Here is a 57671-nt window from a genome sequence, read left to right on the forward strand (position 1 = left end):
AATTCCGATGTCGTGGCCAAAAAGACGATGCGAGCCAACTGCAGCACGGCAATGAGCAGATGCCAGGAAGAGACGACGCTGATTTTGAGGCTAGCGGAAGACTCAGAGTCTGGCAGCGGTGCATCCTCACAGCCATGAAGACGACACTTACCTACATTTCCATTCTTTTTCTCCTGGCCCAAGGATGTGGCAGCGACAAGCACCTGCCGTCCTCGAATCCGCCGGAGTACGATCCGAAGAAAGTCTATACGCCACCCTCGCCCCCTCCCAGTGTTGGATCAGCACCGATCACGTCGTCTCAACCGACCGAATTCGAATGGCTCAAGTCCCAGCTTGAGTCGCTCGAAGCCGGCCAGACAGCCAAGGGTGAAGGGAAAAGAATCCCGTTCGATCAAAACTTGCTCCCACAGTTCAAGGGAGTCACTAACCCTTGTGAAGCCCTGTCGAGGCTGGCGCCAGGTCTTAGCAGCACGCAGCTCTTTACAGGGACCGAGGGGGCAGCGTTGAAAAAAGCCTTAGGCACCGATGCGGACGGGATCGCGCGTCGAATGGATGAGCAAGTGGCGGAGGGCCTGAAACAGTCGCTCGGCGCCGGTGCAGCCGATTGTCCGATCTCGGTACGGCCGCACAAGAGCAGCGGGTTCATCGATCGGTCTCCATCGCCTCGACTCGTGTTGACTCACACCACTCTCAACCAACCGCTCCTCTTGGCACAGACCACGATCCCTCATGCATCACAGGATGACTACGACGTGCCTCCCCATAAGCCACAACGGGAAAATGCGCCTCCCGAGTGGGTGGGCTGGAAGATGACGGATACCATGACGCGGACCGGCAAGGAGGACAGGCCCACGAAAGGCATTCGAGAAGATTATGAGATGGTCATTGCTCCCAAGACGAAGCAATGTCCCCGTCTGGGTCCTGAACTGGAGGGGATTGTAGACGGGAAATTTGAGTGGTCCTTCATGATGTTTCGGGCGACACCGGGACCGCAGAGTGTGCTCTATCGCCGACACGTCAAAGCCGACCTCAAAGGGGAGGTCGATGATGATGCCAAGTTGAAAAAGGTCGTGAAATTTGATGCCACAGTCACAATTCAGCATATCGGCACGGAGCTTCCGCCCTATTCTCGGACATTTCCTGTCCAGGGTGAATTCAGCATTGATCAGCAAACGGGGATACCCGAAGATTTCAAGGTCATCACGGTCTCCGGCTTTTCCGAAGGGGAGGCTCAGGCAAAAGACGCGCAACTCATTGGAACGCTTACACCCCTCATAGGGGTTTTTTCGGGTCCAGAATATCGTAATGCCCAAACTATATGGAACAACCCCAATACCTGCGTGGAGATCACTTTCACACCGCCGACCAAGACAAAAAAGTTTGTTCCCAGCGAATCGACGCCGGTAAAGACGGAACTACGGACGAAAAATGATCAACGGCACGTTCCGGCGAAATTCAAGGAAGCGAAGGAGCGGCCCAGGGAGGGCAATGGCCGTGTGTCGCCGAGGGAGGACAAATCGGAAATCAGCAGGCCGGCGACGTTCACCTACCAGGCTCCAGCGACTAAAATTCAACACAGTGGATTCAGACTGTCGGCGGTCTCACGCGCGGGTGTCGCGGAAGAGAAGGACGGTGAATGGGAACTGGCGGAAGGGTCGTATGTCTTGGAATTCCAATCGAGGATTGTCTCGACTGAGCCCACCGAGCCGGTTGAGTCGGTCGCCGCCGGGAAAGTCGTCTTAACTTCTGTCGAAGGGAAAGAAGGTTGGTACCGTGGAAGCGGCATGCTGGGCTATCAGACCGGTCCACCACCAAACCGCGACCCTTGCTCCAATCTCGTCATGGGTCATGGGACCACGCGTTTCGATGTGGCGGGAATGTCTATCAAGCTCTCTGAGAGAACCGGTGCAACGGGTCGCCAGGTTGGCTCCGCCGACATTGAGTTGCACTACCTAATCCATCCGACGAATGAAACGGTACGACACTGGGCCATGGTGGACTTCCAATGCGTTCCGGGAAAAGAATTCCCCATTCCATTTTTTCATCCAATGTACGCCGTCGCTCGCGGCGCCGAAGAAGTAAATCTCCTGAAAGGCTGGACCTACGTCGGCAGAGATGGTGTTGTGGCGAAGAAAGTGCTCAGAGGCAATTGCGGCGACTACTGCCAGGACGAAACCGTGTTTATGTTAAAAGAAGCGGATGATCGGGCGTCCCCGCCGAAATAAATGTTGTGCGGACTTCAGGAGATCTCGCGCGCGTGGGACGCTTCGGCGAACCCTACGCCTAATCTGAGCGCTTCATCGTCCGCCGTGGCATTCCCACACCGACCTCAGACCACCGTCCCCATACGAGTCTCATCGACAAAGGTCTCGGTTGCATCGTCGATCGCCCGGCTGTGGCGGCCTTTCGGAGGCAAGATAAACAACTGTTTCGCGTCGATCTTGTCTTTCTTCTCCGGCGGCATCGCCATCTCATACGTCACGGGACGGCGGTGATCCGCCAGTTGCAACTCCGGATTGTAGACGCTGTTGAACTTCCAGAGCATCTTGATGAAATTCGTTTGGCCCCGCATCAAATGCCCTGCCGCGATCTTGGCCGTGCCCTTGAGAGCAGCCCAGCCGAGATGCTTCTTGTTGAGGACCTGCTGCGTCTTAACGAGTTCTGCGTAAAACTCCGGGAGCGGCATCTTGGTCGGCATCACGGCATGTTGTATGTCGAACAGGCGGTAGTCCCGTGTGTGGAACTTGCGGGATTCCGTATGCCAACTTTCGGTGCCCGGGTACGGAGTATTGACGCTGATATTGACGATCTCGGGAATTTCCAGACACCACTGGCGAATAACCTCGAACCGCTGCCGGTCCCAATCCGGATCGGCGATGAGATTGATGGCGACGGTGATCCCAAGGGACCGAGCAAATTCGAGTGCTTCGAAATTCTTCCCTAACGAGATGCGCTTGCGATGCATCTTGAGGCCTTCCGCATCGATGGCCTCCACACCCAGAAACATGTACTGGAGTCCAAGCGTCTTCCAGAATTGGAAGACTTCCTTGTTACGCAGGAGAACGTCCCCGCGTGTCTCCATGTAGTACTGTTTTTTGATGCCGCGCCGTGCGACCGCTTCGCCGATCTCCATGCCCTGCTTGCCTTGAATGAAGGCCACGTCGTCAACCAGGAAGATGCCCGGTTCTTGAACCTGTTCCAGTTCCTCGACCGCTTTCTCCGTGCTGACCATACGATAGCTGCGGCCGTAGAACGTCCAGGCACTGCAGAAGGAACAATCCCAAGGACAGCCCCGTGCAAACTCGACGGAAGCACAAGGATCCAGCACGCCAATGAAGTACTTGTGCCGGTTGCGCAGCAGATCGCGCGCCGGGCGGACGTTATCCAAATTCTCGATGAACTGAGCCGGAGGTCCTTCACCATCGAGCGTGACAACACCAGGAACCTTTGTAATCGCTTTACGGTCTTGTTCTACGGCTTCCAATAGTTTAGGGGCAGCGACTTCACCTTCGCCCTTGAGGACGCAATCAATCGCGCCGTCGCCGTGCTCCAAAAATTCCTTGGCCACAAAGGACGCGCTATGGCCTCCGACAAAAACGAAGGCATGCGGCAACTCTTTCTTCGTCAATTTCGCAAGATCCACGACCTCGGGAACATTGGCCAAATAGTTACAGCCAAATGCGACCGCGTCAGGCTTCCAGGAACGGATGAGCGCTTCATAGTCTTTCCAGGTATCAGCCTGGAGGTCGATCAAGCGGACTTCGTGACCCGCTTGGCGGCAGGCCTGCGCCACCATCTCAAGCCCCAGCGGCTCCAGACGCAGATAGATCTTGGTGTACATGAGCGGACCGGGATGGACTGCAAGGAACTTCATTGTCCCAAACCTCCTGGTCTATGACACGCCGGCCGGGATATCCATTGTTCCGAAGACGAACGAGAGGCCCGGCCAGTGAATTGTTCGTGATGTGGCAATGGATGCGGGAAGGGATTCTGACAGAATGGAGGCGACGGTGCAACCGTTAAGTACGCAAGACTTAAGATGATTCATGGAGGATCCGCCAAGACCGTCTGGATTTTCCGAATCTCAGTCCTTACCATACGGACATGTTGCCGCTCGAACGGACCCTGCGTCAACGCATCATCGATCTCCTGACGGATACTCGGATGACAACCGATCGACTGGCTCGCATGCTCGGGATTCCAGAACGGCAGGTGGAGGAGCACTTGGCTCATGTGATAAAAACGGTGTCTCGGGACCGTTCACGACGGTTCATCCTTGAGCCGTCCATCTGTTTGGATTGTAGTTTTATGTTTCGTGACCGCACACGGTTGACCCGACCGAGCCGCTGCCCTCACTGTCGTAGTGAGGGGATTTCTACCCCTCGCTATGGAATCGATTCGCTCGGATCGAGATCGACTCACGCCAATACGAAGGTGTCACGGCGGAGAGACGCCTGGAAAGGATCACCATGATAGCAGCACGACTTGTCCTCTGTGCCCTCTGTTCGCTCTTGATTGGCTGCTCCGACAAAGCCAAAGAGCTATTTGAAACGGCCGCGTTCGAAGAAAACCAAGGGAACATTCCCCATGCCAAGCAACTCTACCAAGAATTGGTGAACCTCTATCCCTCGACCAAAGTCGCCGAGATGGCTCGATCTCGGCTTGCGGATCTGGAGAGCCGGAAATAGACGCCGTAGAGTTCACGCAAGTCGGGAGCCATGCCCACACGCTATTTCCATCACGACGGCTCGGTGCCCTACTTCTGTCCCCTTTTTACCCCTCTTCCGATGCATGGCGAATCCGCCCGGTTCCACTAGCTTTGAATGAGAACGAGGGCTTGAATCGGAGAGGATGATTCAGGAGGAGGCGCCATGAAAACATACGCGATGCGCAAGAGGTTGCGAACTCCAGCTCGTTGTCAATTTTGTTATTTTTGTAACGGCACCCTTGCCACCGGAATCGTGTGGGATCTGTCGGAAACCGGTTGGCGCGCGGCGGGAGAACGCCCCGTTTGCGTTGGGACTGAGTCGACCGTCTACATCACGCTCCATGACGGGAACCAGTCGCACAACATCATCGTTGACACGGCCGTGGTACGTTGGTCTGATGGCCACGTCGCCGGCTGGGAAATCACCCGAATGGATGAAGCAAGTCGGGCACGCCTGATGGACTTCCTCGAACAACTCAAATCGGCCGTGCGTCCTTCGGAAGTAATGACCGGATCACATTGCTGAATCAAGACATTTTGACACGCTAAGAATGGGCAGAGAGATCCGGCGTCGGTTTGGGAAACCATGGGAAAAACGCGTTGGTCGTCGCTTGATATGCCTTATACTCCTCCCCTCGGCTTGAAAGGGCTTGTGCTTCTGCCCGTGGTATTCCTGTCAACTTGAGCAGGGCCAGGCCCATCCCGATCGGCCCGATCCAAGTAAAAATCCAACCGGGCGCCCCCAACGTCATCACCACGTACGAACACCAATGCAGCCATTCAAAAAAATAGTTGGGATGGCGTGAATAGGCCCACAGACCCTCGCGACAGACCCGACCCTGATTCCTGGGGTCCGCGCGAAAATGGGCAAGCTGCCTGTCGGCCCTGGCCTCCCCTGAGACCGCGATCCCCCAGATGATCAACCCAACGAGCTCTACAAATGCGGAGGGAGGGCGTGGATTCCACAACAGCACCAGAAACGGGAGTGAAAAGGCCGCCACGGCGAGTGCCTGCAGGAGAAAGTACGCGAGCATTTTGGCCGGCTCCGACTCGCCCCATTCCTGGCGGAGCGTGCGATACCGGGCATCCTCCTCTTTGCCGATCACGCGATTGAAAAGGATGTGGAACCCCAGCCGTCCCGCATAAAGCGTCACCAGCATCACGGTCAGAAAGACTCGTTCGATACCGACGTTCGCCTGCGAGGCATACCACAGCACGACGAGAATCAGTCCAAAACACCATCCCACATCTCCAATGGCGGCGTTCTTGGTCCTCCGCTGCACAACCCACAAGGCTCCCATGACCACCGTCATGAAGAGGTAGGCCGCCAAGACAAGGGGGAGCGGATCCGATGCAAACATCCCATTCTCTGATTCCATGATGCCGTACACCTTTCACACGGTGGATTCATAGTCCCACAAATCGACGCCTCGATGGGCTCGATCCTTGAGCCAACTCCGCAAACCTGGAAGGGGAAATGACAAAAGCGCCTGAATTTTCTCACAGCTCAGTGAGAGATCGGCCGGTCGCGGCGCACCGGTATGATCACGGGCCCACCCTTTTATCAGATGATCTTGCAGTTCCGGATACCATGGCAACAGGGCTTGGCCTATTTCCCAACGCGACAACCGTTCACGCCCGCCGAGGTGATAGAGTCCCGACGCCTTCGCATTGGCTAATTCCCAGATTGCGCGCGCGATGGCTCCCGCCGGCAGTGGACAACGATATTCATCGGCAAAGAGCGTCATATTTTTGCCGCTTCTGGCGGTTCGACACATATCTTCGACAAAACTTCGATCGCCAAGCTGCGACGTCCCGGCCGTCAGGACGATTCGAACGACGGTGTGGCGCGGATTCTGCAACACCAGCTGTTCCGCTTCAAGCTTGGTTTTACCATAGAAGTTGATCGGATGGGGTTCATCCGTTTCGCGGTACCAACCGGCCTTGCCGTCGAAGACTTCCCCGCTCGATAAGAAGATAAAAGGAATGTCCCCGGACAGTTTCGCCAGATGGGCCGTGACATCCACGTTGAGGCGACGCGCGAGTTGCTGATTGTCCTCGCACTCTTTCGTTCGGCTCAACGCCGCGCAGTGAATGACGGCGCTGGGTTTGAGATGATGCCAAATCTGTTCAACAGCCGCCGGGTCCGTGAGATCCACCTCGACGCGTCCGAGGGGATGTACCTCGCAGCCGAATGCCCACCGAGAGGCGGACGTCACGAAATACCGCCCAATCAATCCAGTCGACCCGGTGATGATGACACGTGGTTTCATAGCGCTCCAATGAAGGATCTTCGTTCTCCTCGAACCGACATGGCGCCTGTGCCGGCGAGTCGGCGGAGGCTGTGGCCAGCTCAGTTCATCATCACACCGATCGCACAGACCAAAATTGAGAGTGGATTGTACGACTTCAGCTGGTTGGTTGGAAGATGTTCTGAATGCGGATGCATGAAACAGTAAGCGTCAAGATTAACCGTCGGTATGTGCAGTATTTGGATGAACGATCGGGAGAATCGAGATAGTCATCCGCGGTGATGAAGGTACCACTAGGCGGCTTTCTGTTCCGCCTCGGTCTGGGCTTGCTCGTGCGGGAGCCAGCGATTCAAGACTGCGGCCAAGGATTTGCTCGTGACAGGCTTGCTGAGGAAGTCATCCATCCCGGCCGCCTGACATCGTTCACGATCCTCCTGCAAAACATTGGCCGTCATGGCGACGATCGGTAAGCGCGATGGATTCCTGCCGGCTTGCCGCAGGTCTTCTTCGCGATTCCGAATGACCCTTGTCGCTTCAAAGCCATCCATTTCCGGCATCTGACAATCCATGAAGACCAGCGCGTATGGAATGCGCGAGAGCGATTCGACGGCTTCCCGCCCGTTCGCAGCCACATTGACTCGATAGCCCAATTTCTCGATCATGTTCGCCGCGATCTTTTGATTCACCGGATTGTCCTCCGCCACCAGGATAATCGGTCGAGAGCGCATCATGGTTTCCGCCACAGTATGCTGAGTAATAATCGAAGCCGAGGGCTGATCGGCTGAACCAGCAATACCAGGCAGCTGTCCTAGGACGAGGCCGAGGCACTCGAATACCAACGACTGGCGAATCGGTTTCGTCAGGTAGGCATCGATACCGGCGTTTTGAGCGGCTTTGGCATCGCCGCGCTGACCAACCGATGTCAGGAGTACCAGACGCGTCCCGCCGATCGCCGGTTCCGCCTTGATACGACGGGCCAGCTCCAGACCGTCCATGCCGGGCATTTGCATATCCAAAATGGCCACGTCGAACGGGATATGACGAATCGCCGCATCCCGAAGGTACTGCAACGCTTGCGCCCCATTCTCGGCACTCTTATACGTGACACCTCTTCCATGGAGATAATGCTCAAGCACCAGCCGGTTCGTGGCATGATCGTCGACGATCAAAATTCTCCGGCCTTGTAACGCCACGGTAGGCAGCGAGGCCGGTTGAGTTCCCTCCGGCTGGAGATGAAAGGGCACGGTAAACCAAAAGACACTGCCCACGCCGATTGTGCTGTCCACACCGATACGCCCGCCGATCAGCTCCACGAGCTTTTTGCAAATGGCAAGTCCGAGACCGGTGCCGCCATATCTCCTTGTCATGGAACCGTCTACTTGCGTGAAGGACTGAAAAAGTTTGGCCTGTTGTTCTGGTGTAATGCCGATTCCGGTATCTGAGACTTCAATTCGAAACCATCGGCAAGATGTATTCAGGCTTCCACGTGTCGTGCTCCCGTGTTCTTCCGGAGCACTGACGGTCACGACAATTTCGCCCTCTTCCGTGAATTTGATGGCATTGCCGATCAAATTCACCAAAATCTGACGGAGGCGGCCGGGATCTCCTCGCAGTAAAGAGGGGATGCCAGCTTGCACAAGGCAGGTGAGCTCAAGACCTTTGGCATAGGCTCGTGCTCCGAGTAGGCCGAGGGCGTCCTCCACCGCAGTGTGAAGGTCGAAATTGACTTCCTCCAGATCCAGCTTGCCGGCTTCGATTTTGGAGAAGTCGAGGATCTCGTTGATGATGTCCAAGAGATGTTCGCCGGAAAGCCGAACCGTCTCCGCATAGTCCCGCTGCTCCGGGGTCAATGGGGTGTCGAGCAGGAGTCCGGCCATGCCGATGACGCCGTTCATCGGTGTCCGAATCTCATGGCTCATCGTGGCTAGGAACTCCGCCTTGATCTTCACCGCCTCCAGCGCTTTGTCCCGAGCCTCCTCGAGTTCTCTGTTTTTGCGTTCCAGGTCCTGTGCAGCCTTGGCCAGCTTGGTCTCGGAAAGCTTGCGCTCAGTGACATCCTCCATAATGCCGCGCAGCTTGGTCACCTGTCCATTCTCAACAAGCAGGGATACGAGATCTCGAATCCAGACAGTGCGGCCGTCGGCGGCCAGCATGCGGTATTCGAAAGTGTGCGCCCGACGCTTGCCGACCTCGCTAAGACAATACTGCGGCGCCCAGTTCTGATCCTCAGGATGCATGTGATCCACCCAGAAGGTCGGTGAGGAGAGCCATTGTTCGACCGGATAGCCGAGGAAGGCCTCGGCTTGCTGGCTTACGAAGGTAAACCGTGTCGTCGAGGCATCGGCTTCCCACACAATCCCGTTGATCGAATCGACAAGGTCTTTGTAACGGTGCATCAGTTGCTCGACGGCTTGTTCCGCCTGCTTACGTTCGGTGATGACCTCCGTAAACATGATGATGCCGCCGATGTCGCCCGTGGCCTCCCGCCAGGGTCGTACCTCCCATCGGAGCCAGTCTTCGGATCCGTCCGCGCGAACGAACCGATCTTCGTCACGACATTCCACAGCCCCACCCAGACAGCGCCGATGGATCGCTTGCCACTCTTCCATCCCTCGAATTTCCGGAAACAGCTCGTAGTGGTGTCTGCCGGTAAGATCCTGATCGCCAAGTTTGTAGTCCTGCAACCAACGACGGCTGACAGCAAGGTAGCGGAGATCCTTGTCCAGCATGGCCACGGCTGCGGGCGTGTGCTCGACAAAGGATTTGAGTAAGTCGTGGCTTCGAGCCAGCGCGGCCTCCGCTCGCTCGCGCGCACAGAACTGGCTTAGCTGGTCGGCCACGGCTTGGAAGGTGGTCAAGAGGGACGGATCCGCTGGTAGGATCTCGTGATGGAAAAATTCCAGCACGGCATAGATCCGACCGGCCAGTTTGACGGGAAAGGCTGCAGCCGCATGGAGTCCAGCCTGTTCAGCCAATGCCGCCCGAGGGAAATTTCGGTCACGAGTTACATCTGAAATCCACTCCGGTTTTGCGCTGGCCCACACCCGACCTGGCAGCCCAACACCCATGGTAAACATCATCTCTCGGCTTGCAGTGCCGTAGTGGTCAAAGGCAGTGCCCGACACACTCCACATCGAATGGCATCGTAGTTTCTGGACCGACTGATCCACAACCCACAAGAGTCCCTCTTCCCATCCTAAGGTTTGACACACTGGTTGGAGAATCGCCGAGATCGCATTGTCTAGTTCGGATGCGCCGACCAACAAGTCGGCGACCTGGTGCTGAAGAGTCAACCGCTGCTCAAGCTGCTTGCGTTCCGTGATGTCGGTCTGGGTGCCGACCATGCGCAAAGGCTTGCCCTCCGGTGTCCAGGATAATACTTTGCCTCGACCCAGAATCCATTTGTACCGGCCGTCCTTGCAGCGAACCCGATGCTCCGAGACATAGACCGGAGATTCCCGCCGAAAGTGGTGGGTGATTGCCTTATTCACCCGTTCCCGGTCGTCCGGATGCACGGCGGCCCACCATGCCTCCCTGGTGTCTTTGATCTCATCCGGCTCATAGCCCAGCATGCGTTTCCATTGGGCCGAAAGAAAGACCTGATCGGTGCACACGTTCCAATCCCACACCCCGTCGCCGCTGCCTTCCAAGGCAAATTGCCAGCGCTCCTCACTTTCGCGCAAGATCGACGCGGCTTGCTTGTGCTCCGTAATGTCTTCGGAGATACTCAGCAGATATTGTGGTTGGCCGACGTCGTCCAAGATCGGGATCTTTTTCGTGTGCAGTATCCGCACACCCTTGTTTTTGATGTGAATCGCCTCTTCCGGAATATCCAGCAGGCATCTGCCCGCCATGACTTCGCGATCCTTGGCGGTAAAACGGTCGGCTTCATCTTTGGTGAAGAGGTCGTAGTCGGTCTTGCACAGGATTTCAGATTGAGATAAGCCGAGCAGCTCTTCTCCCGCTTTGTTCAGCCGCACAAAGCTGAGGTCCTTCGCATCTTTCACGAAAAGCATGTCGGGTAGATGTGCCACGATCGACGTCACGAGGGCTTCCGATCGCCGCAACTCCAGAGCATCTGCTTCATGTAGTCGCCAATAGATCAAGATCCCTACGCTCTCGGTCAGGACTGCGCCCGCGTGAATACCGGCCCAAAGCCAGGGATGGGCGATTGCCGCCGGATGATTATAGACCATGGTCGGAGCGAGTGTGCCCACGATTCCATGGTGGAGCGCGGTCACACCCAACGCCAGCAAGAACGGCAACCAGTCGTGATAAAGAATGATAAAGACAAGAATGATAAAAAAGTGAAAATGCGCCTCTATGTATCCACCTGATAGATGGACCAGTCCCGATGAAGCGCTGACCAGGCCCATCGTGACCAGCGAGGCGCGCATACGCCGACCGAGTTGCTTGATGGCGGCCAGAGCAGCGAATCCGGCTACGATGGCACTCTCCGAGAAGACCACCGATGGGCTGCGCTGGATGATCAGGCCGAAGCACGTTACCCCGACGACATGCAGCACCAGTAGATAGAGAAGCAACTGGTGTCGCCCTGACCATGCGGCATCGGACAGCACGAGTCCCCTAGGCAGGATGAAGCCCATATGTGACCCATGGGCTTCGCCTGTGGGGCTATGCTCCGGGAGTGAGATCGGTTTCATGCGCACAACCCTTCCGCTGGGCTATTCGCGGGCGAAAAACGATGGAGAATGCCATTATCTGTGCAGGGATGCCCGCTTTTACCTTGATCCGCGTAAGAGGCTAGACGAGGGGTTAGTGAAGCTACCCACCCGAGAAAGTAGAAAAGGAATCGATAGCAGAAAGGGTCTGATTCCATGCGTCTGTCTCGTGGATAACCTGCCTCGCGGTGCTGAGCCTTTCAGCCCACATCGACCGACAGAGACCTGAGCTGCACGAAACCACTCGGGCATACCATCGCCTGTCAGTGAAGACTCGATGGTGCTCTTCTCTGCTCTCCATGTATATCGGTTTACTAACTAATATCTTAAGCGGAATGGAGGCGAGACAGCACGTTTTTCATTCATTTATCAGGGCCTTAGTCTGCCCGTCATCCCGGGATGGAGAATGAGTCCTGAGGAACCAATCGAGTGGAAGGTCGCACGACTGAGGCACAGGTTCGAAGACCAATCGGTTCATTTCAAAAGCGGAGACCATCGAGCGGGTTCCGCAACTCCCGCACACCCATAGTCGTGTGAGCAGCCCTGCAGCGATCATTGGCATGAATGCGCGGACTCGGCGGTCACTTACCCTCCTTAGTTGCGTGTGAGCTTGCGATAGCGGATGCGGTGCGGCTGATCCGCCTCTTTGCCCAAGCGCTTCTTTCGATCCGCTTCGTACTCGCTATAGTTCCCTTCGAACCAAACCACCTTGCTGTCTCCTTCAAAAGCAAGAATGTGCGTGGCGATGCGGTCGAGGAACCATCGATCGTGACTGCTGATCACGGCGCACCCGGCGAAACTCTCCAATCCTTCTTCCAGCGCCCGCAAGGTATTCACGTCGAGATCGTTCGTCGGCTCGTCCAGAATGATCAAGTTTGCCCCTTCTTTCAGCATGCGTGCGAGATGCACGCGATTCCGTTCGCCCCCCGACAGGTCTTTCACCTTTTTCTGTTGATCCGTTCCTGCAAAGTTGAAGCGGGCACAGTAGCTGCGGGCATTCACTTCGGTCTTGCCGAGCTTGACGGTATCTTGGCCGTCCGAAATGACTTCGTACACGGTCTTGTTGCCGTCCAAGCTGCGATCCTGATCAACATAACCGAGCTTGACCGTCTCCCCGACCTTGATCGATCCAGCATCGGGCTTTTCCTTGCCGATGATCATTTTGAACATCGTCGTCTTGCCGGCGCCATTGGGACCGATCACGCCGACAATGCCGCCCTTCGGCAGATTAAAATTCACGTTCTCATACAGCACGTTGTCGCCGAAGGCTTTGCTGATGCCGTTGGCCTCGACCACGACATCACCTAACCTGGGCCCGGGCGGAATGTAAATTTCCAAGTCTTCCGCCACCTGGTCCTGCTTTTGGTTGACCAATTCCTCGTACCGATTCAAGCGCGCCTTGCCCTTCGATTGTCGCGCCTTCGGCGACATGCGAATCCATTCCAATTCATGCTCCAATGTCTTCTTCCGTTTCGACTCGGCCTTTTCCTCTTTTTCCAGTCGGTCCTTCTTTTGCTCCAGCCATGAACTGTAGTTGCCTTGAAACGGAATCCCATGGCCTCGATCCAGCTCCAAAATCCAACCGGCGACATTGTCCAGAAAGTACCGGTCGTGAGTCACGGCGATGACCGTCCCCTTGTACTGTTGCAGATGCTGCTCCAGCCATTGCACAGATTCGGCATCGAGATGGTTTGTCGGCTCGTCGAGCAGGAGAATATCCGGTTCTTGGATCATCAGGCGACAGAGCGCGACTCGACGCTTTTCTCCCCCCGAGAGCGTTCCCACTTTTTGATCAGCGGGCGGACAGCGCAAAGCATCCATCGCGATGTCGAGCTGATTCTCCAGTTCCCAGCCATTGGCCGCTTCGATCATTTCTTGCAGCTGCGCCTGCTTGTCGAGCAGCTTCTCCATTTCATCGGGGCCCACTTCACCGATCTTGTTGCTGACGGCTTCGTATTCATGAATCAGTGCAACCAGTTCGGCTTTGCCCTCTTCAACGACTTCTTTCACTGTCTTGTTCGGATCGAGCTGCGGTTCCTGTTCCAACAAACCGACGCTGTAGCCTTTGGACCTCGTGATTTCGCCCGTGTAGTTCGGATCCACCCCCGCTATGATCTTGAGCAGCGAACTCTTGCCCGAGCCGTTCAAGCCCAGCACGCCGATCTTCGCGCCGTAGTAGAAGCCGAGATAGATTTCCCGCAGCACCTGCTTCTTCGGCGGATAGACCTTCCCGACATTGACGAGCGAAAAAATAACCTGCTTATCGTTCGTTGCCATGAGCCCTTTCATCCTCCCTGCTGAACCGTCTGGTTGTTTTCAGTAAAGTGCGCACCATATCAGACAATCCTTTTCGATCACAACCAGAGGGTAAACGTTTCAGAACGCGACATTCACCCAAGGGGGTGATGGCGAGCACCATTTCCTTACTCATTTGCTGAGAGCAAGGAGCGCTAAGGCGGGACAGCCAAGCTTATGCCGCCAGTCGGGACGCTGGACGACCATGGCGTCAGTGACAACGGGTTCCTCAAGGCGTTCAATCACCAGCTTTGCGGCTTGCGCCGCGGCGATGAGTGCCCTCACTTCGTGAAGGTGTCCGGTGATGCGTACGGCCCCCTCGGTGTCGGCCAATTCGATATCGGCACCGGTCAGACGCTGCATGTCAGGGTGGACTGCTGTCACCACCGCCCGGCCTCTCGGCTTCAAAACAGCGGCGATCTGTGCAAACAGCTGTGCCGGCGTCTCGATGTGATCCAGCACGAGGCCGGACAAGACACGATCAAAGAGACCCGACTGAAAGGGCAACCGGGTGACCGACGCTTGGACCCACGCAATCTCCTCTCGTGTTTCGGTGTCCCGACGCGCCCGACAAAGCATGCCGTAAGACAAGTCGACCGCCGTGATGCGATACAATCTTGAATCCAACAGTCGAAGATAGCGACCGGTGCCACTGCCAACATCTAAGATTCGGCAGCCGGGGAACGGCTTGAGCCGATCCAGAAGGAACGGCTCATCAAGCCGCGTCGACGGGTCGCGGTCATCATAATAAGCGGCCCAGCGATCATAGCCCGCCCCTGTTCCCTGCTCGCCTACGTCAACGGTCTCCACCTTTATTGTTTCCTACCGCCGAACGCAATGGGCCGTGACCCCCTGAGCCTTTTCGACTGCTCCACGTGGGAGTACTGATCAGCGGTGTACCGGGTTCCTTCTTTCGCCATACGACGAAATGTCTCGTTTTTATCGATAAGTTCGGCGTAAGTCCCCTGGTCCGCGATGGAACCGCTTTCCACCAGATAAATGACATCGGCCTCTCGAACCGTCCGCAGGCGATGGGCGATCATGATGATCGTTTTCTCATGGAAGATATTTCGGATCGCGTCCGTCACGGCGTCTTCGGTGAGGCTGTCCAACGCACTCGTCGCTTCGTCCAGAATCAGGACTTTCGGGTCACTATATAGCGCCCGCGCGATGCCCACACGTTGCCGCTGTCCCCCGCTAAGCTTCACACCACGCTCCCCGACCATTGTCTGATACCCGTTTGGGAGTTCGTCAACGACAAATTCATGAAGATTGGCGATCTGTGCGGCACGTTCCACACGATCGAGATCCAGATCTCTGTGAGCGACCCCGAAGGCGATGTTCGCCGCCAGCGTGTCATCGGCTAAATAGATGTGTTGGGGCACATAGCCGAGCTGTTTCTGCCAAGACGCCACATTGCGCGGGGTGATCGGAATCCCATCCACCGACAAGGAACCGCCTTGCGGTTCAAGCAAGCCCAAAATCACATCCACGATCGTGGTCTTCCCTCCCCCGGAGCACCCCACGATGGCCGCCATCGTATTCCGCCGGATGGTGAGATTCAGGTTGTTGAGAAGAGGGGTGGTGGCATTGGAGTATCGGAAGACCAGGTTCCTTAATGCGATTTCTTGCCGCAGGGGACCTATAATCCCGTTCGCCGGCGACTGAGGCGGGACCTCAGGGGCTGGCGCTTTGGCAACCGTCTTCAGCTTTTCCTCCACGGCCTCAAGGTGGCCCATGTTGTACCGTATCGTATTGGCGCTCCCGAAGATCTGCTGAAATGCCGGAAGCAGACGATATCCTGTAAAGGCATACAACGCCATCAATGGAAGCGCATCTTTGAAATCCTGGTGAGTCGCAAGCAGATAAATTACCAACAGGATAACCGAACCAAACGCAATGCTTTCAATCACGTATCTAGGCACCGCGCTCAGCGTGGCGCTCGTCCATTGATTCTTGGCATACAACGCCGAGCATTTGGCAAACCGCTGCTGATACGCTTCGTCTTGCCCCAGGATCTTGAGTTCCTTGATCCCATTCAATATCTCGGTCGAAAGGCGAACGCGCTCTGCGTTCGCCTCTCGACTGGATCGTCCCAGGTCACTGACCTTATGACGAATGGTCAGAAACACGACGCCGTAGACGGTCCCGATCACCGTTCCAAACAAGACGGCCAACCACGGATCGACCCACATGACAAGAAAGAGAATGCTCAAGGCGATGAATGCCTTCGCAATCGCCTGCAGGATGGGCACAGCAATGCCATGGATCATCCGAACCACATCATCCGTGCAATTCAAAACCAGCCTCGAGCTATTGTGTTCCAAAAAATACGCGTATGGTTGCCGCACATAGTTCGAGAGGATCTGCACGGAAAGTCTACGCCCGAGATTGTGTGTAAACCATAAGATAGCGGACGAGCTGGCGAGCGACAGAGCGTTGCTAAAGATCATGATCGCAAGCGCCGCTAAGCCGAGTCCGACAAGAAACGTGTCGACGGACTTGAACTCCAACAGTGTGAAGACATTGTGCAGCCAGGGATTCGTCTGAATCAGATCGGGGTTTCCCACGACTGCCATGAACGGCAATATGGAAGACACTCCCAACGCATCGATTAGACCGGCAAGAACGATAAGGCCGAGCAGCGCATAGAAGAGCCGCCGTTCCTTGGTGGTCAATAAGGCTTGCAGTCGTCGAATCAGCTGCCACATGAGCGATGTTGTGGAGGGCGTTACCGGGAAGCTACACGGTAGACACGGCTTGGTCTCGTGGCAGCGTCAGCCCCTCTCTTCACTTCCTCCTCTTACTCATCAAGAAACCATACCAGGATGGAGCCGACAACTAGGATTTCCAGCAGCGACCGCGCGGGTCAATGCTGTATTGCCGGTCGAGGGGCGGCCAGGATCAACTTTTCCTTTCATAAACTGCTGTGGCAGGTACTGATGGCAAGCGTCGGGAACTGCTCAAGGCGCTGTGCGGAACCGGGTGGTATCGATCCGCAAAGCGGTCCGTCGAGTGCATCGAGATGTGAAAGCCGTACATGGCGATATCACCGCCCTGCTCTCCCGGCCGGGCTGCTCGTCCGTGCACAAAGCGGTGATATCGAATCTCCGTTTGAAGCCGTGAAGGTCGAGGTTTTTACCGCAGGCTGCGCGATAACAGGCCGGACGTGTGCGGCTAGATCCCCAACTCTTCGGATATGCGCACCTCTGATTCATCAACAATCTCTTCCAGGCAGGTAAAGCAGGGAAAAGGGAAGCGATCCACGGGAATGGCGCAGACTTCGCCCACCGGCGATTCTTCCAGCGCCGGGCCACCGCATTCTTTATGAATCACGAGCAGCATCAGACCTCCCTCATCACGAGTCGGCGAAACAGCTCCAAGTGTTCGGGGCTACTCAGTCGATGGTCGCCGGGAATCAGTCGGAGATCAAGTGGAAAATTTGGAGCGCGACGAAGCAGTTCATTGGCGAATCGCCGGGTGCCGTCCACGGAGATGACGACGTCTTGTAGTCCGTGAAGAACCGCCGTCTTCACAGGACGCAGCTTGTCGAACGTCTTGGTCCAATAGGCTTCGCTTTCCTCCACCCACCTCCACGACAAGGGCCAATCTTTGTGCAGCGAGTCATCGTCCCATGGCATCCATCCCGCCGTATGCCAGTCATGCAGCCGGTCTTGGGAAATGGTCTTGGCTCGCTCGCCCATCATATTGAACGCCGGCGCGATCAGGATGAGTTCTTCCACGATTAGGAACTCCTGCGCTATCAGCCAGGCAATCCAGCCGCCGAGCGAGTTGCCGACGATGGTAACTGAGGGAGGAGGCGCGTCGCGGGTGATCGATGGCGAAGCCATCGGTGGGGCGGGTGGGTGATAAACACTCGCCTGGGGTGGGCGGGTGAGATGGTCGCCACCGGTCAGCATCGTGAGGACGGTCCGCGCGTCGGCGATCCAATCGGAGAGGGTGTAGTCCGTGAACCGGCCTTCCGAGTCGCCGAACCCGCGTACGTCGTAACAACAGAACCCCCAACCCTTCTCCCGACACCATTGTGCCAACGCCTTGCTCTTGTTCCCCCAGCGCTTCGAGAGAAAGCCGTTGATGAAGAGAATCTGCCGGTCTGTCCCATCGCGTCGATCGCCTTTGATGCGCTTGCCGTCCGCCCCGTTCAGCTCAAAGGAATTGGTCATGGGATTAACGGGTCCTTTCGGCCGGGATCATTTCGCATACCGGCTCCTAGTAGATCGTTGGCGATGTGCTGCCCCAACAACTGGTTACACTCGACCAATTCTTCCCGGATATTCTTGTACGAATCCAGCGACCAGTGCTGATATGTTCTCGGAATACTGACACAGGTGTACTCTCTTTTGTCGATCAACGTCGCATCACCCGTTCGATACATGCTCGTTTCTACGCGGACTCGAAGTCGTAGTTTTGAGTTGAACCACCCCTTATTGTCGGCAAATGTCACTTCCCGGATTCTCACATCTAAGAGTGAATCACTGCCCTCCAACCATGGCTGTGAGCCTGACGGCCCCAATTCTTTATCCTGATCCATCTGCGGTGGGGGAATGACTCGCACAAGAGCGGTCCTCTCTAAGTCTTCGATAGCCCTTGCTTCACCCTGCCTCCCTATATATTCAGAAAGCATGTCCCGTGAAGATGCCATAATTGCCGACTTCAGCTCATCGTTAGATTTCCCCACGGTGTGGAGCAACATATCTTCTAGCTCATTGGCAGCTGACGCAGAATAGTCGCCCTTCCAGGTTTCAATAATTCCATTGACGGTCCCAACAGCTAATCCACCCGATGAGGCCGCCAAGATCCCAAGAGCACTCACGATTGCAGTCCCGCTGCTACAGTGCGCGCCTGAACCAGCACAGCCGCTTAATAAAATCACGAAGGGGCTGACTATTTTCCAATACAGGTCCGTAGCGTCTGTGTTTCCTTGAGCAAAATGGTTCCAAAACTGCTTTTTCAGAAGGGCCTCGGAAGTTGGCGTCTGAAGTGTGATCTCTGTAGCAGCGAGATTGATGCCAACTTTTCCCAGCCTCTGAGAAAGTGGAGATCCGTTGGTGACGATTTGAGGCGAGACTTTCCTTACCTCTGGTATCGTGAAACACCCAAAGAGCGGGGCCAACATCAATACCAGCACGAGCAAGGTGACAGACTGTGAGATAATTGTCCTTTTTCTGTGCATGAGCCGAGCCGAATCCTGCTCTTGGCGTTACGATAGGGTTTGTTTCAGAAACGTAGAAAGGGTTCGTAGCACCTCCCCTGGGATCTCATGCCCGCCTCGAAAACTGTGCCACTCCACGTCGAGCCCTGATTGTGTGAGCGCATCGCGGAGTCGCTCAGCTCCGATATGTGGGAGGATATCATCTTGCGTCCCGTGGCTTTGAAAGACCGGCAGGCCTTTACGTCTCGGCATAAGAGGAGCCCACACGGATTGAGCCAGGAGGTTACCGGATAGTTGCACCAGGCCGGCGAAGGGATGGTCAGTGTGGACCAGTGCATCGCAGGTGAGCATCGCCCCTTGTGAAAATCCGCCGATCACCGTTTTTTTGTAGTCGATCGGGAACTGCTGCGGAAGCTCTCTGAGGAAAGCCAGGAAGCGCTCTCGCGCCAGAGCCAGACCTTGAGGAATTTCCACCGACAGATCACGAACGCGACCTGCGGCGCGATCTTGCTGGATGCGTGCGAAGTCGATGATCCACCAGGCACGAGAATCACCAAATCCCATGTTGAGCGAGAGCGGGGCTTCCGGAAAGAGCCAACGGGTATTCGCAGGAACGTCGATCACATCGGCCAGCGGCACGAGATCGTCCCCCGGTGCACCGAAGCCATGGAGCAGCATGACGACCGGACCATCGCCCCCGCCATGGCCATCGGAGCCACCGCTGAGTCTGACCTTCAACCCACCCAATAGGCTTTCTCGCATCAGGGGCTTCCTAACTGGTTGTTGAACAAAGATTCATGACACTCGCTGAGCGCCGACACTTTACAATAGAGAGGCCAGGGAGTGAAGCCGTTTGCTCAAATGACGGTATCATGGCATCACGACGAAGGTGAACATGGAGAAGAGCGGCATGGCTGGAGAACGACACCGAGGAGCGCGGAACGAGGAAGATGAACCACCGCTAAAAAAGCGGGAGGCACTCTATGAACCCACCAAAACAGTGAGTCGAGTACCTCCCGCAGCGGCTCTCATTATGACGAGCAACTGACCGCTACATGCTTGCCCCAGTTAGGAGGTGGAGCTGCGTACGCCTCCATACCAGGCTGGTCGCTGTAGGGATTTTGCAGCAGGGAAAAAATACGATCGATTTCGGAGAAGTCCTTGTTTTGTGCCTTCTCGATTGCTACTTGGGCAAGATAGTTGCGCAGCACATATTTGGGATTCACACGATTCATCCGGTCACGCCGTTCGTCGTCCAGGCGGCCCTCATTCCGCAGTCGATCCCGGTAGCGTGCCGCCCACTCGTCGAAACGGTCGCGGTCAAGAAAATGCTCCCGCAGCTGGTCGTTCGTCGAACTTTCCGCCGTAGAAAACCGACTCAATCCCCTGAACACAATCGTATAGTCGGCATGGCTGTCCTGGAGGAGGCCCAAGAAGTCTCGAATGAGGTCATCGTCTTCTGCTCGCTTTTCTACCAATCCGAATTTGCCGCGCATTCGTTCCAAATACTCCCTCTCGAACAACGGCTGATAGGTTTCCAGGCCTGCCTTCAACGCCTCTTTGTCCGACAACGGCAACAGCGCTTGCGCCAAACAGCTCAGGTTCCAAAGCCCGATGTAGGGCTGCTGATTGAAGGCATAGCGGCCGTTGTAGTCCGAATGGTTGCAGATGAAGCCTGCGTCGTAGTCGTCCATGAAGCCATATGGGCCATAGTCGAGGGTCAGGCCCAAGATCGACATGTTGTCGGTATTCATGACTCCGTGCGCCCAACCGACAGCCTGCCATTGGGCGATCATCTTCGCGGTGCGTTCCACGACCTCGGCAAAGAAGCGCGCATACTTGTCGTCGATACTCCGAAGATGCGGGAAGTGTCGGTCGATCACATAGTCCGCCAGAGTTTTCAGGTGCTCATGCTGTTTCCGATAGTGGAAGACTTCGAACGTACCGAAGCGGACGTGGGACGGCGCCATGCGGACCAGCATCGCGCCGGTTTCGATCTGTTCCCGGTATACCTTATCGTCACTGCCGACGAGGCACAGTGCCTGTGTGGTCGGGATGCCGAGACCCTGCATCGCCGTGCAACACAGATACTCCCGGATCGTTGACCGCAACACGGCCCTCCCGTCTCCGTCGCGTGAGAACGGCGTCATTCCCCCACCCTTCAGATGCAGGTCCCATCGCTCTCCCCGATCGTTTTTCACCTCACCGAGGAGGATCGCACGCCCGTCCCCGAGTTGCGGGACATAAACGCCGAACTGATGCCCGGAGTACAGCATCGCGAGCGGCTCCATCCCCTTCGCCAATGCACTCCCTCCGAACAGCGCCGCGAACTCCGGCCTGGCACATTGCTCCGGATCCAGATCAATCAGCTGGGCGGCGGATGGATTTGCATGGATGAGGTAGGGCGGGGCACTAAACGGGGTCGGGTTCAATCGGGCATAGAAGGCCGAGGGAAGACGGGCATAGGTATTGTCGAACCAGAGGGTTTCCAGCGTACGCCGAGCCATAGCTCTCTCTACCATGAGTGTCTCGACTTTTACCATTCATTAAGTCTGGCTCCAACTCCACGTTCGTCCGAGGGTTCGGCTCTCTCTCGTCATGGTGCCGGTCGCTATTTCGCATCGCCCTGGCTTACTCGACGATGCACGAAGGCCCCGGTATACTAGGCACCCATAACATATGAGTCTGTCTCCCAAGGGAGGCCGCGTGTGAAAAACCGCTCGACGTCCTCTTCTCACTCCAAGAATTCGATTCACGCCAAACCCGAAATCGCGGCGGCGGAAATATTGGCCTGGGTCAGCGACTGTTTGGACGGTGGCCTCTGTTTCATCGCGAAGGGGATCCTGGTCTTCGAAAACGCGCAGTTCGGCGAACTGGTTGAAGCGCCGGGCGCACCGACTGGCCCTGATACCCCGGCGTTACGAACCCAACTTTTCACCGATGCAATGTCCTGGAACCGGGAGTCCCTCGGCACCAAAGGCGGCAAGAACTATCGTCTCGTCGATCGACAGGGCCAAGCGCTCGTCTATGAGTGCCGCTTCAACGTCGTTCCTTACCATGGGGAAGCCGGCGTGCTCTTGATCTTGCAAGACGTCACCGAACATACGGAACTTGCCCAGGAAGCTTCACAGATCGCCCGTTTCCAATCGGTGCTGGCCCGCATCGGCACCCTGGCTGTCAGCGACGCCCCGGCACAGGAACTGATGAGCGAAGCCGTCAAACATACCGCGGAGGCCCTCGAGCTTGAGCTATGCAAGATCCTTGTTCCGCGAGAATCCGACGATCACCTGGCGGTGGTGGCCGGAATCGGCCTTGAACCGGAACTCATCGGCAGACTGACGATCGAGGGCGGCACCCATTCACAAGCCGGTTACGCGATCCGCGAACGACTGCCGGTCGTCGTACGCGACTTACGAAAAGAAACGCGGTTCACGCCGTCCAAGCTTTTGACGGAGCATGGCGGCATTGCCGGCATGTGCGTCCCCATGCTGGTCGAAGACCGGGTGTACGGAGCCATGACGGCCCACTCCAAGTCGGTTCGCGACTTCACGGTCAAGGAACTTGAGTTTCTCTGTACGGTGGCCAACACCGTGGCGACCGTCCTGGAACGGCGACGACGCGCCGATACCCAGCGAGATCTCTACCACCGATTGTTCAGGTACGCGCAAGATGGCATCATGCTGACCGACACCGAGGGCGGTATTCTGGAGTGGAATCCCGCATTGGAACGGATGACGGGTTGGACCCGCGACGAAGCCCTCGGCCAACGTCCGTCGATCTTGCGGTCGGGCAAACATCCACCGGAATTCTACGAACGACTCTGGCAGGCGATCCGTTCGGGACTGTCGTTTGTGGATCGTTTCGTCAATCGCCGAAAGGATGGATCGGAGTTCTTGGTGTGGGAAAGTGTCAGCCCCGTCAAAGATCGCGACGGGACCACGCAATTCTATTTGGCGATTCTGACGGATCTCAGCGAGCGGGAGCAGATGCTCGAAGCGTTGCGCCACGCGGAGCAAGTCAAATTGGTGGGACAACTGGCCGGCGGCATTCTCCATGAAGTCCGCAATCCCTTGATCGGACTGGGAAGCCTGGCCACTCACCTCGCGGAACAGGAACAATTACCCCGCTCCGCCAGAGACCGCTGCGCGCTGATTGCACGTGAAGCGGCCCGCATCGACGAATTGTTGGAATCGCATTTAGGCCAACTGCGCCCCCGACCGTTCGATCTTCAGCCCTGCGACCTCCCATCCCTCATCGACGATATGTTGACGCTGTTGAGACCGAACCTTCGAAAACAGCGGATCTTCGTAAAGAAAAGCATCCACGAGGTCCCGGCGGTGGAAGCCTCCCGTGCCCACTTGCAACAGGCGTTTCTCAATATCTCGATGAACGCGATCGATGCCATGCCGACCGGCGGAGAGTTGGCGATCACGGCGACACTCGCGGCCAAACAAGGTCCCGGCATCTCGGTCACCTTTTCCGATACCGGCAAAGGCATCCAGCCGGAAGACCTGCAACGGATTTTCGAACCGTTTTTCACGAACGGGAAGGCCAAGGGCGTCGGCCTCGGCCTGACCATCACGCATGACATCGTCGAACGGCACGGCGGACAATTGACGATCAGCAGCCCCCCAGACAGTGGAGCGATCGTTGAGGTGTGGCTGCCCCTGAAACGGGATCCGTAGCATGACCTGGCAACTGCTGTTGGTGGAAGACGAAGCCTCTGTCCGTGAAGCCTTCGCTCTGCGCCTTGCCGACCAAGGATATGCCGTCCAAACGGCGGGGTCCGGAGAGGAATGTTTGAGCCTTCTGAAGTCTTTCGAGCCGGATATTTTAGTGTTGGATCTCGTGATGCCGAATCTGTCGGGCTTGGACGTGCTCGAGCGTGTCAAGCAGACCTCCCCCAACTTGCTCGTGATTCTCTTGACCGCCAGGGGCACCGTGAAGGATGCGGTGGAAGCGACGCGGCTCGGGGCGTTCGACTTTGTCGCCAAGTCCATCGACATGGAAGATCTGCACCATGCGCTCAGACGTGCCGTGGAATTCTTGACGCTCCAACGCCAAGTTCGCTTGCAAACCGGCCAAGACACCGACCGTTATGCCCTCGATCGTGTCATCGCGGAAAGCCCTGTCACTCAGGCGTTCCTCGCGCAGGTCCGTGAACTGGCGAAAAACGACCGTGTCACGGTGCTGTTGCAGGGCGAAACCGGAACCGGAAAACAATACACCGGCCGCGTGATTCATTTTAACGGGGTGCGCCTCGATAAACCCTGCATCGAAGTCGACTGCCCCTCGATTCCCCGTGAACTGTTCGAAAGCGAGCTGTTTGGCCACGAAAAAGGGTCGTTTACCGGCGCAACGGGCAGAAAAACCGGCTTGATCGAAATGGCGGACGGTGGGACCGTGCTGTTCGACGAGATCGGCGATCTTCCGCTGGCCCTCCAAGCGAAACTCCTCCGGGTGATCGAAGAACGAACGTTGCGCCGGGTCGGAGGATCAGCCACGATTCCCTTCGATGTTCGATTCATGGCCGCCACGAACCGCAATCTGAAGAACGCGGTGACCAAAGGGGAGTTTCGTGAAGATCTCTATTTTCGGTTGAACGTCGTCTCCTTGACCGTACCTCCGTTGCGGGAACGGCACGAAGACATCATTCCGCTGGCTCAACAATTTCTCACCCGGTCGGCTCTATCACTGAGAAAACCGGTCCGTCGATTGGGGAACAGTGCACAGGCTCTCCTGCGCCGCTACACCTTTCCCGGCAATGTACGGGAGCTCAGTAACCTCATGGAGCGCGCGGTCCTCTTCTGCCCGGGAGATACGCTTGAATCGATACATTTTCCATCAGATGTGCAAGGCAACCCATCAACACCGACGGGAGAGACCGTCCATGTTCCATCCGTTTTTTCCGATACAGCGGATCCCTCTCGGATCCATCTGTCATTCCACCTCGGCGAATCTCTGGCCGATCTCGAGGACCGCATCATCAGCGAAGTCCTGCAGCGCTCGGACGGAAACAAATCCTTGGCCGCCAAGCATCTCGGTATTACCCGATGGATGCTCGACCGGCGGCGGCGGCCCAAACCATAACTGAGCGCCGATGCACCTTCGCACCGCAATTGGTGCGCCGATACACGCTTGGTCTCACGATTCCCGACCCCTGCCAGAGTTGACATCAAGATCGTCTTGATTTTCTTCAAAGGTCTCATCTGATCCCAGGCAATTCCAAAAATTCACCTTGGGACTGCCGATTGCATCGATGCTGGTTTCAAGATTTCTCGGTGTTTGGTCTCCAGAGTCAGAATGTTGTTCCGCACAGAACCAAGGACCATGTTATTGCAAACTTCCCAACTTGCACTTCTTATAGCGGGAATAGTCGGAGTTTTCAGTCCACTCATGGGCTCCGCGGCATCAGCGCGGATGAAGTCGAGCGATGAGGCGGCCCGCTTCGTGCTGCAGTATGTCCAGGCATTCGCCCAGTCCCAGACCGAGACGTGGGCTGCGGCAGACCTAGGTTGTCTAAGCCGTGCGCGGACATCGACGAGAGGCGTCTCACCTAACCTTACCCCTGAGATGGCTCGACGTTGCTGGGATGATACGGTGCGCGGCCATTCCGACATGGTGACTCAACAGAGTGAATCCGGCGTCTTCGATGCCATCGGACGCGGAGTCGGGCTCGGCCTCTTACACGATCGGCACCGAGTCACCGAGAATTGGAAGGAATATCCGCCGGCGGTCTTCGTTTCCCCACCCGTCATTCTGAAGGACCACGCTCCGGTTCCTCAGACGACCGTCGTGCGGACCAGTCCGTTGCAACCATTGGCCCTGTCGAACATCAAGAAAGGCTCGCTCGTGTCGGTCCCTGGTCAGGCCGTGGATATTAAGATCGTCTACCCTGATCCCCTCACAGCGCCACTCGCCCTTCGACCGGAAGAAATCTGGTGGGTGAACGGAGCCCCGCGCCGCTTCGGGCCCGTCCGTGAAGTGGTGGCTCGATTTATCGTCGTGACTGGCTTGCGCAAGTTCGGTTTTAGCGCCGATCGGGCCGTGATGAACGAAGTGCTGCCCGACGTCCCGCTGATTGCCACGACGCACTACGGTCTACGGCCGGACAACGGGCGGAAGTTCGACCAGGCCGACCCCAAACAGTCGATCTTAAAGGGTGAACTCGTCGTCGGATCGGTCCGGTGGTGGGAACGCACTGAAGCAGAGCCTGTCATGCAGGCAGCCTTGAACCGAGCCACTCATCTCTCGGAGGCCGATCGAGCGGAATTGCTGACCCGACTGCTGTTGATCGATCCCAACCATGTGGCTACCCACGTGCTACGCGGTGAAGACTCCTACCAGACCTTCGTGAGACAAGGCATTGCCAAAGGCGGTCTAGCGGCGGAAGACGAGGCGTCGCTCCGGCGAATCGCAGAGTTGTACTGGACCATTCAAGCACAAACTTGGCGGCAGGAATTGACCGCTGTTTCGGAAGGGTATGAGCCGGCGGCAGACGCTCTCTATCGATCCCTGGCCTCTTACGAGGCGTTAGGGCAACAGGAACGTGCGACATCCGAGCAGCGCCGGCGTCTTGGGACGTTGACCAGATGGAACAACGACCCGATCGGTGCCCTCGGTATTCATGAGGCGTTGCTGCGCGACACCGCCGCAGGCACGGCCGAGTACGGGAGGGTCTTGACTGAAATCGCCTGGGATCGCATCCAATGGGTGTCGTGGGAACGGCGCTATGACCATCCCTGGCTGCAGCAGGCGAACGCTGAAGCGGAACAGGCTACCGAGCTGTTGACTCAATCATACGATAGACTCCATGCGCACTATGCACAGGTCGCGGTCGAATCGCTCTCGATACCGCGCAATTTGGACCTGTTTCAGCAACGAATGCAGCAGGTCAAACAAGACTTGGATCGGATTCCTGGGGCGAAGGGGTTGCAGGAACAGCTCGTCGCCAACGATCTCGTCAAGGCCTTGACTCCGGAGGCCACCGCCATTGTCCTGCCAAGCCCACCGCGGTCGTTCGAAGTGCTCGACGTATCGGTGCACGCCACGCCACCCAAGCAAGACATCCTCTGGCGATGGAATTTCGATCAAGACGAGCCAGGGCAGGTCCCCACGGGTTTCGTACGGCCGATCCGGAGCGATAAGGAATCGGCACTCTGGCAAGTCCAGGTCGATCCGGAGGTAGCAAGTGGGAGGCAACGGCTGGTCCGCTCTTCTGCTTGCCCGACACCAGACTGTGTGCGACTCCTCGTCGCAGATGGGATCAGAACCACCTATCCCGACGTCACCGTCCAAGTGCGTCCGCCCGGCATGAAGGACCACACTGAAGCCGGCATTGCCATTGCCGTGACAGATGGCAACAACTATTACGCGATTGCGCTGCAGACGATGACCGGCCTTGTCACGACACGTCGCGTCACGGACGGCGTGGCGACCATCTTGGGACAAGTCACGGTTAAGCTCACGCCCAAACCCTGGCATACGATGCGGGTTCAACGAATCAATTTTCTCCATCTCGACAAGGGTCGGCTGGCGGTCTACATCGACGGTGCCCAAGTCGCCGCCGTCGATGACGCCGTCCTTCCACGGGAAGGTCGGGTCGGACTGATTGCACTCGGTTCGGCGGCAGCGGAATTCGACAACCTTCATATATTGGATCTCGTGTCGAACCAGACCTTCTCGAAACCGGCCGCCTACTGAATGGGCCCTGACGAAGGACCATGAAACATCTGCGCGCGCTCGAAGATCAAAGCGTGTACATCCTGCGCGAGGCGTACAAGCATTTCGATGACCTTGCGATGCTCTGGTCGATGGGGAAGGACTCGACCGTCCTGCTGTGGTTGGCGAGAAAAGCCTTCTTCGGACATGTGCCGTTCCCGTTGGTCCATATCGACACCGGGTATGAAATGCCCGAACTGATCGAGTATCGCGATCGGTTGTGCCGAGAATGGCGGCTCGACCTGGTCGTGGGGCAGAATACCGAGGCACTCGCAGCAGGGATGGGACCCCAACAAGGACGCGTCACCTGCTGCACCGCGATGAAAATCGACGCTCTCAAGCAAACCATCGCGAAACATAAATGGACCGCGATCATTCTGGGCATTCGGGCCGATGAAGAGGGCACCCGCGCGAAAGAACGATACTTTTCCCTCCGCGACAAGCATGGGGAGTGGGATTTTCGAGACCAACCCCCCGAACTGTGGGATCAATTCAATACCATATTCCCTGTCGGCTCCCATATCCGCGTCCATCCATTACTGGATTGGACGGAGCTGAATATCTGGGAGTATCTCGACCTTGAACAAATCCCCTTGCCCAAGCTCTATTTCGATCGAGGCAACGGCCTGCGGTATCGGAGCCTCGGCTGCGTACCTTGTACCGGCACCGTCCCGTCATGCGCCTCCACGATCCCTCACATCATCTCGGAACTCCGAATCACGACGATCGCGGAGCGGAGCGGCCGTGCACAGGATGAAGGACGAGGCATGGAAACGCTCCGCAAACTTGGACACATGTAGGAACTCTTTGGTCCATGAGTCCCATTCCTTCCTAGCCCGAACCGGAAGACTTTGCATGTGTTCCACGTCATGAGCGCCCATGCACGGTCTCCTGTGCGGAGAGAGTGTGGGCGCACAGCGTGTGGATGTGGATGATATACACCAGCGCTGTCAATGCCTCTTATTACTTTCATTTATGGATCTATATGTTCCGCATTCCATCCCATGTGGAGTGGAATCTGATTTGCACAACCCTTCCCGACAAGAGGGGAGCGGATGGTCCGATCGCCCTTGCTGCTTAAGGGAGGTTCAGGATGGCACAGCATGTCGTGACGATGATTCCGGGCGAAGGCACCGGCCCGGAGATCTGCGAAGCGGTGCGGATGGTGATCGACGCCAGCGGCGTCGATATCACGTGGGAATACGAAGACATCGGCCTGGATTGTTTGGAGAAACACGGCACGTTGCTGCCGGATAAGACCATTCAGAACATTGCCAAGAACAAAGTGGCGCTCAAAGGTCCGACGACGACACCGATCGGAACCGGGCACAAAAGCGCCAATGTCACGTTGCGAAAGGTGTTCGACCTCTACGCGAACGTGCGTCCCGTACGTCTGATTCCAGCTTTGAAGCGTCCATGGGACAAACTCGACATTATCAATTTCCGCGAGAACACCGAAGACTCGTACGCCGCCATCGAACACATGGTGTCGGATGAAGTCGCGCAGTGCTTGAAAGTCATCACGTGGCCTGGTTCGTATCGGATCGCTGACTTCGCCTTGAGCTGGGCCCGCGAGAATGGGCGGAAGAAGGTCTTTTGTGTCCATAAGGCCAACATCATGAAGATGACGGACGGTCTGTTCCTGGAAGCTTTCCGAGAAGCGGCCAAAAAGTATCCGGACATCGAGACCGGCGACATTATCGTGGACAACTGTTCCATGCAGCTCGTGCGCAACCCCGGCCAGTTCGACTGCTTGGTGCTGCCGAATCTCTACGGCGACATCCTCACGGACCTTTGCGCCGGTCTGATGGGCGGCCTTGGATTTGCCCCCGGCGCCAATGTCGGCGACAACTGTGCCATCTTCGAGGCCGTGCACGGATCGGCGCCGAAGTATGCCGGCATGAAGAAGGTCAATCCGTCCGCTGTCCTGATCTCCGGCGTGATGATGCTGCGCTGGCTGAAGGAGAAGGACGCAGCCGACCGCATCGAGAAGGCGATGTATGAAGTGCTGACGGAGGGAAAGAAAGTGACCTACGACGTAGGAGGAACCGCCAAGACCGACGAATATGCGCAAGCGATCATCGACAAGATGAACGCCGCGAGGAAGTAAGGGAGGATCCGATGCCGACATATACGGAAACCGCGATTGCGACCAAGAAAAAGAAGGACATCAAGTTGGTGGGCGCCGATCTCTACATCATCACGGATAAAGGGATTCCTAAGTTCACCGACGGCGAATTCGGACCTTTTAAATGTGAATTCATCTCAAATAGGGGCACCAAGGTCTGGCCGGGCTTCGTCAGCCCGGATCTCTTGATGGTCAATTGGTACCGGTGCCGTTTTACGGCCACGAAGGATATCAAAGACGCCGATGTCAGCGAGTTCCTGGTCCAGCTCAGCAAGAAATGGGAATGGTCTGCGGCGCAAAAGCTGTGGAACTACGACGGTGAGGCCGGTTTCAGCAAGGCCTACTGAATTCTCCTTCTGCCAGGGGATGGGCGTTCTCATGAACGCGCATCCCCTCTATCCCCGATTGATGAACCTCCTGCTGGAGGTGATGCACGGCAAGTCTATTCACCTACAGCCATGAGCATGAACATCAGCACACCCATGCCGATTCTCATGCCGGTATGAAGAATGCCCACACCCATACGCATCAAGACGGATCACGGCGCTCATTCGCACCGCCATCAGTGACGCCGATCGTTCTTCGCAAGGATGCTCGCGTTGGTCCCGCCACGTCGACCATCGACAGGTTTCGTGGTAGGCGTGATCACCGGCCGCCGTCCTGCGTCAACCATCCACTGCCATCGTCCATCTTCTCCATTCATCAATAGCCCACAGTAAAGCGCCGCCGGACGTGAGCCGGACGCTCCGCTTCGTCGAGCATCGCCACGGCAAAATCCTCGATCGAGATCCGGCTCTCGCCGTTCGCATCTCTCAGTAACTGATCCGTTCCAAGCCGAAACTGACCGGTCCGTTCACCGGGGAAGAGATCGGCGGAAGGGGACAGAACCGACCATTCCAGACTTGTTTCTTCACGAAGCATGGTCAGAGCTTCACGGGTGGCAAGCGCCCCTTGTTTGTACTGTTCAGGAAAACCGGGAAGGTCCACGCCCTGCACTCCTGGTTTGACTTCAAGACTGCCCGAGCCCCCCACAAATAACAGTCGCTTCACTCCGGCTTTCTTCACGCCGTCGATAATGGCTCGTGTCCCCTTGAGCTGGAGATTGTAGATGTCCGGATTGCTCCATCCCGGATTGAAGGCGCTGATGACGGCATCATGACCTGCCACCAAACGTGCCACGTCGGCAACATCATAGACATCGGCTTTTTGGGCACGGAGCCTCGGATGCGGCGTGAGCCCCTCCGGATCTCGCACAAGTGCTGTGATCTCATGTCCGCGAGTCAAGGCTTCCCGCAAGATTCCCGAGCCGACAAAACCAGTGGCACCGATCAACGCGATGTTCATGATGAATCTCCCTGTTTCATGGCTGTGAAGGCTCTCCCTCATTGGACGCACGTGGGCGCAGGATCGCGCGGGCCGGAGCACCGTCACTGCGTTCCACACGGAGCGGGAGGCAGATCAAGTCGTATGGCCCCGGCTCTAAACCCCTGAGATCGAGCCCCTCGATAATCCACACACCAGATTCCAGTAGGACGTGGTGAGTTTCCGGCCCGTCTTTTTTAAATCCACCGACCGAAAGGTAATCGACTCCAACCGTTCGGATACCACAAGCGACGAGGTAGCGTGCCGCCTCCTGCGAAATGTAGACAAAATCTTCCAGAAAATTGTCGGTCTCCCAACAACGTGAGGAGTTTCGGGTCTTGAACAGAATGCGTTCATCGTGATGAATGTGATGAGCCACGAGTTCGTCCGACTTAACGGATTCAACATCTTGAATCTCGATGACCCGAGCGGGACCCATCACCGCCGAGAGCGGCATTTCATCGAGACTGAGTCCGGCGCGGACAAAATGAAGCGGGGCATCCATATGGGTCCCCGTATGTGACCCCAGTGAAAGAACCGAGACATTCGCGTGATCTCCCCGCTCCATATCCTGTGTGCGCTCGATCCGTACCGGAGGGTTGTCCGGCCAGTGCACCATGCCGGTTCGCAAGGGGATGGAGACATCGATCCAATCTGAAGAAAGGGCTTTCATCTATCACCTCTTGAGGGAGGCGAGCCGGAGAGCCGGCTCGCCGGCCATTCGCTCGAGGCGGGCGTCTTCCGCGAGACGGTGCGCCTCATGGTTGTCGATCTTGGCTTTGCGCATCGTCGATCTCCTCTACAACTGTCCCGCTCATCACACCTAGGCCATCGTGATCACTTCTTTGATTCCTCCGGTGCGTCCTGATACGACGTCCCGAAAGGCTTCGGCCGGATATCGCCCGGTGATGAGCGACCGGAGGGCCTGGGGCCACCGTCTCATGAACGCTCCAAGGTCTTGAACCGCCGCCGCGAACGTGTCGCGCCCCGCGTTCACCGTGCCCAGGAGGAGCTGATTCTTCAGTACCAGGTTTTTCATGATGCGATCCGTCTCCACGGGAGCGGGGGCCCGGAGGCGTGGCACTCCGGTCAGGATGAAGATGCCGTTTGTCCCCAAGACCGTGATCAGCTCAAAGGCGAGCTCGGAGGAGCCCACCGCCTCGAAGACGACATCGATGTTTCCGATCCGGTTCGCCAGTTGGTCCACCGATTCGGCCTCGGAGGAGACATAGGTCGCGCCGATCGCCGCCGCCACCTCGGCCTTCGGATTCGGGAGCTGTGAACGAGAGTAGACATAGGTGTTGAATCCGGCGGCCACCAGCGCCATCGCACCGAGCAGCCCGACCGGGCCCGCCCCCAGGACGACCGCATTCGGCGCCGAACCCACCGGCCTCTCGTGCGGCGGGGGCCAGGTCCAGGGGAGCCGTTGCTGTACGAGCTTCAATTGGGCGATCGCCTTTTCGGCGATAGTGAGCGGTTCGACCAGCACCGCGACTTCCCGGAGGGCGCGGGGCACGGGGATGAGATATGGCTCCTGCTCGACGACGAATTCGGTCATGAACCCGTGTGTCTCTTTGATGCCCCGTTCGGTGAATCCTCCGGTCGAGCAGAAGTCCTGGCGCCCCGCACGGCACGGAAGACAGTGGGCCTCTCGGCATGGGCGTCGCACCATCGCGACGGCGAGATCGCCAGGCCGATAGTGCGCAACCTCGGGGCCGACCTCGACCACCTCCGCGAGTGATTCATGTCCGAGGACAAGATAGTCGGACCCTTGTGGAGGGGTGCCATACTCGAACGAGCTGATCTCCTTATCCGTCCCGCACACGCCCACTTCCAACACACGGAGTTTGACGTCAACGGGAGTAACGATTTTGGGCTCGGGATGGTCGACAATCCGAATGTCCCGCGTTCGTGGTACGACGGCTACGGCTTTCATGATGAGTCTCTCCCTTATTCATGGTTGTCAGCCGCTCGTTTCTGGGCGTCTACCGCTCTCAAGCCTCTAGGTCCTGATTGGTTTCCCAAATCAACACCTCCGCTCCCATACCGGCGTCCGCCGTCAGGCGTCGAGCACCGGCTGCGGTGAGACGAACGGCATCGCCTGTCTCCAACGGACCGGCTCCTTCGAGGTCCGCCTTGCCCTTGGCAATGAACAGGTGCACATAGGGCGCATCGGGCACCTGCACCGATTCTCCCGGTTTCAGCCGCCCGCCCCAGAGCACGGCCCCCTGTTGCTTGATAGAGATCGCGGCCTTATGGTCACGACCCGAGGCAATAGGGATCAATCCTCCTCGCTCCAATTCTTGGTTGATGTCCAACTGCTCATAACCAGGATTGAGACGTTCCGTATCCGGCGGCACCCACATCTGAATGAAGTGGACCTCTTTGTCGCTCTGGGGGTTCATCTCCGAGTGCCAGATGCCCGTACCGGCGCTCATGCGCTGAGCCAACCCCGGATAGATGATCCCGCTGTTGCCTTCCGAATCTTTGTGCTCCAGCTCACCGTCGAGCACCCACGTGACAATTTCCATGTCCTGATGAGGATGGGTGCGGAACCCCGTATTGGGCCGCACCACGTCATCGTTGCTCACGAGGAGCAGCCCATGATGCGTGTTGCGGGGATCGTAATGGTTAGAAAAGCTGAAGCTATGATGAGAATCGAGCCAACTGATGCGGGTGTGGAACCGTTGGCTGCTTCGCCTGATATCGACGTGTGGTTGCAATTTCGTTGGCGTCATGGCTTCCTCCCTTAAAAGATGCTTGCCGTTGCCGATCGGCATTGTCTCGGCTTCCAGGCTGAGATAACATCGATCCGCGAGATGGGAAGAACGCACCATTTGGTAACTATGGATCTTCTCCGTGGAGCTGCCCTATGAAACGGATGCCGACGTCCTGTCCCGCTGAAATCACCCTACACGTCATCGGAGAGCGGTGGAAGGTGGTCATCCCCTGGTTCCTGCTTCAAAAGACCATGCGGTTTTCCGATCTCTTGCACTCCATGAACGGCATCACGCAAAAAATGCTGACGCAGCAACTTAAGGAACTGGAGCGCGACCGAATCGTGCACCGGACCGTGTATCCTCAAGTCCCTCCCAAAGTTGAATACTCGCTGACCCCATTGGGTCGCAGCCTCGAACCGATCGTCGAGGCCATGCACCGCTGGGGGGATTGAACGCTCGGAGAAGGCAGTCCGACCCTTCATGACTCCATCCACGTCCGGTCTGTGACATCGCAAGACGGTGGACAGGACGTCCATGCGGCATGATTGCATAACCAACTCTCAAAACTCGGCAGTGTCCTTCACCGGCAATCCCGCTTCCTCATCCACGCCCAGCGCGACGGCCGCCCAGTCGAGGTCTGCCCGACCTCGCGCGACCGTCGACAGAAAACGATCGTGCAGCAGGCTCGTCAAGGGCATGGGCATCGTGCTGGCCCCCGCTGTCTGCAAGATCAAGTTGACGTCCTTCAAGCCCAGCGCGACTGTAAAGCCGGCAGGCTTGTAGCGCTTTTGCGCGATCGCGTCTCCATAGATCCGGTAGGCAGGGCAGGCGAAGAGGGTCTCGCCGAACAGGGCCGCTAATTTAGCCCGATCGATGCCGTTCTTCTCTCCCAACGCCATCGCTTCGGCCAGAGCTTCGATCGCGGCAACCAGGAGGAAGTTCCCGGTCAGCTTGACCACGTTGGCCGCTCCCGGTTCTTCCCCGAAGTCGTAGGTGCCTTGCCCCAGCGCGCTCAGGATCGGCTGTACCCGATTCTTGGCGGCTTGCGGACCCGAGAGACAGATCCAGAGCTTCCGCTCCGCCGCCGCTTCCGGCCGCCCGAAGACCGGCGCCGCAACGTAAGCGACTTGATACTTGCCGTGGTGTTCAGCGAGACAGCGCGCGGTCGCCGGGGACACAGTACTCATGGACAAGTGAATACCGTTGGGACCCAAGCGTTCCAGGATTCCTCCTTCGTCGAACACGATGCTTTCCACAGCCTGATCGTCTGCCAGCATCGTCAGCATGATTCCGCCGCGCTCCGCCGTTTGGACGGGATGATCTACCAGCGTGGCTCCTTGTGCGACCAACGGTGTCGCCTTCTCCGCCGTGCGATTGTAAATCCGAAGTTGGTAACCGGCCCTAAGGAGGTTGCCGGCGATTGCCCGCCCCATATTCCCCAGCCCGATGAATCCGATGCGATCAGCCATCTGTTCTGTTCCTTTATCCTAATAAGCCGCTGCGCACCCTCTATTTGTCGCCTGCGCCCTGTGCCGCGACGGCGTGGTGCTCGGCGAAGCAGCGCTCAAGTCGCGAGAGGTTCACCGGCGAACGGGCCTGGGTGCCTTCCGGAGCGGCCCGCAGATACTGCACCGGCCAGGGGATGGCATGACCCAGCTCGCGCGCAGCCCGTAGCGGCCAGCAGGGATCACGCAGCATCTCGCGGGCCAGCAGCACGAGATCGGCTTGTCCGGTGCGGATGATGTGATCGGCCTGGGTTGGTGCCGTAATCAAGCCGATTGTGCCGGTCGGCATCCCGGCCTCGCGCCGGATTCTCTCGGCGAAAGGCGTCTGGTAGCCGGGGCCGACGGGAATCTTCGCTTGCGGCACGATGCCGCCGGAGGAACAGTCAATGAGGTCCACGCCGAGCGGCCCGAGTTGACGGGCCAGCTCAACCGACTGTTCGAGATCCCACCCGCCGTCCACCCAATCCGTCGCGGAAATTCGCACGAGCAGTGGGCAGCGCTCGGGCCAGACGCTGCGGACGGCCTCGACCACCTCGCGCACCAGGCGCGTCCGGTTCTCGAACGACCCCCCGTAGCGATCATGACGACGATTGCTGAGCGGGGAGATAAACTGATGCAGGAGGTACCCGTGCGCAGCGTGAAGTTCCACGACCCGGAAGCCGGCCTCGCAGGCGCGCCGCGACGCTGCCGCAAAGGCTGCCACCACGGCCCTGATACCCTCCTCGGTGAGCACCTCGGGGACGGCATAACCGTCGGCAAAGGCCAGTGCGCTCGGCGCCAGCACCGGCCAGCCGCCTTCTGCTTCGGGAACCGCGCCATGGCCGTCCCAAGGACGATAGGTGCTGCCCTTGCGCCCGGCGTGAGCCAACTGCATCCCGGCGACGCTGCCTTGTTCGTGAACGAAGCGCACAATGCGCGACAACGGTTCGACGTGGTCGTTGCTCCAGAGGCCCAAATCCTGCGGACTGATGCGTCCCTCCGGCAGAACCGCCGTCGCTTCCGTCAACACCAGACCGGCGCCGCCCACGGCGCGGCTCCCGAGATGCACGAGATGCCAGTCGGTGGCGAAGCCGCGCTCGCTCGAGTACTGACACATCGGTGAGACGGCCACGCGATTGCGCAGCACCACCCCGCGAAGCGTGAAGGGTTCGAAGAGATGCGGCATGGTCCAATCCCCTTTCTTTCAGCAGCAACGCGATCCGAACGGACAGGTGGGTCGCGTCGTGCTCATGGCGCTAGGGATCTTAAGCTTGCTCGCCATCGTCATCCTCCTTGCATTCGGCTGAGACGTGAGCGGATCCGTCTTGCCCGTCCATTCTCACAGCGTGACAACCGGCTCGCCGCCCGGAAGACGGGACTCCAGCGGAAACGCGCGCTCGCGCCATCCGTCGATCCCGCCCGCCAGGGGCCGCACCCTGGCAATGCCCTTTCGTTTCAACAGCAGCGCCATCCGAGCGGCAGTAGCCTCGTTCGGGCAGGCGCAGAACAGAATGATGTCTTGATTCCTGGGAATGTCGTGGTGGCGATGTTCGAACTGTTCCGACGGAATGCGGAGCGCGCCGGGAATCGTATAGGGATCAGCCTCATGGTCCAGAGCCCCGCGCAAATCTACGACCAGCACGCTGCGGCCGTCGTCCATCAGTTGCTTGAGCTCCTCCGGAGTAATGCGGGCGATCCGCAACTCGCGCAAGAGCCACTGTCGGTGCAGGAATTTGTACGTCAGATAGCCGACGAAGAGCCCGCCGAGCAGCAGGACCGCCGACTCACCGAAGCGCGCGGCCCGTTCTGCGAGGAACTCGATCTGATCGCTGAAGAGCCAGCCGAACGCGATAAAGGAACCGCTCCACAGCAGCGCACCCAATCCGTTGTAGAGCAGGAACTGTCGAGCGCCGATCCGGAACAGGCCCGCCAGCGCCGGCGCCAGCGTACTGAGGGCGGGAACGAACTTGGCGAAGATGAGCGCACGGATGCCGTGGCGCGTGAAGAGATTCTCGGTTCGCCGCACGCAGGAATCCGGCTCCAAGGAAATGCGGCAGAGGAGATTGAGCGCCTGTCGGCCTTGACGGCGACCCAGCTCATACCACACAACATCGCCGGCCAGACACGCCGCGACCGAGATGAAAATGACGAGCGCGAGGTTCAGTTTTCCGGCGCCGGCCAGCGCACCGACGGCCAGCAGGACCGGAACAGCGGGAATCGGCAGACCGATCTGCTCGGCAAAGACCGTCACAAAGAGCACGGCCTGTCCGTGCCGGATCAGGAATTCAATCACGTCATGCATGGCGGTTCATCCGATTGTCGAGGCCGCTCCGCCTCTTCACACTTCGTCCAGGTAGCGCTCGATCATTTTCTGTGCAATCGTGCCTTCACCGACACCGGAGGCGACGCGCTTGATCGATCCGTGCCGTGCATCGCCGGCGACAAAAATTCCCGGGACGCTGGTTTCAAATAAATATGGCGGTCTCGCGAGAGGCCAGCCCGGCGGAAGACACCCATCACGCATCAAATCGGGCCCCGACAGGATAAACCCATGCTCGTCGCGGCGGACCACGTCGGCCAGCCACTCCGTATGCGGCGTCGCGCCGATGAGGATGAACAGCGATCCCGCCGAAACCGTCCGCCGCTCTCCGGTCTTGGTCTGTTCGATGATGAGCGCCTCCAGGCGACTATTGCCTATCGTTTCGGCCACCGCCGCCTGAGTTTCGACCACGATATTGGACGTTTGCTTGATGCGCTCGATCAAATAATGCGACATGCTTTGGGCTAACGACTCGCCTCGCACCAGCATTGTCACCTGCCGAGCATACCGGGCAAAATAAATCGCGGCCTGTCCGGCAGAATTGGCTCCTCCTACGATATAGATGTCTTCGCCTGCGCAGGCCAGAGCCTCCGTCATCCCGGCTCCGTAGTACACTCCGGCTCCCGTCAGACGCTCGATGCCCGGCACGTTCAGCGTCCGGTAGGACACGCCCGTGGCAATCAACACCGTTTTCCCGCTGACCTCACTCCGATCGGCCAGCGCCACGATCCGCGCCGGCCCGTCCGCACGCAGGGCGACGGCCTCTTGGGACGTCACGAACTCGACCCCGAAACGCTGCGCCTGCGTCACCGCGCGGCGGGCTAAATCCTGCCCGCTGAGCCCGGAGGGAAATCCCAAGTAGTTCTCGATCCGGGAACTCATCCCCGCTTGTCCGCCCGGCGCCTCGCGTTCGATCAATACAGTACGGAGCCCCTCGGACCCGCCATAGACGGCCGCCGCGAGTCCCGCGGGACCGGCTCCGATGACGATCAAATCGTAGAAGGGCTGCTCCGCTTTCATACGGAACCCCACCTTCTCGGCGAGTTGAACGGTCGTCGGTTTGGCCAGGGACGAGCCGTCCGGAAAGAGCACGACCGGCAGGTCTTCCTCGCCCACACGAGCAGAGGACAACAAGACTGGAACATCCGGCTCCCGTTCGATATCCAGCCATTGATACGGCACCTGGTTGCGCGCGAGGAATTCTTTGAGCTGATGGGACTGCGGCGACCAGCGATGGCCGATGACGCGAATGCCCTCGAACGGGGACCGGAAAGACGCCCGCCAGTCATCGAGGAGATCATCCAACACCGGATACAGCCGCTCCTCCGGCGGATGCCAGGGCTTCATGAGGTAGTAATCCACCTGCGCGTGGTTGATGGCGTGAATGGCCGCATCGGTATCGGCATAGGCCGTGAGGAGGGTGCGCTTCGCCTCCGGGTACAACTCCATCGCGCGTTCCAGAAATTCCACGCCGGTCATCTGTGGCATGCGTTGATCGACCAGCAACAGAGCCACTGCTTCATTGCGCACCTTGAGCTGCTTCAGTGCCTCCAAGGCGGCAGCGCCGGAGTCCGCACGAAGGACGCGATAGTCTTCCGCATACTTTCGCCGCAGATCGCGCTCCACGGCACGCAGCACCTTGGGGTCGTCATCAATAGTGAAGAGGACGGGCTTCATGAGGATGTCCCATATAACAGGGTCCCAATGCCTTTCGCCGAGTGGAGCGCCGGTAGTACCTTTCAATCGAGACGATATACTCGATGCTCCATGCCCAACAGCCCTGGACCGCCGGACAGCAAGCGACCTTCACCGACAAAGACCGTGCGATTCACCCACAGGTACCGCGGGTCGCCTGTCTCGAGGACCCAGTACGAACGTATGCGTTGGTCCTCAAAGGCGGTTTGTCCCGATGCTGCAGCCGCCTGTTGCAATTTCTCATTCGCTTCGACAGGGCCATGGTAACGGATGTAAATAAGTGCGCCGTCATCCGTTTTCATCTGGACACGCACATCCATGTTGAGGTATCCGTCTTGGCCCGCGAGCATATAATCGCCGCCTGTCCCGACCAGTTTCCCGTTCAAGCGCGGACCTTTCACGGTTCCGCCTGTCAGTTCATAGTACTGACGAGTTCCGTGTGTTCCCGGTCCGATCACGCGAGGCTGCGTCGCAATCACCTGATAGGTAAACTCCTGCACGAGCTTCATGATCGACTCCTATGATTTCTGCTTCGCGCCGTTGATTTTGATCGGCAAGCGGACGACGAATGTCGTGTCGCCGGGCTTCGAGCTGAACTCAATCTCGCCGCCGTGGCGGTCCGTGACAATTCGGTAGCTGATGATCAATCCCAGTCCCGTGCCCTTGCCGACGCCTTTCGTCGTAAAGAACGGCTCGAACAGGCGGGGCTGGATGTCTTTGGGAATACCGGTTCCATTATCATGAATCTCCACCACCACGTGGTCATCCTCGCGGCTGGTACGGACGCGCACTTCTCCGCGATCGCCGCCGGCGTCGATGGCGTTGTCGATCAAATTGGTCCAGACCTGATTCAGCTCGTTCCCATAGGCGCGGATGCGCGGAAGCGTCCGATCGTAGTCACGGGTCAGAGTGACGTGTTTGAGTTTGTGCGAGAGCATCGTGAACGTACTGTCCAGCCCTTCATGGATGTCGACCTCTTGAAGCGGCGCACGCCCCTCCTGCGAATAGGCCTTCACCGCGTTCACCAGTTCGGCGATACGCGTGGTGCTGTGATCCACCTGCTGGACGAGGTCTTCCAACGTGGGCGTGCCGGCGATCCATCCCAGCACGTCTCCCAGGGCGTCTGCCGGAAATCGGCCAGCAACCTGTTCGAGCCAGGCCGTATCGAGCCCCGCAGTCACGAACACTCCGGCGAGTGTCCAAGCGTCCGCCAGCCCACGCCGCTTCAGCCAATCGGCCATGTGCTCCTCACGATCGCTGCGGGCAAGCGGGTCCAACGAGCCCGATGGCCGAGGATGCGACGCCATCTCCCGTTGGACTTGAGCCAGCGCGTCGGCATGTTCCGGCGACAACTGTCGTTTGTTCAGATGGCAGGCGAGGGAAGGAAATCGAGCGGCCGCTTCGCGCAATTCAGACGCAGCGCGGCGAGCGGCGGAGGCCGGGTTATTGAGCTCATGGGCTAGGCCGGCTGCCATGGTGCCCAAGGACACGAGTTTTTCCCGCTGCTGCGAAAATCCTTCGAGGCCTCGGAGCCTCGCCGCCATCGTGCGGAGAATCTCCGTGGCGACCGACGGACACATCCGCATCATGGTCCAAAACCGTTCTTTGGAATAGCGCAACAGCCTGCAGGCAATCCTGGCCCGGCCGTCCACGAAGTACGGCATATCGAGCAGCAGCGGCACCTCACCGAAAAACTTCCCGGCCGTATGGACGGCCATCACCACTTCCTGACCGCCGTATATTTTGCTGACCCGAATCTCCCCTTCGAGAATGACGTAGAAGTAGTCGGCAGGCGCCCCTTCACGCGCCACCATTTCACCCGCCGGCACATGAATCTCTTCACCTTGTTCCAGGCAGCCGTTCTCTTCCTCGGACAGACCGGCGAACAAGGGGAGTTTTCGCCATTCAGCGGAATTCATCACGTGACCTGTCACTGCTCATAATCCTCAACGACTTCCGACGGCCGAACGTGCGCTTCGCTAGGATCTTGTCCGGCGTCGCACAAGCCGCGGCGTTGCCGCAGCAGATCCCAGCACTGATCCAGTTCCACCTCAATGGTGTTCAGCCGCGCCGCTCGGCGTCGGAAAGCACGGCCAGCGCCGCGCCGTCCGTACAGCCACCGCTCATCCGCGACCAACTCCTGAATATGATCCAGAACCGGCTGATCTGTTCGTGGCTCATTCATGAGCGACCTCCTCAGATCACGGCTCAGCGTGGGAGCCCTTGAGGCTCAAGATTCTCCAGCCGCGCGCGCTTGGCTCGTATCGCGGGCGGAGGCACGATATTGCCCTGGGCCATGAGCCTCGCTCCGCGCAAGGCCTTTGCCGTTCGGGCGATGTTTGCACCATGGTGGAAAGCGGCTTTGAGGCCTTCCGGACTCATGCCGCTGGGCAAGATCGGCTGCAAGCTGGCGTCGTTCGTGCGGATGTGGGGCCCCCAATGCATGCCGGCAGTGTCGTAGCCTGGCGTGGTCTTCGGCAACGTAACGAGCACCATCCCCAGCGATGCGAGATTGGCCAGCATACTGATCTGGGCCAAGTCGCATCCTCCGCCACAATCCCCATAGCCGCCGCCGGTGGTGAAGACGCCGCCAACCCGACCAACGAGGTCGTCGAAGAACCAGCTCGGCTCGCAAAGCTGATCGATAAAGCGCTTCATCTGCCAGCTCATGGTTCGCTGCTGAACCGGCGAGCCTAGGATCATGGCATCGCAGTCCTTGAAGTCAGTCCGCTGGACTTCATCGACCGATTTGGCGACGGCATCCGTATCCTCGACAGACTCTGCACCCTCCGCCACAACTTCAGCCATGCGCTTGGTGTGGCCCGGCGTGGAGTGATAGACGATTAACACGCGGATGGGATGGTTCGGCATGGCAATCCCCTCCTTCGATTCGATTGGGCGTGCTTCTTGGCAAAAAATTCCTGCTATAACCTTGCGTCGCGCTGGTATCGCCGCTATTAACAGTCACCATGGGTGTTTGCCAGAGGTACTGAACAGACTCCAGCCGGCGCAGCATGGAGTCCGCGACATTGGCGCGCGAGATCTTCCCCGCCATGACCCCCCTCAAGTCGGTCAGTACACCGATGTCTTCACCGTCAATCGTTCATGGCGCTGGGCCGTCGCTGCCGCCTGTCGGATCAACGCAGTGACGACATCCCCTCCCGCCAGCGCCTGTTGAGTCAGTTCTCTGCCGATGCCTCGTGACGCCTCGATTCCCATCTTTCCTCTCTACATCATGTCGTTGTCAGCAGGGTAGGAAGTAAAGGCGCATGTCGCATCTCGACGCTTACGAGGTTCATGTCCGTAATCAGCGGATCGTAAGAGCCGATCACGCATGAGCGAAAGTCTCTGCTTGCCGCTGGTTTAAATTCTTGTTGTACACCGGTGTCCCCGGTTGTTGCCGACGGCCACCTTCGTGGAGTCCGCCTAAATCAATCGGAGCAAAGCCGATTTCTTCGATCAGCCGAGCGACAGTGGCTTTTGCGGCTGGATCATCCCCGGCCATGAAGATAGCTCGGCGATTTTCGAGCGACAGGTTCGTGTCGCCTTGTTCTGCCAAGTCTTTGTAGTAGATCGTGTTAAACGCTTTCACGACTCTGGTGCCGGGGAGATGCTCAGCTACCAACTCACTCGACGTCGTCTTGCCGAGGTCCAATGCGGCGAAATGGCCGTCGCGTTCAGGGTAATAATTTCCGGCATCGATGACGATCTTGCCGGTCAAGGCTTCGGCGGGAAGATCCTTATACTTGCCGAAGGGAATAGCGATCAGCACGACGTCCCCGAAACGTGCCGCTTCGTTTACCGTGAGTGCACGCGCCCGCACTCCAAGTTCAACGATCAAGGCCCGTAACGTGTCAGGTCCCCTCGAATTACTGACCGCCACGTCATGGCCGGCTTCTATAAACAGACGAGCCGCTGTGCTGCCGATATTGCCGGAACCTACAATTCCGATTTTCATCTTGGCACCTCCTACGCTGAGACGCCGGTGCGTCGAAGTATTGCCATCGCTCTCATGATCAAAGATGGTGACTTCTTCCGTGACGAATGCTCGGGAACGTGAGAAATCGACAAAGCGCGCCTCGTCGGCGATATAGGCCTTTGCTGCCTCTACGCCCTCCGGCGTCGATACCGAGGCGACAAAATCGTCCATGCATCTCCACCAGATTTCCGTGACACCGTCATACGCCGGAGTTTCGAGTCCTCGCGATGAGGCAATACCATCGTTCAACGGCGTCGAGAGCGTATGCGATTGCACATATCGAACCGCCTTGAGCGTATTGGCCAAGGATCGAATGTAGGGGCCATGATGGTCACGCCAATAGGCTCTGAATGCCTCCGCCGAAAGGGAGGGATGTCTCGTGATGCAATAGACAAACTTAACCATATAGCCTCCTTTCCTACTTCTTTGTGCAGCGAAGGTCCGCTTTCTGAAGCTCTGCTATCTTCTGATCATCGAACGGAATGGGAGCACAGCCGTGCCCCTTCTCACAGACGAAGTCATATCTCACCGCTGGCTGATGACAACTTAAACATGTCGCCCCTTGCGACAGATTGACGACGTTGTCTCCTCGATCTCTGATTGTTGTCCCTTCCTTGGAAACGTTTAAGGCGAAAAATTCCCAGCCGTTCGTCTTGGAAAACTTCTCGCGCGGATGCTTCACCATGGCCTCAAACGGAACCAGCTGAAGAATGGTACCGATGGGATATTCCTTGTCCGGTACGCTGTCTCGGAAGATCCGCATCGCTTCTTTCAACTTTTCAGGATCAGAATGCTTGAAGCGCGTATTTCTGACCTTTGGCCAGTCGAGGATGCACCCGAAGGTTTGTTCAGTGACAGCAAGATCTTGAGCCGACGCCGTCGTCAGCATCCAAAAGCCTAGGCCTGCTACAAGCACAATCTGCGTGCATGCCCAAATGAACGTATGACACCAGACCTTCATGATGTTACGCATGGTGTGTTCTCCTCTCTTCTATCGTCTGTTACAGGTAATGTGTCGGTTCGACATCACCTGGTTACGGACAGACGGAACTGAGTTTCGTTCATTGCGAACATGACGCAGAACCACGCCTTACCGCTCATCATCTGCTGATAGGCCTCACGAGATGGCCTGCCCCGAGAATTCCGATTTTCATCTTTATGTCTCCCGAAAATGGTTGTGGTGTCGTCTTTCGCCGACATCTGATTGAAACTCCTCACCCTGCGGAAACGCTCATCCCGCGCGCGTTTCCTACGCCAGTTCGCCTGGCGAATTGCTCCACCGATTCGGGGTGAATGTCTGGGTACCGCGCATTGTCCAGTGGATGCAGCTTCGCCAGGCCGCTGACCATGTTGTGGTGATATTGGAGCGCAATCCATTCCCACGGGTTGGCAGCCGTGGTCTGCTTTTCAGCGATAAGCCGCACGAGATCGTCGACGCTCCCTTGCATCTTGGGTTCGATGCGAAGACCATAGGCATGCGAGATGGATTCGGCGAACTGCGGCATGGACCGTACATCTCCGACGACGCGCAGCACTTCGGGAGCCTCCGGGTCGGCACACGCCGCCGCCACATAGCGGGCGGCATCAGCGACACTGGTGAAATCGCAAGGCTGGACTCCATCGCCAAAGAAAGGGAGAACGCCGCTCTTCCAATCGATGAACGGCGCCCGCGGATCGAGCATCGTATCTATGAACGCGCCGATGAGGACATGGATGGGACGAACACGGCGGTTCGCAAACAACGGCGCTACTTGCTTGCGCATCGCCAGATTGAAGTTTTCACTCGCGTCGATCTTGAAATAGTCGACCGAGAAATCGGACGGGATCAGGCGACGAACTCCCGCTCGTTCGGCGGCCTCGATGAGGTTCTTGTGTCCCACGACGAAAGTCGTTGGGTCATTCGGCAGGGTACAGACAACCACATGGACTCCTGCCATGGCTGATGAGAGTGTGTCAGGGAGCAGTGCATCGCCCGCGATGACGTCGACCCCTCTTGAACGAAATGCTTCACCGGCATCGCGCTTCTCTGGACGGATGAGCACACGAAGAACAAGATCTGATCGCTCAAGGATTGCTTCTGCGATGGCACTACCAAGCATGCCGGTGGCGCCAACAAGAAGTACACGTCGGCGTGGTCCATCATTCATAGAAACCTCCCGGTCAGGAGCACCAGACGAGTGTTACGCCGTATTGCCAGACCCGACAGTCCCGATTTTCATCTCGATACCGCCTGCTCGGCGAACCTCACATATCTGACGCTCACCCTCGCTCAGAATCCTCCGTTCCACAACCACCCGTTACGCTTCGATCAAGTCGCGCATGCCGCCATAGACAAACGTGCGGACCATGTCCTTCGTATAGAATTCATAGGGGAACCCCAGCTCGATCTGACTCGTCGACGTGAGACGATCGAGCAGTTTGGGCTCAAGTATCAGGTCTAGATTAGCCAGATTGTCCTTGAATTGGTGGAGTTTCTTCGCGCCGATGATGGGGATAATCGGCTGAAACCTTTGTCGCAGCCATGCCAAGGCGACCTGGGCAGGCGTCCGACCCACCTCCTGAGCGATCGCCATCACTTCCTGAACGATTGCCGTCGTCCGATTGCCATAACTGAAGAACTGCTGCATGTCCGGAAGATCCAGACGCGCGCCGTCGGACTTGCCGGCTTGCCCATTCTGAGTCAGATATTTGCCCGTCAGAACACCGCCGGCCAGCGGCGACCAGGCCGTCACTGTCAGACCCAGCGCCTGCGCCATTGGCAAGAGCTCCCGTTCCGGCGTCCGTTCAATGAGGCTGTATTCCACTTGCAACCCGACGAACGGTGTCCAGCCTCGTAAATTGGCGATCGTGTTTGCCTGCGCGACCCACCAGGCCGGTGCGTCCGACACACCGACGTAGAGGACCTTGCCTTGCCGTACGAGGTCGTCGAATGCCCGCATCACTTCTTCAACTGGGGTCATGCCGTCCCAAATGTGCATCCAGTAGAGATCAATATAGTCGGTCTTAAGCCGTTTCAGACTTGCCTCCACGGACTGCATCATGTTCTTGCGCTGATTGCCGCCGGCATTCGGATCGTTTCCGGGGGCGCTGTTCGTGTACTTTGTGGCGAGCGCAACACACTCGCGTCTGCCTTCCATGAACTCGCCTAGATAGGATTCGCTCGTTCCGTTCGTGTACAGATTGGCCGTGTCGATAAAATTCCCGCCAGCATTCAGGAAAGCGTCGAAGATCTTGCGGCTCTCCTCCTTGTTTGACCCCCACCCCCAATCCTCGCCAAAGGTCATCGTGCCCAAACAGAGCTCCGATACCCGAAGCCCGCTTTTGCCCAAGAGTTTGTACTTCATCGTGACGCTCCTTTCCGCTGTTGTTTGCCTTTCTTTCTTCTACGGATCCTCACCAGTCAATCACCTTCCGATCCTGGATGAATTTTCCGGTCAGCTCGTGCGGCGCCTCAGTTGCCAGCCAGACAATGCTGTCCGCACCTTGTGTGACCGAGCGGGGCGCGTTGCATCCACCCATATCGGTCCGCACCCAGCCGGGACAGACCGAGTTGACGGCGATCTTCTCTGGTGCCAATGCCGCCGCGAACTGGCCGGTGACCGCGTTGAGCGCCGCTTTCGAAATGCTGTAGGCCGGCGCCCAATGCCCCATGCCGGTGAGTTGACCGCCGGTACTCGAGACATTGACGATGCGCGCGCCCCGGCTCTTCCGTAGCAGCGGGAGAAACGCCTGTGTCACCATCAAGGGCCCGAGGGTGTTCGTTTCCAGGGTTCGTCTGAGCAGATCCGCATCCACGGTCGGCACGGAGTCATCGCCGTCCTCCAAGATGCCTGCGTTATTCACCAGCACATCGAGATGGTCCATGGCGGCGGACACTTCCTTCACCGCACGTTCGATGCTCGGTTGCTTAGTCACATCAAGCTCGACCACATGTATGCTGCTGCGCAACGTTAAGGCAGTCTTCTTGTCAGCTTTCAAATTCCTCGCTGTCAGACAGACGTACCATCCCCTCTCGACTAATTGCCGAGCCACTTCCAGACCGATACCTTTACTCGCTCCCGTGACAAGGGCGGTCTGTTCGCGATTCATGAGACGACCTCACTCCTTATTGTTTCTCGCGAAACGCGGAACCGGCGATCCATGCTCATGAACGATCACCCAGTTCTTGCCGCGCCGCTCCCACACGTTCGTCTGCCGCCCGGTGACCTTGACCTTCGTTCCGTCTTTCCCTTCGTTCTCGTAATCGAACGTGAAGGTAGTGACGGCGGCTTTATCGCCGACGAGCCGCAGGGTTACGTCCTGTCGTGGCACGAAGCGGTTGGTCTTCAATTTGCTGAACAGCTCCCGTTCCAAACCCTTCCGGTGCGCCGCCCAACTGGTGCTGACGCCTGGTGGCGCAAAATCGAAGATGATCACGTTGTCCCCCGGCGCATAGAACTGATCGAGCTTTTCCAGGTCGAGCGTGCCATCGGTCATCGTCCAGAGTTCACCGTACCGGTCGATACGCTTTTGGAAATCGGCAGCGGTCGGACTTCCCATCGAACTTGCGGCGGCGAATGACTGGGCAAACCCCTGGCCGACCACCAGAAACATCATCAAAACAATCGGGACCAGATGAGGCATTGCAACAGGCATCGTCCATCCCTTGATGATGAGACTGTCAACTGTTTCTGATTGTTGCCGGCTCATGGGAATAGGTCCTTTCTACCCGGACGAATCATCGGTTCGTGTGATTGAGGCCAACCATGCGTAAGCTCCGCCTTCATGGATGAGCGTCTCGAACGTGGCTTCTCGGATCTCGTCGACGGTCCAGCCCTTTCGAAAGGTGTCATGGATCTCTGCTTGCGTCACTCGCCGGGGGCCTTCTCGAGTCTCGCGCTCGCTGAAACACAGCATGAAGTACCGTCCGCCCGGCACCAGCACGGCCTCGAGGCTCCGCACAAATTCTGTCCGTTCCACGTCCGAAAACACGTGGAACAGCCCCGAATCAATGGCCGTATCGAACGTCATCCCGAGCGAGGGCAGGGCCAACGCGTCGACGAGGCGAAAGTTCACCTGGATGCCGCGCTGAAGCGACTTGGTTCTGGCCTTTTCAATGGCCGCACGGGCGGAATCGATTCCCCACACTTCATGGCCTAAGCCGGCGAGGTAGAGTGCGTTCTCCCCGGTTCCACACCCGACATCCAGCACCCTGCTGACGATGTGACCGGACTGCGCGAGACGGACAAAGGCCGGTTGAGGTCCGTTAATATCCCAGGGCGGAGTGCTGCTGTACGATTGATTGAACCCTCCCTCGGGACGTGTGGTCGTTTCCGTCGACATGGTGTTACCCTTTTGCGAGCGCCTGTTGGATTGCCGCTGAGAGCCCTGACACATCATCCGATCCATCATGACGTCGCCCATTGATGAAGAAGGTCGGCGTGCCCGTCACGCCGCTTTGTTTCCCGCTTAGCACATCAGTCTTTATCCGTTCGGCATGCGTGTGCCCTGTCACCTCATGCTGAAATCTCCGGATATCCAACCCCAAACGCGCGGCGTACTGAGTCAACTGCTCATGGTCGAGGTGGAATTGGTTGGCAAACAGGAGGTCCGCCATTTCCCAGAACCGTCCTTGACTGGCTGCCGCCTCTGTTGCTTCCGCTGCTTGCTGCGCGTGAGGATGCTTCGCTGTCAACGGGAAATGGCGAAAGACAAACCGCAAGCGGTCACCGTACTGAGCCCTCAATACTTTAGCGTGCCCGGCTGCCTGTCGGGAGAACGGACATTCGAAATCTCCATAGGTCAGCAGCGTCACGGGCGCGGTGGCCGGTCCTTGCACATGATCCTGGTCCCCGATCGGCGTGGCGAGCAGATCCGATGATTCTTTGTGTCTCAGCTCTTCCCCCATTCGTCGCAATTCGCAGAGATCACTCCTTGGCGGTACCGTCCTTCACTCCGGTATGAGCGGCTGGGAGTAGCGGTCCCGCGAGTTCGATGACGTTCCCGTTGTTGTCATGGATAAATGCGACGCGGCGCCGGTGGTTCGACAGCGGATATGTTTCGGCGGGGACAAACGTCGGGACGCCGCGCCGGTTCAGCTCACTCAGCGCCGTGTCGACATCGTCCACGATGAAGCACACATGAGCGAACCCTTGTGTGCGCAGGTGGTCGGCGAAGTCAGAAGGAGCAGGAGAGCCGGCTCGCGGTTGGCTCGTGCCGATGATCTCAAGGCGAAACCCGTTCAATGTGAGGTAGGCCAGTTGCAAATCCGGCAGTCCTTCGACCGTCCACCTCATCTCTTCCCTGAAGCTGAGCTTGTCTTGGTACCACCGCACACTGTCTTCAAAGTTGGACACTCCAATCAGGATATGATCGGCCCGCAGTCCGCCGAGTGCGGTTGATTCCCTCTCCACGGGGGGCTCTGGCCGCTGTGACAGGTAGGCGATCGACGATGCTTCTCCGGCCGGTGCCGGCATCCGGAACCGTTCAGAGAGCAACGGATTCGGATGCTTGAAATCCGGCCCCATGGCACAGGACACCACGAACATTGAGATCAGGAGGAACATAGGCTTAACCATATTCGGGTTCCTCTCCCGACGTAGGAATACCGCCGGTCTTCGCAGCAGTTTGTTTCGTGTCGGGCACGGCAACCGGAGAGGAGAACCGCCGAATCAGCGTGAAAAACAACGGCACGAAGAAGATTGCCAGAAACGTAGCTGCGAGCATTCCGCCGAACACGCCGGTCCCGATGGAATGCCGGCTCGCTGCCCCGGCACCGGTCGCTCGCACGAGCGGCAGTACGCCGAGCACGAACGCCATCGACGTCATGACAATCGGGCGAAAGCGCAGCCGAGCCGCTTCGATCGCCGCGTCGACAACTGGACGGCCCTCCGCCACTCGCTCATTCGCAAATTCCACGATCAGAATCGCATTCTTGACCGCCAATCCAATAAGCGTGACCAAGCCGATCTGGAAGTAGACATCGTTCTGCTGCTCTCGCAGCCAGACGGCCAGCAATGCGCCGAAGATGCCGAACGGGACCGCCAAGACGACGGAGAAGGGAACTGACCAACTTTCATACAGAGCGGCCAAGACTAAGAACACCATGACCAAGCCAAAGACGAAGGCGAGCAACGATTGCCCTCCCACTTTGCGCTCCTGATAAGACACGCCGCTCCAATCGATGCCGTAGCCGTTGGGGGTCAAGACGTCCGCCGCCACCCGTTCGAGTGCGTCGAGCGCTTGGCCGGAACTGTAGCCAGCGGCGGCGCCTCCCATGATCAGAGCTGTATTGATACCGTTGAAATGCGTGACCGGATCTGCGGCATTCACAAACTGGGGGGTAACGACCGTATCGAGCGGGATCATGGTGCGTTCAGGTCCTTGTCCGGGGTGCACATAGATCTTGGCAAAATCTTCGGCGCTTGACCGGTATTCAGGAGGGGCTTCTGTTTGTACCCGATAGACGCGGCCGAATTTGATGAAGTCGTTGATGTACAGGTAGCCAAAGTAGGCTTGCAGCGTATCGAATACGTCGGAGATCGGAACACCCAGAGCCTTGATTCGTTCGCGGTTGATGTGCGCATAGACGTGAGGAACGCTGACCCTGAAGATCGTATTGGCCGCCTGCAGCTCCGGTGCCTCTCTGGTTTTGGCGATGAATGATTGCACTGCGGAGGCAAACTCCCGCAGATCATGGCCGTTCGGATCTTGGAGCTGGGCGGTGAATCCCCCGGCGTTGCCGATCCCGCGGATCGGCGGAGGATTGAAGGCCAGGATGAAGGCTTCGGGAATGGAGGCAAAGAATTGATACGACCGACCGAGAATGGCCTGGGCTTGATCCCGTGGATCAGGCCGCTCTTCCCACAGTTTGAACGGCACGAACATGGTGGCCTGATTGGGTCCGCGCGATCCGAACACAAAGTTCAAGCCGGTGAAACTAATCACATGCGTTGCAGCAGGAATCCCCTTGTAGAACTCTTCCAGCTTTTTCACCACCGCGTCGGTCCGTTCATTGGAGGCTCCATCCGGCAGTTGAACCGACAGGACGATGTAGCCCTGATCCTCGTCGGGCAGGAAGCCGGCAGGGATGGTCCGGAACAATCCATACGCGGCTAGAAGAAGCACGCCGAATAAGGCGACGGACGTCAGTGGTCGTCTGATCAAGGGGACGATCCCACGGCCGTATCGTTCTGTCAGATATGAGAACAGGCGGTTGAACTGCCCGAAGAATCCTTTCTTGGTGCCATGGTGCGGCTGGAGGAGCAGCGCGCACAGAGCCGGGCTGAGTGTCAGCGCCACCAGACCAGAGATCGCCACTGAGAGCGCGATGGTCAGCGCAAACTGTTTGTAGAGTTGGCCGGTAATGCCGGGCAGGAATGCGACCGGGACGAACACCGCGGTCAAGACGAGGACGATGGCAATCACCGGCCCCGACACTTCTTCCATGGCCTTGATCGCCGCCGGTCTCGGCGCCAGGCCATCTTTCATGTGCCGTTCCACGTTCTCGACCACGACGATGGCGTCGTCGACTACGATCCCGATGGCCAGCACCATGCCGAACAGCGTCAATGTATTGATCGAAAACCCCAGTGCTGCCATGCCCGCGAAGGTCCCGATCAGCGAGACCGGCACCGCGATCGCAGGAATGAGCGTGGCCCGCCAACTTTGGAGAAACAGATAGACCACAAGAACGACGAGGACCAGGGCCTCGCCGAGCGTTTTTACTACCTCCTTGATCGACACTTCGATGAATTTTGTCGTGTCGTAGGGAATGATATAGCGAATCCCCGGCGGAAACGTTTTGGCGATCTGTTCCATTTCACGATTGATGCGACCGATCGTCTCCAACGCATTCGCTCCAGGTGCGAGAAACGTCAGCAGTGTGGTGGACGGTTGCCCGTCAATCCGTCCTTCCAGCCCATAGGCCTGGGCGCCCAGCTCAATGCGCGCCACGTCGCGGAGACGGACGATGGATCCGTCCGGCAAGGCTCGGACGATCAGATCTTCGAAGTCACCGACCTCGGTCAACCGGCCCAACGTGAGAATGGTCAGAGTCAACACCGTTCCCTTGGGGGCCGGCGCGCGCCCGATAATGCCGGCAGGAAAGTCGCGGTTTTGCTCTCGAATAATGTCGGCGATGTCGGTAGGCGTGAGCCCGAAACGGGTCATGCGCTCGGGATAGAGGACGATCCGCATACTGTAGTTCTGCTGCCCGAAGATCTGGATGTCACCGACCCCTGGAAGTAACTTCAGGCGGTCGATAACGTTGATCAACGCGTAGTTCGACAGGAAAACCCGGTCGTACCTCGGATCGTCGGATTGCAGAAAAATGACGTTCAACAAGTCCGGCGTCACCTTCTTGACCGAGATGCCTTGCCGGATGACTTCCTGAGGAAGCTGTGGTTCCGCTAATTTTTCCCGGTTCTGCGCCTGCACGGTTGCGATATCGATATCCGTCCCGACCTCAAAGGTCAGGCGCAGCACCATATGCCCATCGCCGGTGCTGGTCGAGTCGAAGTAGAGCAGATGGTCGATGCCAGGCAACTGCACCTCGATTGGGCGAGCCACGGATGTCGCCACGACTTCCGCGGTCGCCCCAGGATAGTCGGCTTCGATTTGCACAGTCGGAGGCGTAATCGGAGGAAACTGCGCGATGGGGAGGGTTCGCAGGGCGAGCAACCCGATCAACACAATCACGATCGACAGGACCGACGCAAAGATCGGCCGCTCGATAAAGAAGCGCGGACTCATTCCCGCACCTCCGTATCGGTCCGCGAGACAGAAGGGCCGTCCGGACGGGCGCTGGTGGGCCAGTCCTCGGTTCGCACCTGTACCCCCGGCTGGATTCGTTGCATCCCCTCCACCACCACGCGATCTCCTGGATCAAGCCCGCTCTCCACCATCCACTGATCTCGTTGCCATCTCATGGTGCGAATGTTTCGAGGCTCCACTTTACTGTCCGTTCCCACGATGTACACGAAGGATCCGTTCACCCCTTGTTGGACTGCTTGTTGTGGGACCAGCATCACATTGGGACGCTTGGCGCCTACCATGTGCACCTTCACAAACAATCCCGGAAGTAGTCGCTTGTCAGGATTGGGGAAGCTGACTCGAAAATCTCGTCCACCGGTTGCGGCCCGCATCCCGACTTCCAATACGTCCAGCTGCCCTTGGTGCGCATAGGTCGAGCCGTCGGCCAGCGTCAGGATGGCTTTCAACTGGTAGGGATCGGGGGTGTCGAAGTACACAATCTTCTTGGCAGCGATGTCTTGGAGTCGTTTCAGGATGAAGACTTCCGGCACACTGCCGTTGACATACATGGGATCCAGTCGGTGCAACACGGTAAGCAGGTCGCTCTGGGCCGTGATGAGGCGCCCTTCATGGACGCGGCTCCGCTCGATACGCCCGTCAATCGGTGCGACGATCTGGGTATTGTCCAGATCGAATTTCGCTTTCACGAGTTCCGCCTTCGCCCGATTCAAGAACGCCTTGGCAGCCAACTCTTCGGCGATGGCGTCGTCGACGTCCTTTTTGCTCACCGCGTTTTCTTTTAACAGCGGCTCCAGCCGTTCCAAGTTTTGTACCGCTTGAACCACGCGCGCCTTGGCTTGCGCAATATTGGCCTCGGCGCTCTGGGCCGCCGCCTGGAAGGGAACCGGATCGATCTGATAGAGACGGTCCCCTTTCTTCACATCGCGCCCTTCCTTATAGAACCGCTCTTTGAGGAGACCGGTTACCTGCGCGCGGATTTCCACCACTCTCGAGGCTTCCGTCTCGCCAAGAAACTCCGGCTCGTCCGCGACGATCTGTGGCGACACGGTGACGACTTTCACTTCTGGAAGGGGCACGATGACGGAGGAAGCCGCCTCCTTTTTGCAGGAGGAAAATGCCGCGACCGACAAGCCGGCGAATACAACCGTCAATGATGCTCGAATGAAATTCCTCATCTCATATCCCCGATCGACATCGATTTATGACTCAGCTCGTTTGGTGATGGCCTCCACAATCGATTCAATCCAACAGCTGGTGGCCGCGAGCTGAGCCCCTTGCTTCCACAGTTGTTGCAAGAGCTTCTTGCCCTCTTCATCGATAAAAGTCACACCTTCTAAATCCACGATGAGGTGTCCGGCCTCCTGACACTCGACGCTCTCTCGATACCGAGCCAATTCGTGTACCCACGTACCCATGAGTCGACCTTCGAGCTTCAGTACCGTACGTTCCGGTCCATCGAGTCTTGTAATTCTGAGCACGATCCGCTTGCTCCTTTTCCCCCACAGGGCAAAAGATATTCCTCCCCCACAGCCTACGGCGGAGAAAACAAATCTATGTGAAAGGGTTGAAGAAACTAGTCGATCTGGAAGATCACTTGAGAGCAGCTGACTGTCGAGATGCCGACAGATGTCGACATCTCGACATTACTAAGGACGGGAGATGGCAAGTTTTTGCATACGGGAAATGAGGGTTGTGCGTTTCATGCCCAAACGAGCCGCTGCGCCGGACGGACCGCTGATTACCCACTTCGTTTCGTTCAAAATACGGAGGATGTGGGTCCGTTCGATCTCGTTCAGATGCGCCGTCCCATTTGAAGACATGATCGACTTACCCGGTTCCAGTTCGGTCAATGGAACCAGCAAGACCGGACCGGGTGAGAGGATGACCGCCCGTTCGATGAGGTTTTGAAGCTCGCGAATATTTCCGGGCCACTGGTAAGCTGAAAGCCTGGCCATGGTCTCTGTCGGGATCGTTACGATTTCCCTGTTCATCTGCCGCGCATACTTCTGGGCAAAGTATCGAACGAGGAGCGGAATGTCTTCCGGACGCTCACGAAGCGGGGGTACGATGATGGGAAACACATTGAGTCGATAATAGAGATCGCTGCGAAATTGCCCCTGCTCCACCATTTTCTTAAGAACTCGATTCGTCGCGGCAATCAGTCGGACCTCCACGCGGATCGTCCGTGTGCCACCCAGCCGTTCGAATTCCTGTTCTTGCAGCACGCGCAACAATTTGGATTGCAACTCCAGCGGAAGGTCGCCGATTTCGTCCAGAAACAGGGTCCCCCGATGAGCCAACTCGAATCGCCCCACCTTTTGTGCAATTGCGCCTGTAAAGGCTCCCCGCTCGTGACCGAATAGCTCGCTTTCCACCAGCCCGGTGGCGATGGCTGCACAATTCATCCTCACGAACGCGCGTTCTCGGCGTGAGCTCAGACCATGGAGCGCCCGAGCGATGAGTTCCTTGCCGGTTCCGGTTTCACCCATGATCAAGACGGTCGAGTCGGTTGGTGCTACGTGCTCCACTTGCTTAAGGACCCGCTTGAGCGCGTTGCTCTCCGCCACAAACTCTTTGAAGTTGTACGAGGTTTTGATTTCTTCTTCGAGGTACAGCTTCTCCTCGGCCAGCTTGTTTTTTAATTCCTCGATGGCCAGATAGGCGAGGGCATTTTCCACCGCGATGCTGATCTGGTTCGCCACTTGTTGGAGGAGATCCGCATCCACCTGCGCGAAGGCAGCCTCCTGAAAGCTCGCCACATTCAGCACACCCAACACTTGCCCGTGGGCGATCAACGGCACGCAACATCCCGACTGCACACCCTCTGCCTTCAAACGACAGACAAAGTCGGAGTGGTATCCTTCATAATCCGATGCGGTGAAGAGGACGGGCTGCTTCGTTGTGATGGCAACGCCGGCGGGAACCTCATCGGCTTGGCGGATCATCCCTTCGTGAATCCACCCCTTACCCTCCGGAAAATCCAACGCGTACAACCGCAGTTGGTTGTTCTCACGGTGATAGAGCCCGAGACTGCAGTAGTCATGCTTGACCACGTGCTGCAGACTCTTGCTGATCGCCACGAACAACTCCCGCACATCGAGAATGGATGCGACCGCGTTGTTGATGTCCAAGATCAACCGGAGCCGATCACGCTCTCGAATGAGTTGTTCCTGCGAAGATTCCGCCCGCGAAAAGTTTAGCGCGTTGTCCACGGCCACGGCTACCTGCTTCGAGACCTGCATCAGAAAATCGAGGTCGCATTCCGAGTAGGCCTCCCGGCTCTGACTTCCAAATCCCAGCGCTCCCAGGCGGCGATGGCTGGTTGTGAGGGGAACGGCACAGAATGATTGAATCCCCTCCCGACGCAGGAGTTCCATCACTTTGGGGAACCTGGTCTCCTGATCAAGGTGTTGAACCAACACAGGTTGCTGGATCTTCCACGCCATCCCACCGGGCGATTCATCGATGGAACACTCGATCTCCGTGGTATTGGCGCCGCCATGCCGCGTTTCCAGGATGTGCAGGCGCATGACGGCTTTGACGTCATCATGGAGCACGAGCTTGATGAAATCGAAATCCACGACGGCATGGAGCCGTTGCGCAAGGTCATGGAGGAGGACGGAGAGGTCGCGATGCAGGCTGATGGCTTCCGAGACCTGAAGGAGCGCCTCATAGCGTGGCGAGCAAATGTCTTCAGCGGACTTCAACACCAGACTCCTCCTTTGAGCGCTCAGTAATGGATGAGTCGACGTTCCGCTTTGGAGTAAATAATGCTAAACCCGCGCCTCCGCCAAAAGCTATAGATTTTTAACGATACAAGAGCTGACAACACAGATCGACAAGCCATTGAGGAGAAAGCTATTTTATTATGGAAGGTTCCATCGCTCTTATTCCGCTTCCCGCAGGTCTTCAACTAGATGCTCTTTCAGATGTCCTTCGACCAGGCCGAGGTCTGCTGGGATGGCATGTTTGATCATACTCCCGTCTTCCAATTCGACTGCATCTACCAGCAGTTCATCGCCAGCGCCGATGGTCACATCGGAAGAACCGCAGGACCGGCAGTTGAAGGGCGGTGCCGCAATATCCGTCATCTCACCACACTGGTTGCACTGAAGCACCGCATGAATCTGATCGATAGAGAGCATCGCCCCAGCGGCGCAGGTATCCTGGGACGCCAATTGGAACGAGAACTGAAGGCTCTCCGGCATCACCGCATGCAAGGTGCCCACTTGAAGATGGACCCCTTTGACCGGCCGGTCCTGCGCGACATCAAGCACGACCTCGAGAATGCCTTCTGCGAGCGCCATTTCATGCATGACGGCCTCCTTCTCCATGAGAGGGGTGTTGCGCAATGATTGGCTGTATGAGAAAACGCGCACGCCCTCTTTGGGCGGCCTGC

General features: G+C 57.7%; 47 protein-coding genes and 2 pseudogenes (1 of these 49 running past the window's edge). 11 read left to right on the forward strand and 38 right to left on the reverse strand.

All coding sequences use genetic code 11. From position 1 onward, the window contains the following. Window positions 1-2225: pseudogene (locus A4E19_09215) on the forward strand (hypothetical protein). Window positions 2226-2329: 104 nt separating this feature from the next. Here A4E19_09215 and A4E19_09220 read toward each other — a convergent pair. After that, window positions 2330-3874 (reverse strand): hopanoid C-3 methylase HpnR, encoded by a 1545-nt coding sequence (locus A4E19_09220; protein ID OQW30486.1) that lies wholly within the window; start codon window positions 3872-3874, stop codon window positions 2330-2332. A 230-nt stretch (window positions 3875-4104) separates the two neighbouring features. Here A4E19_09220 and A4E19_09225 point away from each other — a divergent pair, with 230 nt between their 5' ends. The 3 genes from A4E19_09225 to A4E19_09235 all read left to right on the forward strand — a co-directional run bounded on the left by A4E19_09225 (window position 4105) and on the right by A4E19_09235 (window position 5234). After that, window positions 4105-4473, forward strand: coding sequence for a hypothetical protein (locus A4E19_09225; protein OQW30487.1), 369 nt, complete (start codon window positions 4105-4107; stop codon window positions 4471-4473). Next, complete coding sequence (locus A4E19_09230; GenBank protein OQW30488.1) at window positions 4470-4688, forward strand: hypothetical protein; 219 nt, start codon at window positions 4470-4472, stop codon at window positions 4686-4688. The genes A4E19_09225 and A4E19_09230 overlap by 4 nt, the downstream gene beginning before the upstream one ends. 183 nt (window positions 4689-4871) lie before the next feature. Further along, window positions 4872-5234 (forward strand): hypothetical protein, encoded by a 363-nt coding sequence (locus tag A4E19_09235; GenBank protein OQW30489.1) that lies wholly within the window; start codon window positions 4872-4874, stop codon window positions 5232-5234. Window positions 5235-5253: 19 nt separating this feature from the next. Here the strand turns inward: A4E19_09235 and A4E19_09240 are convergent, their stop codons facing one another. The 10 genes from A4E19_09240 to A4E19_09285 all read right to left on the reverse strand — a co-directional run bounded on the left by A4E19_09240 (window position 5254) and on the right by A4E19_09285 (window position 21632). After that, on the reverse strand, window positions 5254-6069 hold the full coding sequence (locus tag A4E19_09240) for a hypothetical protein (protein OQW30595.1): 816 nt from the start codon (window positions 6067-6069) through the stop codon (window positions 5254-5256). Between the two features lie 33 nt (window positions 6070-6102). After that, window positions 6103-6981: an NAD(P)-dependent oxidoreductase gene (locus A4E19_09245; GenBank protein OQW30490.1), complete on the reverse strand. Its 879-nt coding sequence runs from the start codon at window positions 6979-6981 to the stop codon at window positions 6103-6105. 272 nt (window positions 6982-7253) lie between these two features. Then, on the reverse strand, window positions 7254-11567 hold the full coding sequence (locus tag A4E19_09250) for a hypothetical protein (GenBank protein OQW30491.1): 4314 nt from the start codon (window positions 11565-11567) through the stop codon (window positions 7254-7256). A gap of 669 nt (window positions 11568-12236) precedes the next feature. Next, window positions 12237-13919, reverse strand: a complete 1683-nt coding sequence (locus tag A4E19_09255) for an energy-dependent translational throttle protein EttA (protein OQW30596.1) — start codon at window positions 13917-13919, stop codon at window positions 12237-12239. A 150-nt stretch (window positions 13920-14069) separates the two neighbouring features. Beyond that, window positions 14070-14747: a hypothetical protein gene (locus A4E19_09260; protein ID OQW30492.1), complete on the reverse strand. Its 678-nt coding sequence runs from the start codon at window positions 14745-14747 to the stop codon at window positions 14070-14072. A gap of 2 nt (window positions 14748-14749) precedes the next feature. After that, the gene (locus A4E19_09265; GenBank protein ID OQW30493.1) at window positions 14750-16648 is read right to left on the reverse strand and encodes a hypothetical protein; all 1899 of its coding nucleotides are present in this window, start codon (window positions 16646-16648) and stop codon (window positions 14750-14752) included. A 633-nt stretch (window positions 16649-17281) separates the two neighbouring features. Further along, complete coding sequence (locus A4E19_09270) at window positions 17282-18121, reverse strand: hypothetical protein (protein ID OQW30494.1); 840 nt, start codon at window positions 18119-18121, stop codon at window positions 17282-17284. Next, window positions 18118-19131 carry a hypothetical protein gene (locus tag A4E19_09275; GenBank protein OQW30495.1) on the reverse strand — a complete coding sequence of 338 codons (1014 nt, stop codon included), beginning with the start codon at window positions 19129-19131 and terminating at the stop codon, window positions 18118-18120. The genes A4E19_09270 and A4E19_09275 overlap by 4 nt, the downstream gene beginning before the upstream one ends. 27 nt (window positions 19132-19158) lie before the next feature. Beyond that, window positions 19159-19872 (reverse strand): hypothetical protein, encoded by a 714-nt coding sequence (locus tag A4E19_09280; protein OQW30496.1) that lies wholly within the window; start codon window positions 19870-19872, stop codon window positions 19159-19161. Window positions 19873-20141: 269 nt separating this feature from the next. Beyond that, on the reverse strand, window positions 20142-21632 hold the full coding sequence (locus tag A4E19_09285) for a hypothetical protein (protein ID OQW30597.1): 1491 nt from the start codon (window positions 21630-21632) through the stop codon (window positions 20142-20144). Between the two features lie 186 nt (window positions 21633-21818). Between A4E19_09285 and A4E19_09290 the strand changes: the two genes are divergently transcribed. The 6 genes from A4E19_09290 (at window position 21819) to A4E19_09315 (ending at window position 30306) form a co-directional block, all read left to right on the forward strand. Then, window positions 21819-23795, forward strand: coding sequence for a hypothetical protein (locus A4E19_09290; protein ID OQW30497.1), 1977 nt, complete (start codon window positions 21819-21821; stop codon window positions 23793-23795). A 1-nt stretch (window position 23796) separates the two neighbouring features. Then, on the forward strand, window positions 23797-25200 hold the full coding sequence (locus A4E19_09295) for a sigma-54-dependent Fis family transcriptional regulator (GenBank protein OQW30498.1): 1404 nt from the start codon (window positions 23797-23799) through the stop codon (window positions 25198-25200). A 483-nt stretch (window positions 25201-25683) separates the two neighbouring features. Then, on the forward strand, window positions 25684-27813 hold the full coding sequence (locus A4E19_09300; GenBank protein ID OQW30499.1) for a hypothetical protein: 2130 nt from the start codon (window positions 25684-25686) through the stop codon (window positions 27811-27813). 20 nt (window positions 27814-27833) lie between these two features. After that, window positions 27834-28631, forward strand: coding sequence for a sulfate adenylyltransferase (locus A4E19_09305; protein OQW30500.1), 798 nt, complete (start codon window positions 27834-27836; stop codon window positions 28629-28631). Window positions 28632-28924: 293 nt separating this feature from the next. Further along, window positions 28925-29941, forward strand: a complete 1017-nt coding sequence (locus A4E19_09310) for an isocitrate dehydrogenase (GenBank protein OQW30501.1) — start codon at window positions 28925-28927, stop codon at window positions 29939-29941. Between the two features lie 11 nt (window positions 29942-29952). After that, complete coding sequence (locus tag A4E19_09315) at window positions 29953-30306, forward strand: isocitrate dehydrogenase (GenBank protein OQW30502.1); 354 nt, start codon at window positions 29953-29955, stop codon at window positions 30304-30306. 355 nt (window positions 30307-30661) lie between these two features. Here A4E19_09315 and A4E19_09320 read toward each other — a convergent pair whose 3' ends face one another. The 4 genes from A4E19_09320 to A4E19_09335 all read right to left on the reverse strand — a co-directional run bounded on the left by A4E19_09320 (window position 30662) and on the right by A4E19_09335 (window position 34059). Continuing rightward, window positions 30662-31303 carry a 3-beta hydroxysteroid dehydrogenase gene (locus tag A4E19_09320; protein ID OQW30503.1) on the reverse strand — a complete coding sequence of 214 codons (642 nt, stop codon included), beginning with the start codon at window positions 31301-31303 and terminating at the stop codon, window positions 30662-30664. Between the two features lie 16 nt (window positions 31304-31319). After that, window positions 31320-31994, reverse strand: a complete 675-nt coding sequence (locus tag A4E19_09325; protein ID OQW30504.1) for an arylformamidase — start codon at window positions 31992-31994, stop codon at window positions 31320-31322. Window positions 31995-32144: 150 nt separating this feature from the next. After that, window positions 32145-33257, reverse strand: a complete 1113-nt coding sequence (locus tag A4E19_09330; protein ID OQW30505.1) for a hypothetical protein — start codon at window positions 33255-33257, stop codon at window positions 32145-32147. A 58-nt stretch (window positions 33258-33315) separates the two neighbouring features. Next, the gene (locus A4E19_09335; protein ID OQW30598.1) at window positions 33316-34059 is read right to left on the reverse strand and encodes a quercetin 2,3-dioxygenase; all 744 of its coding nucleotides are present in this window, start codon (window positions 34057-34059) and stop codon (window positions 33316-33318) included. 134 nt (window positions 34060-34193) lie between these two features. Here A4E19_09335 and A4E19_09340 point away from each other — a divergent pair, with 134 nt between their 5' ends. Beyond that, window positions 34194-34493: an HxlR family transcriptional regulator gene (locus A4E19_09340; GenBank protein ID OQW30506.1), complete on the forward strand. Its 300-nt coding sequence runs from the start codon at window positions 34194-34196 to the stop codon at window positions 34491-34493. A gap of 108 nt (window positions 34494-34601) precedes the next feature. Here A4E19_09340 and A4E19_09345 read toward each other — a convergent pair whose 3' ends face one another. The 23 genes and pseudogenes from A4E19_09345 to A4E19_09455 all read right to left on the reverse strand — a co-directional run. After that, the gene (locus A4E19_09345; protein ID OQW30507.1) at window positions 34602-35510 is read right to left on the reverse strand and encodes a 6-phosphogluconate dehydrogenase; all 909 of its coding nucleotides are present in this window, start codon (window positions 35508-35510) and stop codon (window positions 34602-34604) included. A 115-nt stretch (window positions 35511-35625) separates the two neighbouring features. Continuing rightward, window positions 35626-36711: pseudogene (locus tag A4E19_09350) on the reverse strand (hypothetical protein). A gap of 153 nt (window positions 36712-36864) precedes the next feature. Beyond that, window positions 36865-37827 carry a sulfurtransferase gene (locus tag A4E19_09355; protein OQW30508.1) on the reverse strand — a complete coding sequence of 321 codons (963 nt, stop codon included), beginning with the start codon at window positions 37825-37827 and terminating at the stop codon, window positions 36865-36867. A gap of 36 nt (window positions 37828-37863) precedes the next feature. Beyond that, on the reverse strand, window positions 37864-39522 hold the full coding sequence (locus tag A4E19_09360) for a fused response regulator/thioredoxin-disulfide reductase (GenBank protein ID OQW30509.1): 1659 nt from the start codon (window positions 39520-39522) through the stop codon (window positions 37864-37866). 62 nt (window positions 39523-39584) lie between these two features. Next, a complete protein-coding gene (locus A4E19_09365; protein ID OQW30510.1) occupies window positions 39585-40049 on the reverse strand; it encodes a hypothetical protein in 465 nt (154 codons plus the stop codon). A gap of 9 nt (window positions 40050-40058) precedes the next feature. Further along, the gene (locus A4E19_09370) at window positions 40059-41474 is read right to left on the reverse strand and encodes a hypothetical protein (protein OQW30511.1); all 1416 of its coding nucleotides are present in this window, start codon (window positions 41472-41474) and stop codon (window positions 40059-40061) included. Continuing rightward, the gene (locus A4E19_09375) at window positions 41471-41725 is read right to left on the reverse strand and encodes a hypothetical protein (GenBank protein OQW30512.1); all 255 of its coding nucleotides are present in this window, start codon (window positions 41723-41725) and stop codon (window positions 41471-41473) included. The genes A4E19_09370 and A4E19_09375 overlap by 4 nt, the downstream gene beginning before the upstream one ends. Window positions 41726-41748: 23 nt before the next feature. Then, window positions 41749-42411, reverse strand: a complete 663-nt coding sequence (locus A4E19_09380; GenBank protein ID OQW30513.1) for a hypothetical protein — start codon at window positions 42409-42411, stop codon at window positions 41749-41751. Between the two features lie 457 nt (window positions 42412-42868). Next, the gene (locus A4E19_09385) at window positions 42869-43498 is read right to left on the reverse strand and encodes an NADP oxidoreductase (protein ID OQW30599.1); all 630 of its coding nucleotides are present in this window, start codon (window positions 43496-43498) and stop codon (window positions 42869-42871) included. A 439-nt stretch (window positions 43499-43937) separates the two neighbouring features. Further along, complete coding sequence (locus tag A4E19_09390) at window positions 43938-44492, reverse strand: hypothetical protein (GenBank protein ID OQW30514.1); 555 nt, start codon at window positions 44490-44492, stop codon at window positions 43938-43940. A 241-nt stretch (window positions 44493-44733) separates the two neighbouring features. Further along, window positions 44734-45666 carry a hypothetical protein gene (locus A4E19_09395; protein OQW30515.1) on the reverse strand — a complete coding sequence of 311 codons (933 nt, stop codon included), beginning with the start codon at window positions 45664-45666 and terminating at the stop codon, window positions 44734-44736. A gap of 150 nt (window positions 45667-45816) precedes the next feature. Further along, window positions 45817-46863 (reverse strand): aldo/keto reductase, encoded by a 1047-nt coding sequence (locus A4E19_09400; GenBank protein ID OQW30516.1) that lies wholly within the window; start codon window positions 46861-46863, stop codon window positions 45817-45819. Between the two features lie 49 nt (window positions 46864-46912). Continuing rightward, the gene (locus A4E19_09405; GenBank protein ID OQW30517.1) at window positions 46913-47608 is read right to left on the reverse strand and encodes a short-chain dehydrogenase; all 696 of its coding nucleotides are present in this window, start codon (window positions 47606-47608) and stop codon (window positions 46913-46915) included. Between the two features lie 9 nt (window positions 47609-47617). Further along, window positions 47618-48208, reverse strand: a complete 591-nt coding sequence (locus tag A4E19_09410) for a hypothetical protein (protein ID OQW30518.1) — start codon at window positions 48206-48208, stop codon at window positions 47618-47620. Between the two features lie 15 nt (window positions 48209-48223). After that, window positions 48224-48841, reverse strand: coding sequence for an SAM-dependent methyltransferase (locus tag A4E19_09415; GenBank protein OQW30519.1), 618 nt, complete (start codon window positions 48839-48841; stop codon window positions 48224-48226). Window positions 48842-48845: 4 nt separating this feature from the next. After that, window positions 48846-49406 (reverse strand): disulfide bond formation protein DsbA, encoded by a 561-nt coding sequence (locus A4E19_09420; GenBank protein OQW30520.1) that lies wholly within the window; start codon window positions 49404-49406, stop codon window positions 48846-48848. Window positions 49407-49425: 19 nt separating this feature from the next. Further along, on the reverse strand, window positions 49426-49911 hold the full coding sequence (locus A4E19_09425) for a hypothetical protein (protein OQW30600.1): 486 nt from the start codon (window positions 49909-49911) through the stop codon (window positions 49426-49428). Between the two features lie 157 nt (window positions 49912-50068). After that, a complete protein-coding gene (locus tag A4E19_09430; GenBank protein ID OQW30521.1) occupies window positions 50069-53251 on the reverse strand; it encodes an RND transporter in 3183 nt (1060 codons plus the stop codon). Then, window positions 53248-54447: an efflux transporter periplasmic adaptor subunit gene (locus tag A4E19_09435; protein ID OQW30522.1), complete on the reverse strand. Its 1200-nt coding sequence runs from the start codon at window positions 54445-54447 to the stop codon at window positions 53248-53250. Before A4E19_09435 ends, A4E19_09430 begins: the two co-directional genes overlap by 4 nt. Before the next feature lie 24 nt (window positions 54448-54471). Then, on the reverse strand, window positions 54472-54750 hold the full coding sequence (locus tag A4E19_09440; protein ID OQW30523.1) for a hypothetical protein: 279 nt from the start codon (window positions 54748-54750) through the stop codon (window positions 54472-54474). 168 nt (window positions 54751-54918) lie between these two features. Continuing rightward, a complete protein-coding gene (locus A4E19_09445) occupies window positions 54919-57006 on the reverse strand; it encodes a Fis family transcriptional regulator (GenBank protein OQW30524.1) in 2088 nt (695 codons plus the stop codon). A 153-nt stretch (window positions 57007-57159) separates the two neighbouring features. Beyond that, window positions 57160-57588 carry a hypothetical protein gene (locus A4E19_09450; protein ID OQW30525.1) on the reverse strand — a complete coding sequence of 143 codons (429 nt, stop codon included), beginning with the start codon at window positions 57586-57588 and terminating at the stop codon, window positions 57160-57162. Between the two features lie 82 nt (window positions 57589-57670). Further along, a protein-coding gene (locus A4E19_09455) for a glutamine synthetase (protein OQW30526.1) crosses the window boundary here: on the reverse strand, window position 57671 shows a 1-nt sliver of it. It continues 1433 nt past the right edge of the window; just 1 of its 1434 coding nucleotides falls inside the window; its start codon lies beyond the right edge, outside the window; the stop codon is cut by the window's right edge — 1 of its three bases falls inside, at window position 57671.

The sequence above is a fragment of the Nitrospira sp. SG-bin1 genome, assembly GCA_002083365.1.
Lineage (GTDB): Bacteria > Nitrospirota > Nitrospiria > Nitrospirales > Nitrospiraceae > Nitrospira_D.

Coding starts and splice junctions, on each gene's coding strand:
- A4E19_09345 (OQW30507.1), bottom strand. CDS start 35,510: ATGGCTGATCGCATCGGATTCATCGGGCTGGGGAATATGGGGCGGGCA.
- A4E19_09300 (OQW30499.1), top strand. CDS start 25,684: ATGGCTCGACGTTGCTGGGATGATACGGTGCGCGGCCATTCCGACATG.
- A4E19_09380 (OQW30513.1), bottom strand. CDS start 42,411: ATGCCGAACCATCCCATCCGCGTGTTAATCGTCTATCACTCCACGCCG.
- A4E19_09295 (OQW30498.1), top strand. CDS start 23,797: ATGACCTGGCAACTGCTGTTGGTGGAAGACGAAGCCTCTGTCCGTGAA.
- A4E19_09450 (OQW30525.1), bottom strand. CDS start 57,588: ATGCATGAAATGGCGCTCGCAGAAGGCATTCTCGAGGTCGTGCTTGAT.
- A4E19_09410 (OQW30518.1), bottom strand. CDS start 48,208: ATGAGCCGGCAACAATCAGAAACAGTTGACAGTCTCATCATCAAGGGA.
- A4E19_09270 (OQW30494.1), bottom strand. CDS start 18,121: ATGACCAATTCCTTTGAGCTGAACGGGGCGGACGGCAAGCGCATCAAA.
- A4E19_09335 (OQW30598.1), bottom strand. CDS start 34,059: ATGACGCCAACGAAATTGCAACCACACGTCGATATCAGGCGAAGCAGC.
- A4E19_09280 (OQW30496.1), bottom strand. CDS start 19,872: ATGCGAGAAAGCCTATTGGGTGGGTTGAAGGTCAGACTCAGCGGTGGC.
- A4E19_09435 (OQW30522.1), bottom strand. CDS start 54,447: ATGAGGAATTTCATTCGAGCATCATTGACGGTTGTATTCGCCGGCTTG.
- A4E19_09310 (OQW30501.1), top strand. CDS start 28,925: ATGGCACAGCATGTCGTGACGATGATTCCGGGCGAAGGCACCGGCCCG.
- A4E19_09340 (OQW30506.1), top strand. CDS start 34,194: ATGAAACGGATGCCGACGTCCTGTCCCGCTGAAATCACCCTACACGTC.
- A4E19_09220 (OQW30486.1), bottom strand. CDS start 3,874: ATGAAGTTCCTTGCAGTCCATCCCGGTCCGCTCATGTACACCAAGATC.
- A4E19_09255 (OQW30596.1), bottom strand. CDS start 13,919: ATGGCAACGAACGATAAGCAGGTTATTTTTTCGCTCGTCAATGTCGGG.
- A4E19_09375 (OQW30512.1), bottom strand. CDS start 41,725: ATGAATGAGCCACGAACAGATCAGCCGGTTCTGGATCATATTCAGGAG.
- A4E19_09395 (OQW30515.1), bottom strand. CDS start 45,666: ATGAATGATGGACCACGCCGACGTGTACTTCTTGTTGGCGCCACCGGC.
- A4E19_09405 (OQW30517.1), bottom strand. CDS start 47,608: ATGAATCGCGAACAGACCGCCCTTGTCACGGGAGCGAGTAAAGGTATC.
- A4E19_09430 (OQW30521.1), bottom strand. CDS start 53,251: ATGAGTCCGCGCTTCTTTATCGAGCGGCCGATCTTTGCGTCGGTCCTG.
- A4E19_09420 (OQW30520.1), bottom strand. CDS start 49,406: ATGGGGGAAGAGCTGAGACACAAAGAATCATCGGATCTGCTCGCCACG.
- A4E19_09325 (OQW30504.1), bottom strand. CDS start 31,994: ATGAAAGCCCTTTCTTCAGATTGGATCGATGTCTCCATCCCCTTGCGA.
- A4E19_09390 (OQW30514.1), bottom strand. CDS start 44,492: ATGCGTAACATCATGAAGGTCTGGTGTCATACGTTCATTTGGGCATGC.
- A4E19_09225 (OQW30487.1), top strand. CDS start 4,105: ATGTTGCCGCTCGAACGGACCCTGCGTCAACGCATCATCGATCTCCTG.
- A4E19_09275 (OQW30495.1), bottom strand. CDS start 19,131: ATGCACAGAAAAAGGACAATTATCTCACAGTCTGTCACCTTGCTCGTG.
- A4E19_09400 (OQW30516.1), bottom strand. CDS start 46,863: ATGAAGTACAAACTCTTGGGCAAAAGCGGGCTTCGGGTATCGGAGCTC.
- A4E19_09330 (OQW30505.1), bottom strand. CDS start 33,257: ATGAAAGCCGTAGCCGTCGTACCACGAACGCGGGACATTCGGATTGTC.
- A4E19_09245 (OQW30490.1), bottom strand. CDS start 6,981: ATGAAACCACGTGTCATCATCACCGGGTCGACTGGATTGATTGGGCGG.
- A4E19_09360 (OQW30509.1), bottom strand. CDS start 39,522: ATGAAGCCCGTCCTCTTCACTATTGATGACGACCCCAAGGTGCTGCGT.
- A4E19_09250 (OQW30491.1), bottom strand. CDS start 11,567: ATGGGCTTCATCCTGCCTAGGGGACTCGTGCTGTCCGATGCCGCATGG.
- A4E19_09385 (OQW30599.1), bottom strand. CDS start 43,498: ATGAAAATCGGAATTGTAGGTTCCGGCAATATCGGCAGCACAGCGGCT.
- A4E19_09265 (OQW30493.1), bottom strand. CDS start 16,648: ATGTGGCAGCTGATTCGACGACTGCAAGCCTTATTGACCACCAAGGAA.
- A4E19_09230 (OQW30488.1), top strand. CDS start 4,470: ATGATAGCAGCACGACTTGTCCTCTGTGCCCTCTGTTCGCTCTTGATT.
- A4E19_09315 (OQW30502.1), top strand. CDS start 29,953: ATGCCGACATATACGGAAACCGCGATTGCGACCAAGAAAAAGAAGGAC.
- A4E19_09365 (OQW30510.1), bottom strand. CDS start 40,049: ATGAAGCTCGTGCAGGAGTTTACCTATCAGGTGATTGCGACGCAGCCT.
- A4E19_09305 (OQW30500.1), top strand. CDS start 27,834: ATGAAACATCTGCGCGCGCTCGAAGATCAAAGCGTGTACATCCTGCGC.
- A4E19_09240 (OQW30595.1), bottom strand. CDS start 6,069: ATGTTTGCATCGGATCCGCTCCCCCTTGTCTTGGCGGCCTACCTCTTC.
- A4E19_09355 (OQW30508.1), bottom strand. CDS start 37,827: ATGCATGACGTGATTGAATTCCTGATCCGGCACGGACAGGCCGTGCTC.
- A4E19_09285 (OQW30597.1), bottom strand. CDS start 21,632: ATGGTAGAGAGAGCTATGGCTCGGCGTACGCTGGAAACCCTCTGGTTC.
- A4E19_09320 (OQW30503.1), bottom strand. CDS start 31,303: ATGAACATCGCGTTGATCGGTGCCACTGGTTTTGTCGGCTCGGGAATC.
- A4E19_09235 (OQW30489.1), top strand. CDS start 4,872: ATGAAAACATACGCGATGCGCAAGAGGTTGCGAACTCCAGCTCGTTGT.
- A4E19_09415 (OQW30519.1), bottom strand. CDS start 48,841: ATGTCGACGGAAACGACCACACGTCCCGAGGGAGGGTTCAATCAATCG.